The following is a 44,446-nucleotide window of genomic DNA, read 5'->3' as shown; positions in this document are numbered from 1 at the left end:
CCCCCCGCCCCCCCCCCCCGCCGGCCCGCCCCCCGCGCCCCCGCCCCCCCGGGCCCCCCCCCCCCGCGCCCCCCCCCCCCCCCCCCCCCCCCCCCCCCCGCTCAGCGCCCCGTGACGGTGGCGATCAGGGCGTCGGGGTCCCCGACCGCGTCGCCGGCCCAGGCGACGTACTGGTCGGGGCGCACCAGCACCAGGTCCGCGCCGTAGGCGGCCCGGACGTCGGCGCCGACGTCGACCACGGTCAGCGGGACGCCGGCGGCCTTCGCCGCGCCCGCCAGCTCCTCGCCGCCGCTGCCGGCGCGCAGCAGCACGAAGCCGCCGCCGGTCAGGTGGTCGAACAGGTCCACGTCCGCGCCCTCGGGCTGGGCGGCGAGGTGGTGGCCGGGGCGGGCCCGCGTCTCGTGCCGGCCCAGTGCGCTGGGCGTCCCGCCGCCGTCCCCGGCGACGACGGGCGAGCCCTCGTAGTTCGGCTCGAACGCGTCGACCTCCTCGGGGGAGCCCGACGCCCGTTCCTCCCAGGCGGCGTCGAAGGCCGCGCGGTCCCGCTCGGGGTCGTGGGCGGCCAGGAAGTCCCGGTCGACCTCGATGGACTTGTTGATGAAGTCGTCGCGAGTGGAGGCGAACACCGGCCGCCGCTCGGCGTCGTAGGAGTCCAGCAGGCCGGGGCCCGCCCAGCCCTCCAGCGCGGCGCCGAGCTTCCACGCGAGGTTCGCGGCGTCCTCGAACCCGGTGTTGATGCCGAAGCCGCCGTAGGGCGGGTGGCTGTGCGCGGCGTCGCCGGCGATGAACAGCCGGCCGGCGCGGTACCGGTCGGCGAGGGCGAAGCGCAGGTCCCAGAAGCCGACGTGCTGGAACTCGATGTCGAACTCCGCGCCGACGGTGCCGAACACCAGCGGGCGGAAGTCGGTGTCCGCGTCGGTGGTCGCCCGGTCGACCGGGGCGTGGAAGAACCAGGTCTCCTGGGCGTCCACCCGGCCGAGGAACTGCCAGTAGCCCTCGAGCTCCGGGTTGAGCACGTTGAAGTACGACCGGCCCCGGTAGCGCTCGAGCAGGTCGTCGAGCTGCCGGGAGCGGAAGACCAGCAGCACCATGAGCTGGTCGTGGTCCGAGCGGGTCTGGGGGATGCCGGCCGCCTCCCGGACCACCGAGCGGGCGCCGTCGCAGCCCACCGCGTAGTCGGCCGCCACCTCCAGCACCCCGCCGGAGCCGTCGGTGGCGCGGATGCGCACCCCGCCGTCGTCCTGGGTGACCTCCTCGGCCTTCCAGCCGTAGTGCAGCGAGACGCCGGGCACCTCGGCGACCCGCTCGCGCAGGGCCGCCTCGGTGGCGTACTGCGGGAGGCGCTCGTTGTCGGCCGCGTAGAAGCGGCGGACGGCGGCGCGGCGGTGCCAGTCGTAGGCGTAGGGGCCCAGCAGGGAGCCGTAGGCGGTCATGCCGCCGATGCCGTACTCGGTGGGGATGCGGCGGCCCGCGCGGACGCGGTCCTCCACCCCCCAGGCCCGCATGTGCTCCATGGTCCGCTGGGTCAGGTTCTGACCCTTGGGCACCTGCTGCGGCTCGGGGCGGCGCTCGATCACGGCACAGCGGATGCCCCGCTGCCCCAGGGCGATGGCCAGCCCCGTGCCGACGGGCCCGCCGCCGACGATCGCGACCTGCGTCCGCACGGTCTGCTCTGTCTGCTCGGTCTGCTCGGTCATCCGACGACGACCTCGTCCAGGTCGACCGGCTCCTCGATGAGGCCGTAGCGCACCATGAGGTCCTGGATCTGCTCCAGCGACTCACGGTCGCTCGTCCCCTGCCAGTCGGGCAGGCGGACGCTCTGCGCCAGCTCGGGGCTGGTGGTGTCGCTCATCTCGGGGATCGCGGCGCGGAAGGCGGCGGGGTCCTGCCGGATGGCGTCGGCCGTGGTCTGCACCGCCTGGAGGAAGTCCTCGGCGATGCCGGGGTTCTCCTGGAGCGCCTGCGTGCTCATCAGGTACGTGCCGATCTGCAGCCCCGGCCTCGTCGCGGTGTACGGGCGGCCGATGATCTTCATGCCCTGCTGCTCGGCCAGGGTGACGAAGGGCTCGATCACCATCGCGGCGGCCACGTCCCCCTTGTCGACGGCGGCGGCCATGTCCGGGAAGGGGAGTTCGACGAACTCGACCGCGTCGGGCGCCAGGCCGGCGTCCTCGAGCATCGAGCCGAGCACGATGTCGTTGATGTTGCGGAGGGTGTTGACCGCCACGCGCTGACCCTGCAGCTGCGCGATGTCGGTGACGGGGCTGTCGCTCCTCACCATGAGCGCCGAGAAGTCGTTCTCCGGGTCCTGGGCCGTGCTGGTCCCGGCCGCGATCATGCGCAGCGGGAGACCCTGCGACGCAGCGACGAGGGCCGAGACCACGTTGGACCCCGCCACGTCCAGGTCGCCGCCGACCAGCTGCGGGATGACCGTGGCCCCGCCGGCGGAGGACGTGAGCTCCAGCTCGAGCCCGGCGTCGGCGAAGTAGCCCTCCCGCTCGCCGTAGGTCAGCAGGAACATCGGCGTGCCGGCGGTCTCGGCCACGGTGATCGTGGTGAGGCCGCCGCCCTCGGATCCCCCGGCGGCGGGGGAGTCGGCGTCCCCACCGCAGGCGGTCGCGAGCAGCGCTACGCCGGTGATGCCGGCGGCGAGACGGATCCGGGTCGTCATGGGGGCAGCTCCTCCTGTCGGGACGTGCGGACCGGTCCGGTGGGCCACGCCCACGGCTGTGACGGCCGCAACAACACTGCACCGGACCATAGACGACGTTCCGGCAGGCGGGCACAACCGGGCCGACCATTCCGCAAAGTCGAACACCTGCGGACGGCGGCAGGCGGGAACGACGAGGACCCACCGGCTCGCAGGGAGCCGGTGGGTCCTCGTCGTCGCGGCGTGCGGCGCCGGCGCCCCCGAACGGGACGGACGTCCTCAGGCGGACTCGCGCGCCGACTCCCAGGCCGCGGCCAGCTCGGTGCTGTCGGTCACCGCGCCGAAGTACGTGCCCACCCGCGCCACGCAGGCCGCGTGCGCCCCGCGGTTGTGGCTGGCGCAGCAGTCCTCCACCAGGGTGACGTGGTAGTCGTGGAAGAGGCCGTCCCGCAGCGTGGACTCGACGCACACCTCGGTGGTGACGCCGGTGAGCAGCAGCGACCTGATCCCGGCGGTGCGCAGGACCAGGTCGAGGCCGGTACCGGTGAAGGCCGAGTAGCGGTGCTTGACGACCACGGGCTCACCGGCCGCGGGCGCCACGCCGTAGAACTCCGCGCCCCAGGAGCCGGTGCGGCAGGTGCTCAGCGCGGGCCTCGGGGGTGCCGAGGCGTCCACCGTGCTGCGCGACAGCCAGGCCGGGCTGTCGGTCGTCTCGTCGTGCGTGGTCTGGACGAACACGACGAGCACGCCCGCGGCCCGGGCTGCCTGCAGCAGGCGCTCCAGCGGGGGCACGATCGCCATGGCGTCGGTCGTGTCGGCGCCGGCCGCCCCGCAGGCCCCGGCCGGGTCGCAGAAGTCGTTCTGGACGTCGACGACGACCAGCGCGGTGGTCTCGGGCGCGGTGCGGAAGGCGACTGGTGCCACGGGTGGGTCCTCTCGGAGCGGGGCGATCGGCGGTCAGTGCAGGTAGCCCCCGCCGTCGCAGATGATGGTCTGGCCGGTGACCATGCGGGCGTCGGGCCCGCAGAGGAACGACACCAGCCCGGCGAGGTCCTCCGGCCGGACCCGCCGCCGGATGGCCTGCTGGGCCATCGTGCGGTCGAAGTCCTCCTCGGAGTTGAACTGCTCCGTCCCCGGGGTGGCGACCTGGCCGGGCATGACCGCGTTGACCGTGACGCCGTGCGGGCCCAGCTCCTTGGCCAGCACCCGCGTCATGCCGAGGACGGCCCCCTTGCTCGCCACGTAGGCCAGCTGCCCGGGGCTGCCGGTGAAGAAGGTCCGCGAGGCGACGTTGACCACGCACCCGCGGTCGCTGGCCACCAGGTACGGGTGGGCGGCCTGGGTGGCCAGCGCGTAGCCGACGGCGTTGACCGTCAGGTACCGCAGCAGCTCCTCCTTGCCCGACTCCAGGTAGGGGCGCCGCGGGGAGATCAGCCCGGCGTTGTTCACCAGGACGTCGATGCCCCCGGCCGCCGCGGCGACGGTCTCCATGGCCGCCTGCAGCTGGTCGGGCTCGGTCACGTCGCAGCGGATCCAGTCGGTGCGGGCGTCCTCGTCGGGCTCGACGACGTCCAGGACGGTCACCGCGTGCCCGTCGGCGTGCAGCCGCTCGGCGAGGGCGCGGCCGATGCCGCGCGCCCCGCCGGTGACGACGGCGGTCGTCAGGCCCGCCACGTCACGCTCAGCGGGAGGGCCTGCGGTCCGCGGTTGACGAAGCTGGGCAGGTAGTCGACGGCGTCGGCGTCGACGGCCAGCTCGATGCGGCTGGTGCTCCCGAGCAGCGTCTCCAGGGCCACCCGGCTCTCCAGCCGGGCGAGGATGTTGCCCAGGCAGGAGTGCACGCCCTTGCCGAACGCCAGGTGGGCCGAGGGGGCGCGGCGGGCGAGGTCGAGCTCGTCGGGCCGCTCGACCAGTGCCGCGTCGCGGTTGCCCGAGCCGTACATGACCTGCACCCGCGAGCCGGCCGGGATCGGCACCCCGCCGACCTCGGTGTCCTGCGTGGTGATGCGGAACAGCCCCTGGATGGGCGACTCGAGGCGCAGCGACTCCTCGATGAAGTACGACAGCCGCGAGGGGTCGGTGCGCAGCCGGTCGGCGAGCTCCGGGTCGCGCGCCAACAGGACCATGCTGTTGCCGATGTGGTCGGTCGTGGTCACGTTGCCGGCGATCAGCAGCTCCATGACGAACCGCGTGGAGTCGTGCCGGGGCAGCCCGGCGGTGCGCTCGGCGGCGGCGATGGTGTGGAGGATCGTGTCCTCCTCCTCGGCGGCCGCGGCGGCCTCCAGCGAGGGGGCCAGCAGGGCGGCGAACTCCTCGGCGATGCGCACGATGTCGGCCGGGTCGGCGGCGTGGTTGCCGACGGTGGCGGCCAGCTCCTCCGACAGCCGGCGGAAGGAGGCGGTCTCCTCACCGGGGACGCCGAGCACGGTGGTGATGACCGCGATCGGCAGCGGGACGGCGAACTCCTCCATGAACTCGACCTCGGTGCGCCCGCGCATGCCCTCGACCAGCTCCGAGCACAGCTCCCGGATGCGAGGCTCGAACCTGGCCAGCCGGCTCGGGGTGAAGGCGCGCTGCACGAGCTTGCGTCGCTCGGAGTGCTCCGGCTCGTCGGACAGCAGCAGGAAGGGCACCCGCTTGGCCATCTCGCTGTCCGGCGGGATGGGCGGCGCGCCGATGGCGTTGCGGGAGCTGAACGTCGTGTGGTCGCGGAGCACGGCGTCGATGTCCTCGGCCCGCGTCACCAGGTAGGCGTTGGCCGCCTCCACGTAGGTGACCCCCTGCTTGCGCAGCTCCGCGTAGGCGGGGAAGGGGCACCGCAGTGCCTCCGGCTCCAGCTTCGCGGCGGCGTCGATGAGCATGCGCGTTCCCCTTCCTCATCCGGGCCCCGGTGCCCGTCGCCCGGGTTCGAGCCCGGTGCCGGCCCGCGCGGCGCGCCGAGGGGCGCCGGCCCGGCGGGCGGACGGACGGATGGAGGCTGGCACCGCGGTTGCCTCTCGTCAAGGAAGCGCCTCATGTCGCCGCCGTCCCCCGATCGGGCGACGCCGACCTGCCAGGTACCGCGCTGACCAGCGGATACGCCGTGCCGGCGCGTCTTCGAGCGTCTCGGAACGAGACCGGAGGTCTTGCACCTGGCGGAAACGTTTGTCAGATCGTTGACGGTGACCATCGTCACGCATACGTTGCCGCTTGCCCCCGCCGCGTCCGGCGGCTGTGGCAGAGGACGACGCGGAGGAGCGAGATGACTGACCAGGTGGCCGCCCTCGAGGCGCGGATCGCGGAACTGGAGAACCGGCTCACCCGGGCCGAGGACATCGAGGCGATCCGGCGGCTGCAGTACACGTACGGCTACTACCTCGACAAGACCTACTACGAGGAGGTCGTCGAGCTCTTCGCCGACGAGGGCGCCGAGGTGCGCTTCCTGCACGGCGTGTTCCGCGGCAAGGAGGGCGTCGCGCGCCTGTACACCGGCCGCTTCATGACGAAGTTCGCCGAGGGCCACAACGGCCCGCGCTACGGCCGGCTGCTGGACCACCCGCAGATGCAGGGGATCATCACGCTCTCCGAGGACGGCCAGTCGGCCAGGGCCCGGTTCCGCTCGGTCATGCAGGCCGGCACCCACGAGACCGTGCCCGGCTTCCGCCAGTGGTTCGAGGGCGGCATCTACGAGAACGAGTACGTCAAGCAGGACGGCCAGTGGCGGATCAAGCTGCTGAACCTGCGCTCGTTCTGGCAGGGCGACTTCGACAAGGGCTGGGCGCGCTGCCCCGTCGAGTACGAGGGCTACCTGACCGAGACCTACCCGGCCGACCCGCACGGTCCCGACGAGATCGTCGACGACTGGAAGATGTTCCCCCACGCCGAGGCCATGCCGTTCCACTACGAGCACCCGGTGACCGGCAAGCAGGTCGCGTACTGACCTCCGCGCCGGCCGGCCGCCCTCCCGGCGGCCGGCCGGCGCGTGCCCGGAACCCACTCCCGCCCGGCCACGCCGCCGGGCTCCTCGACCCACCAAGGAGCGTTGATGGCCACCATCGTCGGGGCGATCGGCACCTCGCACAGCCCGATGCTGCTCACGAACCCGCGCCTGTGGCGGGAGCGGGCCGCGCAGGACCGCACCAACAAGGAGCTCTACGACAACGCCGGCCGGCACGTCACCTTCGACGAGCTGTCCGCCGCGGTGGGGGAGCGGTTCGCCGCCGAGCTCACCGACGAGGTCTGGGAGCAGCGCTACACCGCCTGCCTGCAGGGCATGGACCGGCTGGCCGCCGACCTCGCCGAGCTGCGGCCGGACGTGCTCGTGGTCGTCGGTGACGACCAGGAGGAGGTCTTCGACGCGACCAACCAGCCGTCGATGGCCATCTTCTGGGGGGACACCTGGGAGACCGGCACGATGGAGGGCGCCCCGCCCGGGGAGTTCTTCGAGGCGGTCAAGACCGGCTACGCGATGGACGCCGTCCACAAGTTCGACGGGCACCCGCAGCTGGCCCTCGACGCGATCACCGGGCTGGTCGCCCGCGAGTTCGACGTCGCCAGCGTCGCCAGCACCCCGCCCGGCCACGGCTTCGGGCACGCCTACGGCTTCATCATCCAGCGGCTGCTGGGCGAGCGGACCGACGTCCCGGTGGTGCCGGTCATGCTCAACACCTACTACCCGCCCAACCAGCCGTCGACCAAGCGCTGCTACGACTTCGGCAAGGCCCTCGGCGCGGCCATCGAGGCCTCCCCGGTCGAGGCCCGCGTGGTGCTGGTGGCCTCCGGCGGCCTGTCCCACTTCGTCGTCGACGAGCAGCTGGACCGCCGCGTCCTCGACGGCATCACCAACCGGGACGCCGAGTCGCTGCGCACCATCCCCGACGAGCTGCTCAACGCCGGCTCCTCGGAGATCCGCAACTGGGTGGCCGTCGCCGGCGCCATGCACGACCGCGAGGTCGCGTGGTCGGAGTACGCCCCGTGCTACCGCACGGCGGCGGGCACCGGCTGCGGCATGGGCTTCCTGCGCTGGCAGTGACGCGATGACCGGTGCGACCACCGCCGCGGCGGCCCCGCGGCAGGGCGAGGAGGACGTCCCGCTCCTGCGGGTCGAGGACGTCAGCGTCCGCTTCGGCGGCGTGGTGGCCCTCGACGGGCTGTCCTTCGACGTCCCCCGGGGCAGCATCTGCGGCCTGATCGGCCCCAACGGCGCCGGCAAGACGACGATGTTCAACGTCGTCAGCCGGGTCTACGAGGCCAGCTCCGGGCAGGTGCTGCTCGACGGCATCGACCTGCTCCGGCTGCCCGCCCACCGCATCGCCGAGGTGGGCGTGGCGCGCACGTTCCAGAACATCGCGCTGTTCCCGACCATGACGGTGCTGGACAACATCGCCGTCGGGGCGCACTCGCGCGGCAAGGGCGGCTGGATCCGGTCCGCTCTGCGGCTGGGCACGCGGCGCACCGACTCCGCGGCGCGCGCGGAGGCCATGGCGCTGCTCGAGCGGCTCGGCCTGGCCTCCCTCGCGCTGCGGCCGGTGGCCGGGCTGCCCTTCGGCACGATGAAGCGGATCGAGCTGGCCCGCGCCATGGCCGCCCGCCCCAAGCTGCTCCTGCTCGACGAGCCGGCCAACGGCCTGACCCACTCCGAGGTCGACGAGCTCGGTGCGGTCATCCGCGGGCTGCGCGACGACTTCGGCCTGTCGGTGCTGCTGGTCGAGCACCACATGAAGATGGTGATGGGCATCAGCGACCGGGTCACCGTCCTCAACTTCGGACGGCGGATCGCCGACGGCACCCCGGCCCAGGTGCAGCGCGACCCCGCGGTCATCGAGGCCTACCTCGGTGGCGACACCGCTGCGGGGGAGGCCCGACGTGGCTGAGCCGCTGCTGCAGCTGTCGGGCGTGCACGCCTCCTACGGGGAGGCGGAGGTGCTGCGCGGCATCGACCTGCACGTGGACGAGGGCGAGGTCGTCGTCCTGCTCGGCGCCAACGGCGCGGGCAAGACCACCACGCTGCGCTCCATCTGCGGCATGGTCGGCACCCGCGGCTCGGTCCGCCTCGGCGGCACCGAGCTCACCGGGAAGCCGACCGAGTGGATCGTGCGCCAGGGCATCTCCCACGTGCCCCAGGGCCGGGGCGTCTTCGGCGTCCTCTCGGTCGAGGAGAACCTGCGCGTCGGTGCCTGGAACCGCAAGGACACCAAGGGCATCGAGGCCGACATCGACCGGTGGTACGACGTCTTCCCCCGCCTGGCCGAGCGGCGCGCGCAGCTGGCCGGCGGGATGAGCGGCGGCGAGCAGCAGATGCTCGCCATCGCCCGGGGGCTGATGGCCCGCCCGCGGCTGCTGCTGCTGGACGAGCCGTCGCTGGGCCTGGCCCAGATCATCACGCGCGGGTTGTTCGCCCAGCTGGAGGAGATCAACCGCGAGCAGTCGGTGGCCATGCTCATCGTCGAGCAGAACGCCGAGCTCGCCCTCTCCTTCGCCACCCGCGGCTACGTGCTCGAGTCCGGGTCGATCGTGCTGTCCGGCAGCGCCGACGAGGTCCGCGGCAACGAGGACATGCGCCGCGCCTACCTGGGCTACTGAGGGGGTCCCGACGTGTCACCGAACATCGACAACCCGTCCTACCTGCTCACCCTGCTGACCGGCGGGCTGACCAACGGCGCCCTCTACGCGCTGGTGGCCCTGGCGATCGTGCTGGTCTACAAGACGACCAGCCACATCAACCTGGCCCAGGGCGAGATGGCCACCCTCGGCGCCTTCGCCGTCTTCGAGCTCACCCGGCACGGGGTCAACGTCTGGCTGGCCATCGCGATCGCGCTGGTGCTGTCCTTCGGCGTCGGCGCGGGCCTGGAGCGGGGGCTGATCCGGCCGCTGGAACGCCGGGGCGTCTTCCCGGTCATCCTGGCGACGCTGGCCCTGTTCCTCATCATCAACGCCGGCGTCGCCATCATCTGGGGGACGACGCCGGTGGCCCCGCCGCGGCCGTTCCCCGGCGGCATCGAGGACAAGGTCGACGTCATCGGCGGCGCCCCGCCGTTCTTCATCACCCACGTCTCGATCGGCGTGCTCGCCGTCCTGGTCGTGCTCCTGCTCGGCCTGTGGCTGCTGCTGGAGAAGACGAAGCTGGGCCTGGGCTACCGGGCGGTGGCGGCCAACCGCGAGGCCGCGGAGGTCATGGGCATCCCGGTCGGCCGGATGTACATGTTCGGCTGGGGGATCGCCGCGGCACTGGGCACCCTGGCCGCCGCGCTGGTCGCCGAGACCGCCGGCGCGCTCGACTTCAACTCGATGGGCGCGATCCTCATCTTCGGCCTGGCCGCGGCCACCCTGGGCGGGTTCGACAGCGTCCCGGGCGCGGCGGTCGGCGGACTCGTGCTCGGCCTGGTCATGGCCTTCGTGCCGGGCCTGTTCACCGTCATCGAGGGCGACCTGAGCCTGGTCATCGCCCTGCTGGTGGTCCTCGTCGTCCTCCTCGTCCGGCCGCAGGGGCTGTTCGGGACCAAGACCCTGGAGCGGGTGTGAGTTCGCCACGCGTCGTCCTCGAGGGCTCGCGGGCCCACCGGATCTGGCAGGGCGCCGGCCTGCTCCTGGCCGCGCTGGTCGTCCTGGCGCTGCCGCTGCTGGCCAGCGACTTCCGGATCGGCCAGTTCAGCCTGGTCATCGCCTACGCGGTGGCGGTGCTCGGGCTGAACCTGGTCACCGGGTTCACCGGCCAGGTCTCCCTGGGCCACGGTGCCTTCTTCGGCATCGGCGCCTACGCGACGGCGATCCTGGTCACCGACCACGGCTGGGCCTGGGCGGCGACCGTGCCGGTGGCCGCGCTGCTCGGCCTGGCGCTGGGCTTCGTCGTGGGCGTGCCGGCGCTGCGGCTGCACGGGCTGTACCTCGCGGTCATCACCCTCGCCGTCGGCGTCGCCTTCCCGGTGGTGGTCAGCCAGCCGGTCGGCATCGCGCTGGGCACCGGTGGCACCGCGGGCAAGACGGTGCGGATCGGCTGGGACAAGCCGGGTTGGTTCGGCCTGGACGTCTCCGACCGCGGCTGGATGTTCCTCGTCATGGCCGCCGTCGCCGGGGTGCTGTTCTGGCTGGCCACCGGGCTGGTCCGCAGCCGGGTCGGCCGGGCCATGGTGGCGCTGCGGGACAACGGCACCGCCGCGGCGATCTCCGGGGTCTGGCCCGCGGAGGTCAAGACGGTGGCGTTCGCCGTCAGCGCGCTCTACGGCGCGGTCGGCGGCTCGCTGTACCTGCTCACCACGCCGATCGTCAGCCCGACCACGGTCGGGTTCACGATCACGCTGCTGTTCATCACCGCGATGGTGCTCGGCGGTGCCGCCACCGTCTCCGGCGCCTGGCTCGGCGGTCTGGCGATGGTGTTCCTGCCGTACTACACCGCCGAGTGGGCCGGGCAGATCCCGCTGCTGCGCAGCCTCACCGACCAGCCGGGCCTGTTCGCCAACGTGATCTACGGCGTGGTGCTCATCGTCTTCATCTACTTCGTCCCGTCCGGGCTCGTGCCGCTGCTCACCCGGCTGCGCACCCGGTACCTCGTCATCGTCCCGCCGGAGGCGGCCGCGGTCGCCGTCCCGGCGGAGGCGGCCGGACGGCGGCAGCCCGGCAGCGACACCACGCCGGGCGCGCCCGACGGAGGACTGGCCGGCCCCACCCCGGCCATCGGCGGGCACCAGTCGCCCGCCGGCGAGCACGACCCCCACGACCCCGGGCAGCCCGCCCGGGGCCTGACCCCCGCCCGTGGCGTCACCCAGGAAGAGAGAACCCGATGACGAGAAGGTCCCGTTCGATGGCGGTGGCCGGTGCCGGCCTGCTGCTGCTCGGCCTGGCCGCCTGCGGCGACAGCCGCAGCGAGGGCAACGCCGGGGGTGGCGGCGGCGGGGCGACCAACGCCGAGGGCCAGTTCGTCGTGGACGCCTCCGCCTGCCCCGAGGAGGCCACGACCGAGCTCGCCGACGGTGAGCCGATCCGCATCGGCACCAGCCAGCCGCTCAGCGGCCCGCTGGCCTCCGGTGGCGCGGCGAACGTCGCCGGCATCACCGCCTACTTCGACAAGGTCAACAAGGCCGGCGGCATCGACGGCCACCAGCTGGAGCTGGTCGCCAAGGACGACGCGTACGACGCCGCCCGCGCGGTGTCCAACGCGCAGTCCTTCGTCGGCGAGGACCCGGTGTTCGCCAACCTGGCGCAGGTCGGCACCCCGCAGATCAGCGCGACCCAGCCGATCTACGAGGGCGCCTGCGTGCCGCAGCTGTGGACGATCACCACCGGCCCGGCGTTCACCAACCCGACCGAGCACGAGTGGACGGTCAACGGCATCCCGCCGGCACCGGTGGAGGCCAAGGCGATCGTCGACTACATCGCCGAGCAGGTCCCGGGCGGTTCGGTCGCCGAGATCAAGGGCTCCGACGCGCTCAGCGAGGACTTCCACGCCGCCCTGCCGCGCCTGGCCGAGGAGGCCGGGCTGACCGTGCAGCCGGACCAGACCATCCCGGCCGGCTCGACCAACATCGACGCGCAGATCTCCGCCGCCGTTGCCGGCCAGCCCGACGCGATCGTGCTCGAGGCGCTGCCCAACTACGCCCCCGGCTTCATCACCGGTCTGGCGCGGGCCGGCTACGAGGGCCTGGTCGTGCTCAACTCCTCGGCCAACGGCGCCGCGCAGTGGATCACCCCGTCCGACCCGGCCGGTGAGGGCGTCGTCGCCCCGCTGTTCCGCAAGGACCCGTCCGACACCCGCTGGGACTCCGACCCGGCCATGCAGGAGTACCTGGCCGACATGGAGGCCGCCGGTCAGCAGGACCTCGCCCGCTTCGGCAACGCCCTCGACGGCTACGGCTGGGCGCAGCTGATCGTGCAGAACCTCGAGGACGCCGCGCAGATGGACGGCGGCCTGACCCGGGCCAACCTGATGAGCGCCGCCTGGAACACCGACATGGAGCGGCCGCTGATGCTCAACCCGCAGGCCAGCACCAGCGGTCCGGAGGACCCGTTCATCGCTGAGTCCGGCGAGATGGCCTCGTACTCGACGGCCACCAAGGGCTGGGAGTCCCTGATGGACTGGGACTACTCCGGCACCAGCGGGGACATCGTCGGTCAGGGCTGACCGACTCCGCCCGACGGGGCCGTCGCCGGACTCCTCTCCGGCGGCGGCCCCGTCGTCGTCCTCCCCGGGCTCAGCGGGCGGGCGCGAGGTCCTCGCGCTCCAGCGCCTCCCGGTCGGACTCCAGGACGTCGGCCGCGGCCACCACGATGTTCGGGTCCGGCTCCCCGACGACGGCCTCGTCCTTGCCCTCGTAGGGCATCGAGCACAGCACGTACCGCAGCGCCTCGAGCCGGGCGCGCTTCTTGTCGTTGCTCTTGATGACCGTCCACGGCGCGTGGTCGGTGTCGGTGACGGCGAACATCGCCTCCTTGGCCGCGGTGTAGTCGTCCCACCGGTCGAGGGAGGCCAGGTCGGTGGGGGAGAGCTTCCACTGCCGCACGGGGTCGATCCGCCGCACGATGAACCGGGTGCGCTGCTCGCGCCGCGACACCGAGAACCAGAACTTGACCAGGTGGATGCCGCTGTCGACCAGCATCCGCTCGAACTCCGGCGCCTGGCGCATGAACCGCTGGTACTGCTCGTCGGTGCAGTAGCCCATGACCCGCTCGACGCCGGCGCGGTTGTACCAGGAGCGGTCGAACAGCACGATCTCGCCGGCCGCCGGCAGGTGCTGCACGTAGCGCTGGAAGTACCACTGGGTCTGCTCGCGCTCCGAGGGCTTGTCGAGCGCGACCACCGTGGCGCCGCGCGGGTTGAGGTGCTCGGTGAAGCGCTTGATCGTCCCGCCCTTGCCGGCCGCGTCCCGGCCCTCGAACAGGACCACCAGCTGCTGCCCGGTGTCCTTCACCCAGCCCTGCAGCCGCAGCAGCTGGATCTGCAGCCGGCGCTTCTCCCGCTCGTACTCCCGCCGCGGCAGCCGCTCGGCGTACGGGTAGCCCTCGCGCCAGGTCTCGACGCGGTTGCCGTCGGGGCCGAACAGCTCGCCGTCGTCGTCCCAGTCCTCGTCGGTGTCGTCGTCGGGGAGGGCCTGCAGCCGGTAGCGGGAGACGTCGATCTCGCTCACGTCCGTCCCTGTACCCGGCTCCGGGCCGGGTCCATGCCCCGCTGCCATGCTGACCGGCGTGTCCGACCCCTTCGCCACCGCCGAGCTCCGGCGGCGGGTGCTCGCCGCCTGGACCGACGCCCCCGCCCGCTTCCGTGAGGACGCCAACGCCGAGGAGGACCTCGTCCGCGGCGGCTACCGCGACCGGCTGGTGGTCGAGCTCGCCCAGAACGCCGCCGACGCCGCGCTGCGGGCCGGGGTCCCCGGCCGGCTGCGGCTGGAGCTCGCCGACGACGGCGCGGGCGGGGAGGTGCTGCGGGCGGCGAACACCGGGGCGCCGCTGGACGCCGGCGGCGTGGCCGGGCTGGCCTCGCTGCGGGCCTCGGCGAAGCGGGACGAGGTGGCCACCGTGGGCCGCTTCGGGGTGGGCTTCGCCGCCGTGCTGGCCGTGTGCGACGAGCCGCGGGTGCACTCCACCGCCGGCGGGGTCGTGTTCAGTGCGGCCCGCACCCGGGCCGAGGTCGCGGGCGTGCCGGCGCTCGCCGACGAGGTGGCCCGCCGCGAGGGCGGGGTGCCGGTGCTGCGGCTGCCCTGGCCGGCCGACGGGGTCCCGCCGGAGGGGTTCGCCACCGAGGTGGTGCTGCCCCTGCGGGCGGGGTCCCGCGCCGCGGTCCGCGCCGCCCTGGACGAGCTCGGCCCGGAGCTGCTGCTCGCGCTGCCCGGGCTGGCCGCCGTCGACGTCGTCGTCGACGGGGGGACCCGCACCCTGGCCCGGACCGACCGCGGCACCGACGCCGACCTCACCGACGGCCGGCGGACGACGACCTGGCGGCTGGTGCGGCGCACCGGCGAGCTCCCGGCGCAGCTGCTCGCCGACCGGCCGGTGGAGGAGCGCAGCCGGCGCGGCTACACGGTCACCTGGGCGGTGCCGCTGGACGACGACGGCCGGCCCGCGCCGCTGCCCCTGCCGCAGCGGGTGCACGCGCCGACGCCCAGCGACGAGCCGCTGACCCTCCCGGCCCGCCTGATCGCGCCCTTCCCGCTGGGGCCCGACCGGCGGCACGTGCTGCCCGGACCGGTCACCGACGCCCTGGTCGACGTCGCCGCGGACGCCTATGCGGAGCTGCTGGCCGGTCTGCCGCCGGACGCGTCGGTGCTCGCGCTGGTGCCCCGCGTCGGGCTGGCCGGTGCCGAGCTGGACGCGGCGCTGGGCACCGCGGTCCTGGACCGGTTGCGGTCGGTCCCGTGGCTGCCGGTGGCCGGACGCGAGCGCGAGCGCCAGTCGCCCGACCGCGCCGCGGTGCTGGCCGAGGCGACCGACGCCCGGGTGGCCGCCCTGGCCGACGTCGTCCCGGGGCTGCTGCCGGCCGGCTGGTCGCGCCGCACCGACGCCCCGGCGCTCGCGGCCCTGGGCGTGCGGCGGGTCGGGACCGCGGAGGCGGTCGAGGCGGTCCGCGGCGTCGGGCGGCCGGCCTCCTGGTGGGCGCAGCTGTACGTCGCACTGGACGGCGCCGAGCGCGAGGAGCTGGCCGCGCTGCCGGTGCCCCTCGCCGACGGCCGCACCGCGCACGGTCCGGCCGGGGTGCTCCTGCCCGACGCCGGCCTGCCGGTCGCGCAGCTGGGCCCGCTCGGGCTGCGGGTCGCCGATCCGGTCGCGGTGGCCCCGGCGCCCGCGCGGCGGCTGCTGGAACGGCTCGGCGCCCGGCCCGCGACGGCCGCGGGGGTGCTCGCCGACCCGGACGTGCGGGCCGCGGTCGAGGCGTCGGTGGACGCGGTGGAGGACGGGTGGGACACCGACGCCGACCCGGCCGCGTTCGCGACCGCGGTGCTGGCGCTGGTCGCGGCGGCCGGTACCGCGCCGGGGGAGCTGCCGTGGCTGGCCGAGCTGGCGCTGCCCGACGCCGACGGCGGGTGGGCCCCGGCGGGGGAGCTCGTGGTGCCCGGGTCGCCGTTCGCCGCCGTCCTGGTGCCGGGTGCCCTGGGGGCGCTGGACGCGTCGGTGACCGCCGACCCCGCCGTCCTCCGGGCGGTCGGCGTGCTGGACGGCTTCGCGCTGGTCACGGCGGAGGACCCCGACGACCTCGACGTCGACGGCGCCCAGGACTGGGCCGACGCCGTGCTGGACCGGCTGCCGGCGGAGGCGCCGCTGCCGTCGTGGCCGGCGGTGACCGCCGTGCGCGACCTGGAGCTGGTCGCCGACTGGCCCGCCGCGCTGCGGCTGCTGGCCGCGCTGCCGGCCGCCGCCTGGGCCGACGTCGTGCTCGACGGGGTCGCGGTGCCCGGCTACCTGCGCTGGTGGCTGTCGACCCACCCGGTGCTCGACGGGCGGCGTCCGGACCGGGTGCGGCACCCGGGGAGCGCCGAGCTGCAGGGCCTGTACGACCCCGCGGCGGCCGACCCCGCGCTGCTGGACCTCCTGCGACCGCCGGCGACCGTGGCCGACGTGCTCGCCGACGTCGACGGCGCGCTGGACCTCCTCGACCGGCTCGGCGACCCCCGGCGCACGGCGCCCGCCGCGGTGCTGCGCACCGTCCACGCCCGCCTCGCGCGGGCCCTGGACGGCGTGGACGTCGACCCGCCGGACCGGGTGCGGGTGGCGCCGGACCGGGTGGTGGCCGCCGACGACGCGGTGGTGCTCGACGTGCCGTGGGTGCAGCCGGTGGTCGACCGGGCGCTCGTCCCGGCCGGTGGCGACCCGGGGCCGGTGGCCGACCTGCTGGACCTGCCGCTGGCCGGGGAGGTGGTGCGCGCGGCGGTGGAGAGCACCCCGGTGCGCCGGGTGGCCTGGGCGGACGTGCCGGGGGCCGCACTGGCCGCGGCCCGCCTCGGCCTCGGCGGGGCGCGGGCGCTCGAGGGCGTGGTGGCCGTCCACGAGCCGCTGCGGGTCGGGGGTCGCGCCGTGCCGTGGTGGCCGGCGGGGGACGTCGACCACGTCGACGGGACGCCGGCGGCGCTGGGCCGGGCGCTGGCGTGGCGGGCCGGCGCGTGGCCGCTGCGGCAGGCGCTGGCCGAGGCGTTCGCGGAGCCCGACCGCAGCGAGGTCCTGGCGGCGGAGGACGGCGTCGCACCGTGACGGCCACCGATGCGAGCACGCCGCCGGTCCGGGATCCGGACCGGCGGCGCGTCCCTCGGTAGCGGGTCTGTGGCCCCGTCCTGGATGGCGTCCTCCTACTGGCCCCAGCGCGGGACGGCCATCGCCCCGGGGGCGTGACCGTGCGCGGACGGCCGGCCACCACCCCGCCCGGCCGGCGCGCCGGCGGTCGGCGCGTGCCGGGTGCCGGTCCAGCAGCGGTACAGGGACAGCCACTGCTCGGCGGTGAGGGCGCTCGCCCGGGTGGTCGGGGGCAGGCCCTCCTGGCGCAGCCAGCGGATGCCCGCCGTGCCCGGCAGTTGGGCGCGCAGGGTGGCGCCGAGCGCGGCGCCGGGCAGGGCGAGGACGGCGGAGGCGAGGCGGTCGAAGGCGGCGGCCTCCGACTCCGGGAGCTGGGCGCGGGCGGCGGCCGCCGCGCCGTCGAGGGGTCGGTGCGGGCGTGACAAGGCAGACCTCCGGAGGAGGGCAGGGCAGCGCCGGGAGCCGGCACGGCCGGGTGCAGGGGAGGAGTGCCCGCCGACGGCGGGCGGACGGCGGGGAGCCGGGGGCTCGACCCGCGGTGCGTGTCGCTCAGGGCGAGGTCAGGACCGCATGACGGGAACCGTAGGACCGGGACGCCGGGCCGTCGAGTGGTTTACCGACCCCGGCGCTCAGCGGGAGGAGCGGCCGGCCTTCCGCTGCTGGTGGGCCTCCCACCGGGCACGGTCGCGCGCCCGGGCCCCGGCGTTCTTCTCCCGCTTGGCCGCCCGGCGGCGGGCGCGCGCCAGCTCGCGCTCCTCGAAGGTGGGGTGGCTCTCCCAGTTCGCGGACAGCAGCGCGACCACCCAGCCGCACAGACCGAGGATGGCGACGAACGCGGCGAGCACCGGGTCGAGGAGGAGGAAGGCCGCCACCGAGACGACTGCCCAGACCCCGCCCCAGACCACCAACCGCGTCGACACGAGCTCCAGTATCCCCGTCGCGGCACGCTGCCGATCGTGCCTGCCGGCACCGCGGTCTTGATCCTGGGCGCCCCGGTCCCTACGGTGGGTACAGCGGTTCAACAGTCAGCCGTGCCCCAGTGCCGGACTCCGCGCCGCACCCCGGCTGATCCACCCGGGGTTCTCCGTACGGGTTCGCTCTCCCTCGAGAGGCGTAACCGTGACCGCCACCTCTCTCCCTGCTGGTGACGACATCGTCACCATCGACGTCTCCCGGTCCACCACCGCCGTGCGCCTCGCCGTGGCCGGTGAGGTCGACTCCTCGACCGCACCCGCGCTCCGGGACGCCGTCGACGAGGCCTTCGCCGCCGGCGCCCGCGAGATCGTCGTGGACCTCGACGCGGTGACCTTCCTCGACTCCGCCGGCCTGTGCGTGCTGGCCGGCGCGCACCGCCGGGCCGACGAGGACGGCGTCCGCGTGCGGGTGCTCGCCTCCGGCCGGGCGGTCATCCGCCCCCTGCAGATCACCGGTCTGTGGGAGCTGCTGGCCGTCGAGCAGGTCGAGCCGGGGGCCGGCAGCGCCGCCTGACGCGGCTCCCCCTCCTCTCCGTCCCCCGCCCGGGGGACACAGGTCACCTGACGGTCACGTCGGGCGCGGTGTGTGCGGTTTCCGCCCGTCGTCCGCCTACAGTGCCGCCCATGTGTTCCAGATCACACCACCGCGCGGCGACGGCCGTCGGGGAACGCGCTCTCCGATGCTGACCATCGACTCCCTCCGGGTCACGTACGGCGGCGCCGTCCAGGCGGTCCGCGGCGTCTCCATGGAGGTCCCCGACGGGACCGTCGTCGCGGTCCTGGGCAGCAACGGCGCCGGCAAGAGCACGCTGCTGCGGACCATCTCGGGCACCCTGCGACTGCACCGCGGACGCGTCGACGAGGGCACCGTGCGCTTCGACGACACCGACCTCACCAACCGGGACGCCGGGCAGATCGTGCGGCGGGGGGTCGTCCAGGTCCCCGAGGGACGGCGGATCTTCGGCCGGCTCACCGTCGAGGAGAACCTGCGGGCCGGTGGGATGGGCAACCGGGACCGCGCCGCCAAGGCCGCGGCGCACGCCCGGGTGCACGACCTGTTCCCCGTGCTGCGCGAGCGGGCCTCCCAGCGCGCCGGCCTGCTCTCCGGTGGGGAGCAGCAAATGCTGGCCATCGGCCGGGCGCTGATGGCCAGCCCCCGGCTGCTCCTGCTCGACGAGCCCTCGCTGGGCCTGGCCCCTCGCGTGATCGGGCAGATCGGCGAGGTCGTCGCGGAGATCAACCGGCAGGGGACGTCGGTGCTGCTCGTGGAGCAGAACGCCACGATGGCGCTCGGTGTGGCCGACCGGGCCTACGTGCTCGACGTCGGCCGGGTCTCCCTCTCCGGTGCGGCGGCCGAGCTCGCCCGGACCGACGAGGTCCAGCGGCTCTACCTGGGCTCCGGCGAGGGGCTGCCCGAGCAGCAGGTCGCCCGGGGGCCGCGCCGCACGCTGTCCCGGTGGACGGCGTGACCGCGGCCGACGCGGACGGGACGCAGACCCGGTCCGACGTCCCGCCGGTGGAGGTGTCGCACGTCAGCGTCCGGTTCGGCGCGATCCGGGCGCTCAACGACGTGTCCTTCACCGTGGCGCCGGGGACGATCCACGCGATCATCGGCCCGAACGGCGCGGGCAAGTCCACGCTGTTCAACGTGCTGTCGGGCGTCTACAAGGCCGCCGAGGGCGAGGTCCGGTTCGGGGACGCGCGGCTGGACCTCATGCGGCCGTTCCAGATCGCCGGGGTCGGCGTGGCCCGGGCCTTCCAGAACATCGCCCTCTCCGGCGCCCAGACCGTCGCCGAGAACCTCATGCTGGGCCGGCACCACCTCACCCGGGCCGGCTTCCTGTCCTCGGGGCTGCGGCTGCCGCGGGCCACGCGCGAGGGCCGGGTGCACGGGGAGCGGATCCGGGAGATCGCGGAGTTCCTCGACCTCGGCGACAAGTTGCACACCCCGGTGGGCGTGCTGTCCTACGGCGACCAGAAGCGGGTGGAGGTCGCCCGCGCCCTGTGCATCGAGCCGCGGCTGCTCCTCCTCGACGAGCCGGTCGCCGGCATGAACGCCGAGGAGACCGCCCGGATGGCCGAGGCGATCCGGGAGATCCGCTCGGCGCTGGGCATCTCGGTGGTCCTCGTCGAGCACGACATGGGGATGGTCATGTCGCTGGCCGACCGGGTCACGGTGCTCGACTTCGGCCGCCGCATCGCCGACGGCACCCCTGCCGAGGTGCAGTCCGACCCGGAGGTCATCCGGGCCTACCTGGGGTCCGGTGACGAGGACAGCCCCTCGGCAGCGGTCGCCCACCAGTCCACCGAGGCCCCGGGGAGCCGGCCGTGAACCAGTTCCTGTCCCTGCTGCTCAACGGCATCTCGCTGGGCGCCATCTACGCGCTGATCGCGCTCGGCTTCGTGATCATCTTCAAGGCCAGCGAGGTGGTCAGCTTCACCCACGGGTCGCTGCTGCTGCTGGGCGCCTACACGATGGCGCGGCTGTCCGAGCCGCTCGGGTTCCTGCTCGCCGTCCTGGCCGGGATCGCGGTGACCGCGCTGGCCGCGCTGGTCATCGAGCGGCTGATCATCAACCGGCTCCGGGGCGCCCCGGTGATCAGTCTGGCGATCGTCACGATCGGCGTGGACATCATCCTGCTGACCGAGCTGATCCGGCGGATCGGCCCGGACATCCTCAACGTGCCGCACCCGTGGGGCGGCGACTCGGTCCGCGTCCTCGGGATCGGCATCAGCCAGAACCGGCTCATCGCCATGGTGGTCGCGGGGCTGCTGATCGTCGTGTTCTTCGTGGCGTTCAAGTACTCCAGCTGGGGCGTGGCGATGCGCGCCTCGGCGGAGGACGGCGAGGCGGCGGCCCTCATGGGCATCCGGCAGGGGCGGGTGTCCGCGCTGGCCTGGGTCGTCGCCGGCGTCCTCGCCGCGGTGGCGGCGCTGTTCCTGGTCGGCGCCCCGACCCCCGGCGTCAGCGCGGCCGCCTACACCGTGGCCCTGCGGGCCTTCCCCGCGGCGATCCTCGGCGGGCTGGACTCGACCGGTGGCGCCCTGGTGGGCGGGTTGCTGATCGGGCTGGCCGAGTCCTTCGCCGCCGGCTACCAGGAGCACCTGCTGTTCCTGGGCCGGGGGTTCGGCGAGGTCGTGCCCTACGTCGTGATGATCGCCGTCCTGCTGGTGCGGCCGTCGGGGCTGTTCGGCACGAGGGAGCTGACCCGTGTCTGAGCAGACGATCCCGGCCGTGCGGAGCCGGACCGGGCGCGACGCGGCCGACCCGCCCGCCCGGCGCCGCCGCTCGCTGCTGCGGCCGCTCCTGCTGGTCGCCTGCCTGCTGGTCCTGCTGGCCCTCCCGCTGTACGTGGAGGAGTTCTGGCTGCGCACCGGCTTCGCGGTGTTCGGCGCGATGGTCGGGGCGATCGGGCTCAACCTGCTCGTGGGCACCACCGGGCAGCTGTCGCTCGCGCACGCCTTCTTCCTGGCCATCGGCGCCGTCAGCTACGTCTACGTCTCCGGGGAGTCCGGCGGCCTGGGCACGCGGGCCGGGCTGCAGGGGCTCGGGCTGCCCCCGGTCGTCGGCATGGTCGTCGGCGTGCTCCTGGCCGGCCTCGCCGGCCTGCTGTTCAGCCCGATCGCGGCCCGGCTGCGGGGCATCTACCTCGGCGTCGCCTCGCTGGGGCTGGTCTTCATCGGCACCCACCTGCTCAACACCTGGACGCCGGTCACCGGTGGGTTCAACGGCCGGTCGGCGCCGGAGTTCTCCCTGTTCGGGTTCACGTTCGGCAACTCCGACCCGCAGCTGTTCGTCCTCGGCGTCCCCTTCCGCGAGGCCGAGCGGCTCTGGTACCTCGGGCTGGTCCTCGCGCTGGCCGCCTACGTGTTCGCCCGCAACCTGCTGCGCAGCCGGCCGGGCCGCGCGCTGCAGACCCTGCGGGACAGCGAGGTCGCCGCGTCGGTCATGGGCGTCAACGTCCAGGCCTACAAGGCACGGGTCTTCCTGGTGAGCTCGATGTACGCCGGGCTGGCCGGCGTCATGTACGCGCTGTCCATCGGCAGCATCGCGCCCGAGTCGTTCACCCTCGTCGTCTCCATCCAGTACCTCGCCATGATCGTCCTGGGCGGGCTGGGCTCGGTCGGCGGCGCGGCGCTCGGCGCGCTGTTCGTCACCGCCCTGCCGCTGGCGTTCCAGCAGTACGCCGACGTGCTGCCGCTGGTCAGCGGCGCGGGCGAGGGCGGGCTGTCGGCCAGCCTCGCGGCCCGCTACCTCTACGGCGCCGCGATCATCCTCGTCGTCGTCTTCGAGCCGGCCGGCCTGGCCGGGATCGCCCACCGCTTCCGCCGCCGGGGCCGAGATCCCGGCGGCGGAGATCGTCCGGGCCCGTCACCGGGCCCCGACGGCAGTCCCACCAGCCCCGTCCCATCCGATCGACCGGCACGAGGGAGCAGCAGCACATGAGAGCAGGGAAGCAAGTGCGCGGGGCGGCGGTCCTGGCCGCCGCCGTGGTCGTGACCGCCGCCGGCTGCAGCACCAAGGCGCCGGACAGCGGCGGCGGTGGCGGCGGTGGTGGCGGCGGCGGGGCGGGGGACGTCGCGACCGACATCGGCATCGAGGGCACCACGATCCGGCTCGGCGTCCTCACGGACCTGACCGGGGTCTTCGCGGCGCTCGGCACGGACATCACCAACGCCAACACCCTGTACTGGCAGGACAACCAGGTCTGCGGCACCTACGACGTCGAGCTCGACGTCCAGGACACCGGCTACGTCCCCCAGAACGGCGTCCAGCTCTACAGCGGCATGAAGGACAGCATCCTCGCGATGCAGCAGACGATCGGCTCGCCCATCAACACCGCGCTGGCCCCGGAGTACGAGGCCGACCAGATCGTGAACTTCCCGTCGGCGTGGGGCCGCACGCTCACCGAGATCCCCGGCACCGGCGTCATGGGCGCCACCTACGACGTGGAGATCGCCAACGGGTACGCCTACCTCTTCGAGCAGGGCCTGCTCGAGGAGGGCGCCACCGTCGGGCACATCTACTTCGAGGGCGAGTACGGCGAGAACGGCCTGGCCGGCAGCGAGGCGGTGGCCGAGGCGCGGAACCTGACGATCATCCCCGCGCAGATCAAGGCCACCGACCAGGACATGACCGCGCAGGTCACCCAGTTCGCGGCGGCCGGGGTCGACGCGATCGCGCTGACCGTCGCACCGGCGCAGACCGCGTCGGCGGCGGCCGTGGCCGCGGCGCAGGGCCTGGACGTGCCGATCCTGGGCAGCAACCCGGTGTTCGCGCCGGGGCTGCTGCAGGGCCCGGCCGCGCAGGCGCTCAAGGACAACCTCTACGTCGCCTCGCCGATCTCGGCGTGGGACCAGCACCCCGACGAGCTCGAGCAGTACCAGGCCGCCTACCCGGAGGCCACCAACCCCAGCCTCGGGGCGCTGCTCGGCCTGGGCATGGCCCGGGCGATGAACGAGGTGCTCGACGCGGCCTGCGAGAGCGGTGACCTCACCCGGGAGGGCGTGGTCACCGCCTTCAACGAGCTCGACGAGGTCGACACCGGCGGGCTCATCGTGCCGATCGAGGGCTTCGAGCTGGGCGTGTCGCCGAGCACGCAGAGCTACATCCTGCGGCCGGCCGACGTCCCCGGCGGCGCCACCGTCGTCCAGGAGGCGTTCGAGGGGGAGTTCGCGGCCGACCTGGCCGGCTGACCGTGCCCTGACCCCGCACGAGCACGCGGCGGCCGGCCCCTCGCAGCGGCGGGGGCCGGCCGCCGTCGACGTCCAGGGGAGGCCGCCGCCCCGGCGGAGGGCGGACAGGAGGACACTCGGGGCGCTGACGAGGACGAACGAGGAGGACCCCGTGCGTGATGCGGTCATCTGCGAGCCCCTGCGGACCCCGGTGGGCGGCTTCGGCGGCTCACTCCGCGACGTACCCGTGCAGGAGCTGGCCGCCACGGTGATCCGTGCCGTCATGGAGCGCACCGGGCTGCCGCCGGAGTCGGTGGACGACGTCCTGCTGGGCCACTGCTACCCGACGATGGAGGCCCCGGCCCTCGGCCGCGTCGCCGCCCTGGACGCCGGCCTGCCGGTGACCGCCTCCGGTCTGCAGATCGACCGGCGCTGCGGGTCGGGGCTGCAGGCGGTCGTGTACGCCGCGATGCAGGTGCAGTCCGGCGCCGCCGACGTCGTCCTGGCCGGTGGCGCGGAGTCGATGAGCAACGCGCCGTTCTACTCGACCGCGATGCGCTGGGGGGTCAAGGCCGGCCCCGGCGTCATGCTCAACGACGGGCTGGCCCGCGGCCGCGTCACCGCCGGCGGCCAGAACCACCCGGTGCCCGGCGGCATGCTGGAGACCGCGGAGAACCTGCGGCGCGAGTACTCGATCGGCCGCCAGGAGCAGGACGAGTACGCCGTCCGCAGCCACCAGCGGGCCGCGGCCGCCACCGAGGCCGGCCGGTTCGCCGACGAGATCGTGCCGGTGACGGTGCGGTCGCGGAAGGGCGAGACCGTCGTCGACCGCGACGAGCACATCCGCCCCGACTCCAGCGTCGAGACCCTCGCCAAGCTGCGGCCCATCCTCGGCAAGGACGACCCCGAGGCCACCGTCACCGCCGGCAACGCCAGCGGGCAGAACGACGGCGCGGCCATCTGCGTGGTCACCTCCCCGGAGAAGGCCGCCGAGCTCGGGCTGCGCCCGCTGGCGAGGCTGGTCTCGTGGGGCGTCGGTGGCGTGCCGCCGAAGACCATGGGCATCGGGCCGGTGCCGGCCACGGCCAAGGCGCTGGCGCTGGCCGACGTCAAGCTCGCCGACGTCGACCTGATCGAGCTCAACGAGGCGTTCGCCAGCCAGGTGCTCGCCGTCGCCCACGAGTGGGGCTTCACCGACGCCGACTGGGAGCGCACGAACGTCAACGGCTCGGGCATCTCCCTGGGCCACCCGGTCGGCGCGACCGGTGGCCGCATCCTCGCCACCCTGCTGCGGGAGATGGACCGCCGCGAGGCGCGGTACGGCCTGGAGACGATGTGCATCGGCGGCGGCCAGGGCCTGGCCGCGCTGTTCGAGCGCGTCTGAGCCGGCCGGTCCCTCGCGCCGTGGTCGGGGCTCCGGGCAGGATGCGCCAGGAGCCCCGACCACCCGAGGAGACCCCGGCATGAGCGAGTCCTCCCAGCGCGTCGCCGTCGTCACCGGTGCCGCCCGCGGCATCGGGGCGGCCACCGCCCAGCGGCTGGCCGCCGACGGGTTCGCCGTCGCCGTGCTCGACCTGCGGGAGGACGACGCCGCCGGCACCGTGGCCGCGGTCCAGGCCGCGGGCGGGCGGGCGCTGGCCGTGGGCGCCGACGTCGGCGACCCCGCCCGGGTGCAGGCCGTCGTCGAGCGGATCGCCGCCGAGCTGGGCCCGCCGGTGGTGCTGGTGAACAACGCCGGGGTCACCCGGGACAACCTGCTGTTCAAGATGACCGACGCCGACTGGGACGTCGTCATGCACGTGCACCTGCGCGGGTCGTTCCTCATGACGCGGGCCGTGCAGGCGCACATGGTCGAGGCCGGGTGGGGCCGGATCGTGAACCTGTCCAGCACCTCGGCGCTGGGCAACCGGGGCCAGGTCAACTACGCGACGGCCAAGGCCGGGCTGCAGGGGTTCACCAAGACCCTCGCGATCGAGCTCGGGCGGTTCGGTGTCACCGCCAACGCGGTCGCGCCGGGGTTCATCGTCACCGAGATGACCCGGGCCACCGCCGCCCGGATCGGTGAGGAGTGGGAGCCCTACGTCGCCAAGCGCGCCGCGGCGATCCCGGTGAACCGCGCCGGCCAGCCCGAGGACGTCGCGCACACCGTCTCGTTCCTCGTCAGCGAGGGCGCCGGCTTCGTCTCCGGCCAGGTCATCTACGTCGCCGGCGGCCCCCGCACCTGAGCGGCCCCGTCCCGGGCACCGCCGCGAGCGGTGGGGAGGACGGGGCCTCCCTCAGGTGCGCTCGGGGTAGCGGGCCCGGACGAAACAGAACGCGCCGAACGCGGCGATGCCGAGCGCGACCAGGGTCAGCAGCACCTGGCCGAACGGGGCGTCGAGGACGGTGCGCAGCGCGCCGTCCAGACCCGAGGCCTTGGCCGGGTCGAAGGTGACCGCCGCGTAGACCAGCAGCCCGCCGACCAGGCCGAGCGCGACGCCCTTGGCGGGGAAGCCGACCAGGCCCAGCTTCTCGACGAGCTGCCGGGTGCGGGTGGGGGCCTGGGCGAGGTCGATCTGCTTGAGGAAGCGCTTCGAGACGCCCTTGTAGACGTGGTACGCGCCGACGCCGATGACGACCAGCCCCACCAGGCCGACCAGCCACCGCCCGCCGGGCCAGCCGAAGACGCCGGCGGTCTGCTGCTGTTGCTCCCCGGCACTGGACTGCCCGCCCCCGGTGGCGAAGCGGAGGGCGAGCACCGCGAGGGCGGCGTAGACGACCGCCTTGGCCACCGACTTGACGATCTTGGTGACCGCCTTCTTGCGGGCGTCGCCGGACGCCGACAGGCCGCTGCGCCAGCGCAGCACCTCGGCGGCCTGCCACAGCGCCAGGGCGATCATCCCGATGGCGATCACCCACAGCAGCGGCCTGCCCAGGGGCTGCTCGGCCACCGTGGCGAGGGCGCCGGACTGGTCGGCCGACTCCCCGCTCCCGCCGCTCCAGGCCAGTTGGAGCGCCAGCCAGGCCAGCAGCACGTGCACGACGCCGTACGCGATCAGGCCCACCCGCGCCAGGTGCTCGAGGGCGTCGCTGTTGCCCGCCCGGTCGGCGGCCGATCCGACCGTCCCACGCCCGCTCATCGCCGGCTCCTTCCGCTCCGACCCCCGGGAGGGGAGCGTGGCACGGAAACCGCTCCACCGCTGGCCGGAGCGCTGCGGGGCCGTGACCGGTCGCACGGCGGCGGACCGGCGGGCGTGAGGGACACTGACACCCGTGGTAGACGGCGCATCGGTGTTGACGGCGGAGCGGACGACCCCCGAGGAGGCGCGCCGCACGTGGCCACGGTGGCTGGCCGGTGGGCTCGCGCTGGTGGTCCTCGCGGTGGTCGCGGTGTTCTGGGACGGCGGCGGAGCCCGCCTGCTGCTCGGCGCGATCGGCGTCCTCGCCGCCGGTCGCGGCCTGCTGCTGACCCGCGCCACCGGGCGCGCCCGGGGTACCGGTGCGGCGCTGGTGGTCGCCGGGCTGGCCGCCGTGGTCGTGGCCGCGCTCTGGGCGGGCGTTGCCGGCTGGGTGCTGCTGGTGGGGGTGCCGGCCGGCCTGCTGGCCGGGGCGCTGACGCTGCTCGCCCGCGGCGGCGCGATCCGCCGCAACGCCCAGGCCGCGCTGGTGTGGGGCGTGCTGGTCACCGCGCTGCTGGTCGTCACCGGCCTGGCCACCACCTGGAGCCGCGCCGCCGACGGCGCCGCGGTGGTGGCCGCGCTGGGCGTCGGCCTGCTCGGTGTGTTCCTGCTGGTCGGCGCGCTGAACCTGCGGACGCTCGCGGCCCGGCCGCCGGCGCCGGTCCGCCCGGCCGGGTGCGCCGGCTGCGCCTGCGGTGCCGGGGGCTGCGGCTCCGCCTGACCCGGGTCACCCGCCGGCGCGGGCCGGGCCGGGCCGGGCCGGTCAGCGGTCGGGCCGGTTCCGGTTACCGGGCGGCGCAGCGGGCAACCTCCGTTGCGTGAGCGGACACGTCTTCGTCGTGGGGGCGGACCTGCGCCGGCTGGTCTGCGACGACGTCCTGGTGCCGACCGACCGCTCGCTGCGGGTGGGCAGCGGCTGGCGCGAGCTGCTGCCGGCCGACCTGGTGCTCAGCGAGGACGACGCCGGTGTCTGCCTGGACCTGCGGTGGGACGGCGACGAGCGGGTGCGGCCGGTGCCCGGCGACAGCCCGCGGCGGCTGTGGCTGGTGGACACCGTCGACGCCGGCGAGCCGGACTCCGACGACGCGCTGCCGCGGCTGCTGGACGGCGCCCGGGAGGCACTGGCCGCGGTCGCTGACCGGGAGGTGCCCACGCCGGTGCACGGCCGGGCCCGCCGGCTGGTCGCGCTGCCCGCGCTGGGCACCGGCTGGGGCGGGGCGGCCGGCCGGCGCGGCACCCTGCTGCAGCAGCTGCTGCCCGTGCTGCGGGAGGCGGCCGCGGACCACGGCTTCGACGTGGCGCTGGTGCTGCACGGGCCGAGCGACCTGGCCGCCGCCCAGCGGGTGCGCCGGGGTGAGGAGGACTGCTGGGACCTGCCGCGGCACCTGCGGGAGCTCGCCGAGGACCTCGGGGAACGGGCGCGGCGGGGTCAGCTGGCCGCGTTCGTCGGCGCCGGGGTGAGCGCGGCGGCCGGTCTGCCGACGTGGGAGCAGCTGCTCGACGAGCTGGCCGAGCGGACCGGCCTGACCGGGGAGCTGCGCGAGGGTCTGGCCCGCCTGCCGGCCCAGGACGCCGCGGCGTTGCTGGCCCGCGAGCTGGGCCGCGAGCGGCTGGAGTCCTTCGTCAAGGAGCGGTTCGGGCCCGCCCGGTACGCGCTGGCGCACGCGCTGATCGCCGACCTGCCGGTGCAGGAGTTCGTCACCACCAACTACGACCCCCTGGTGGAGCTGGCCGCCGCCGACATCGGCCGGGACCTCTCGGTGCTGCCCTTCGACGAGGCCGAGCCCGGCCGGCCGTGGCTGCTCAAGCTGCACGGGGACGCCGCGCACCCGGAGAGCATCGTGCTGACCCGCGAGGAGTACCTCCGGTTCGGCGACTCCCGGGCGGCGCTGGCCGGGGTGCTGCACTCGCTGCTGCTCACCCGGCACGTGCTGTTCGTCGGCACCTCGATGCAGGACGACGACCTGATCCGCATCGCCCACCAGGTGCGCAGCGCCGCCCAGGGACGCAGCGCCACCCCCCGCCGGCGCAGCGGCACGGTGCTCGCCCTCCAGGAGGACCCGGCGCGCGCCCGGCTGTGGGAGCGGGACGTCGAGACCGTCGCCATGTCGCCCGCGGACGCGCCCGCCGCGGAGGCCGCCCGCCTGCTCGAGGTGCTCCTGGACCTGATCGGCTGCCTGTCCACCCCGCCGACCGGGTACCTGCTCGACCCGGCCTACCGCGGCCTGCTCAACGAGGAGGAGCGGGCACTGGCCGAGGCCCTGCGCGTGGTGGAGCAGGCGATGCCGCCGGAGGCGGGCACGGCCGCGACGCAGGAGGTGGCCGCGCTGCTGCGCCGGCTCGGCTCCCCGGACTGCGGCGCAGGCAGGGGACCGGCCCCGGCGGACGGCGCGACCGACGTCGATGACGACCGCCTGCAGCAGCAGCGCCCGGGGTGAGGTTGCGGCCGGCTCCCGACTGGGCACGGTGCCCCTCATGCGTCGCCCCCGCCTCGACAACAGTGTCCGGTTGCTCACCCAGGGCTACGCCTGGCTGCCCGACAAGCGGCGGCAGCTGGGCCGGCGCACCGTCGCCACCCGGCTGGGCGGGCTGCCCGCCTACGGCATCGAGGGCCCGGAGGCGGCGCGGTTCCTCTACGACGAGGCCCACGTCCGCCGGGCGCACGCCATCCCGGAGCCGGTGCAGGGCACCCTGTTCGGCAAGGGGGCGGTGCACACCCTCGACGGCCACGAGCACCGCGTGCGCAAGGCGATGTTCGTGGCCCTGCTCATGGACGACGCCCGCATCGGCCCGCTGGTCGACCGGGTCACCGCGGCCTGGGACGCCGCCGTCCCCGGGTGGGTGCACCGGGAGCAGATCGTGCTGTTCGAGGAGGCGCGGGTCGTGCTCACCCGGGCGGTCTGCGACTGGGCCGGCGTCCCGCTGGCCGATGACGCCGAGGTGGCCGCGGTCGCGCGGGACCTGACCGCGCTGGTCGACGGCTTCGCCACCGGCGGGCCGCGGCACTGGCGGGCCCGGCGCGCCCGGGGCCGGCGCGAGGCGTGGCTGGCCCAGCTGGTGGAGGACGTCCGCAGCGGTGCGGCGTCGGTGCCGGACGGGTCGGTCGTGTCCGTGGTGGCCCGGCACCGGGACGCCGACGGCGAGCAGCTGGACCCGCGCGTCGCGGCGGTGGAGATCCTCAACGTCGTCCGGCCGACGGTGGCGATCAGCTGGTTCGTGGCGTTCTCCGGGCACGCGCTGGCCCGGTGGCCCCGCTTCCGGGAGCGGCTGGCCTCGGGCGAGCCCGCGTTCGCCGAGGCCTGGGCGCACGAGGTGCGCCGGTTCTACCCGTTCGCGCCGTTCATCGGCGGGCGGGCGCCGCACGCGGTCGAGTGGGACGGCCAGCGCATCCCGGCGAACGCGATGGTGCTGCTGGACCTCTACGGGCAGGACCACGACGCCGAGCTGTGGGGCGACCCCTACGTCTTCCGGCCCGAGCGCTTCCTCGACCGGGAGATCGGCGCCTTCGAGCTGGTGCCGCAGGGCGCCGGCGACCCGCGCACCAACCACCGCTGCCCCGGGGAGCAGGTCACGGTGGCGGTGCTGGCCGCGCTGGCCGTCCGGCTGGCCCGCCTGCAGGTCGACGTCCCCGAGCAGGACCTCACCATCTCGCTGCGGCGCATCCCCGCCATCCCGGCCAGCGGCGTGGTCCTGCGGGTGCACGGCACCGCGTGACCGCCGCAGTCGTCCAGTGGCACAGCGTCACGGGCACGCCCGCGCCGGAACCGGGGCCGTCCGGTCCGTGGTCTGATCGGGCCCGGAGCGCCGGGGGAAGGCGCTCCCGGGGGAGGTCCGGGATGGGCAGGTGGCTGGTCGCGCTGGCCGGCGCGGTCGGGTTGCTGGTGCTCGTGGTCGGCCTGGTGTGGGCCGAGCTCGACGTCGCCTCGACCGGCGGCATGGGGCTGGTCGGCCTGGGCGTGCTCGTCCTCCTGGGCGCCGCCCTCGTCGCCGGCGCCGCCGAGGCCCTTCCGCACCTGACCCGGCGGCACCGTCCTGCCGGGCACCCCACCGTCCGGCGCCGCTGAGCCGGGGCCGGTCGACGCGGGAGGGCCTCAGGCCTCCAGCAGGCGGACGCCGGTGGCGCGGAGCTCCCGGACGGCCGGAGCGTCCGCGGGTGCGTCGGTGACCACCCCCGCGACCGCGGCGAGGGGGAGGACGGCGAACGGCGAGGCCGCTCCCACCTTCTCCCGGCTGGCCAGCACGTAGGTGTCGGCGGCCCGCCGGGCCAGCGCCCGCTTCATCGCGGCCTCCTCGGCGTCGCCGGTGGTGAGCCCGGCCTCGGCGTGCACGCCGGTGACGCCGAGCAGGAAGACGTCGGCCGCGACCAGCGCGGTGGCCTCGACGGCGGCCGCGCCGCAGGCCACCACGGAGTGCTTGAACAGCCGTCCGCCGATCAGGTGCACCTCGACGCGGGGGTGCTCCACCAGGGCGACGGCGACCGCGGGGCTGTGGGTCACGACGGTGGCCGCGAGGTCCCGGGGGAGCGCGCGGGTGACCGCGAGGGCCGTCGTGCCGCCGTCCAGGAGCACGGTGCTCCCCGGGCGGACCAGCTGCGCGGCGCGCGCGGCGACCCGCTCCTTGCTCTCGACGGCGATGCCGCGCCGCGTGGCGGAGTCGGCGACGGCGGGGGACACCGGGAGCGCGCCCCCGTAGACCCGCTGGCAGAGCCCGGCCGCGGCGAGCTCCCGCAGGTCGCGACGGACGCTGTCCTCCGACACCCCGAGCTCGGTGGCGAGTTCCTTGGCAACCAGGCGGCCGTCGGTGCGCAGGCGGTCCAGCAGCAGATCGCGGCGGTGGGCGGCGAGCATGCACGTTCCTCCTTGTTTCCGCACGATTCTGCACTATGGTCGGCGGCCATGACGACTCCCGTGCAGGTCCCCGGTGTCGACGTCCCCGACGCCCGCGGTCGCGTCGGCCTGGACCGGGTGGGGTGGGGGCTCACCGGCAACGCCGACGTCCGGGTCACCGATGTCGAGCTGCTCGCCACCGCCTGGCACGTGCTGCGGCGGACCACGTTCGAGTACCGGCACGCCGACGGGCGCTGGACCACCGAGCAGCGGGAGACCTACGACCGCGGCAACGGGGCGACGATCCTGCTGTACGACGTCGCGCGGGGCACCGTGCTGCTGTCCCGGCAGTTCCGCTACCCGGTCTACGTCAACGGCCACCCCGACGGCCTGCTGGTGGAGACGGCGGCCGGCCTGCTCGACGACGACGACCCCGAGACCGCGATCCGCCGCGAGGCCGAGGAGGAGCTCGGCGTGGCGGTCGGCCCGCTCGAGCACGTCTTCGACGTCTTCATGAGCCCCGGGTCGGTGACCGAGCGGCTGCACTTCTACGCCGCCCCGTACACCCCCGGGGACCGCACCGGCGCCGGCGGCGGGCTGGCCGAGGAGGGCGAGGACATCGAGGTGCTGGAGCTGCCGTTCCCCGAGGCGCTGGCCATGGTCGACGACGGCCGGATCGCCGACGCCAAGACGATCATGCTGCTGCAGTGGGCGGCGCTGCGGGGACCGTTCTCGCGGGGCTGAGCGGCCGGAGGGGCGGGGACGACCGTCCCCGCCCCTCGCGACCGGGTCAGGCCAGGCGGGCCAGCTCCGCGGGCAGCGCGCCGGGGGAGAGGACGCCGAGCCGCTGCGTGGAGCGGGTGAGCGCGACGTACAGGTCGTTGTGGCCGCGCACCCCCTCGTCGAGCACGCCCTGCGGGTCCACGAGCAGGACCGCGTCGAACTCCAGGCCCTTGGCCTCGGTCGGGGTGATGACCACCGGGCCGAGGGAGGAGTCGGCGTCGGGCCCCGAGGAGACGCCGTCCACCCGCTCGGCGAGGGCGGCGGCCACCTGCGCCACCCGGCTCGCGGGCACGATGACCGCGGTGGTGCCCTCGTGCTGCGCCCACCCGGCCACCACCTCGGCGGCCCGGTCGGCCAGGTCGGCGGTGCCGGTCACCTCGGCCCACGGGGCCTCGGTGCCGGGCCGGACCGACCGCGGCGCGGTCGCGCCGGTGCCGCCGGCGGCGAGCACGTCGGCGGCCACGGCCATGATCTCGGCCGGCGTGCGGTAGTTGACGGTCAGCTCCTCCAGCCGCCACGCGGCGCCGACGTGCGGCTCCAGCGTCGCGGCCCACGCCGACGCGCCGGCCAGGGTGCCGGTCTGCGCGAGGTCGCCGACGGCGGTCATCGACCGGGTCGGGCAGCGGCGGACCAGCAGCCGCCAGGCCATGGGGGAGAGCTCCTGGGCCTCGTCGACGACGACGTGGCCGAAGGTCCAGGTGCGGTCGGCCGCGGCCCGCTCGGCGGTGGTGCGGGTGTCGACCGCCTGGTGCCGCTCGGCCAGCTCCTCGGCGCCGATGAGGTCGCCGGCGCTGAGCACCTCGGCCTCGAGGTGCTCGTCCTCCAGGTCGACCGACCGGGAGCCGTGCAGCACGTCGAGGGTCTCCTGGGCCTCGGCCAGCCGGCGGCGGCGGTCCCGCTCGGCGCGGGCGCGCTGGGCGCTGTCGTCGAAGCCGAGCAGCTCCTCGGCCTCCTCCAGCAGCGGGACGTCGGCCGGCGTCCACGGTGCGGTGCGCGGCCGGTGCAGCAGCGCCCGCGTCGCGTCGTCCCACTCCGGGGTGGCGCGCTCGATGCGGGCCGGGTCGGCGTAGAGGTCACGCAGCAGCCGCTCCGGGGTGAGCACCGGCCACAGCTCCTCGACCAGCGCCCGGACGGCGTGGTCCTCGGCGACCTCCTTGCGCAGGGCGGAGAGGTCCTCGCGGTCCAGCAGGTTCACCCCGCCGCGGACGTCGGCGCCGATCTTCTCCGCGTAGCGCTTGGCGAGGGTGTCGACGATGCGGCGGGCGAACTCCGGACGGGCGAGGTTGTGCAGCCGGTCGGCCTTGCGGGCGGCGTTCTGCGCCCGCCGCACGTCGATGGGGCGCAGCCGCAGGACGAAGCCGTCGACGGTGAGCTCGCGCGGGCCGTCGGGCACGACCTGCCGGTCGGCGACGGCGGCCTGCAGCACCCCCACCATCTCCAGCCCGCCCTTGACGGCGGCCACCTCCGGCGCCTCCTCGCCGCGGGCGTCCAGGCCGGGGCGCAGCTGACCGAGCCCGGACAGCAGCACGCCGGTCTCGCCCAGGGAGGGCAGCACGTCGGCGATGTAGCGCAGGAAGGTCGGCGTCGGCCCCACGACGAGCAGGCCGCGGCGGGCCAGGCGCTCGCGGTGGGTGTAGAGCAGGTAGGCCGCGCGGTGCAGCGCGACGGCGGTCTTGCCGGTGCCCGGCCCACCCTGGACGACGAGGACGCCGCGGTCGTCGGCGCGGATGATGCGGTCCTGCTCGGCCTGGATGGTGCGGACGATGTCGGTCATCCGGCCGGTGCGGGCGGTGTCCAGCGCGGCCATGAGCGCGGCCTCGCCGGTGAGGTCGGAGCCGGCGACCCCACCGGTCAGGACCTCGTCGTCCAGCCGGACGACGGTGCGCCCGCGGGTGCGGATGTGCCGCCGCCGGGACACGCCGAGCGGGTGCACCGGGGTGGCGGTGTAGAAGGGCCGGGCGGCCGGCGCCCGCCAGTCGACGAGGGCGGGGTCGCCGCCGGCGTCGTCGGCGGCCAGGCCGATCCGGCCGATGTAGAGCGGGCCGTCCTCGTCACGGTCGATGCGGCCCACGCACAGGCCGGCCTCGGCGGCGTCGAGGGCGGTGACCCGCTCGGTCTGGAACCGCACGGTGGCGTCGCGCTCCTGCAGCGCCTGCGGGTCGACCGCGGGCCAGGAGATGGCCTGCTTGAGCCGGTGCGCGGCCAGGTCGCGGGCTGCGTCGAGCCGGCCGTAGAGCTCCTTCACGTACTGCTGTTCGGCGTCGATGTCGGGATGGGGAACGACCTCGGGCTGCGTCGTCGGCACTGCGCTCTCTCTGTCGGCGTCGTCCTGAACGGGAACAGGCACGGGACAAGGCAAACGCCCATGGTGCCCCCGCATTCCCGCCTCCGGTGGCAGGCGCCGCCGCCGACCAGGTCGGTGGGCCTGGCCGGCGGCGTCGCCGTGCCCGTCGTCGGGCGCTCAGCCCGCGAGCAGCCGGCGCAGCCAGCGGGTGCGGGCCGCCCGGGCCTCCCGCGAGATCGCCGCCTCCGGCGCGAAGCCGTCGAAGCCGTGGAAGCCGCCGGGCCACACGTGCAGCTCGGCCCGCCCCCCGGCCTGCCAGATCCGGGTGGCGTAGGCGACGTCCTCGTCGCGGAAGGTCTCCGCCGAGCCGACGTCGACGAACGCCGGGGGCAGCCCGGACAGGTCGGTGGCGCGCGCCGGTGCGGCGTAGGGGGAGACGTCGGGGCCGCCGCGGGCGGCACCGAGCAGCGCCGTCCAGCCGGTGTCGTTGGCGGTGCGGTCCCACACGCCGAGGCCGGCCATCTGGTGGGCGGAGACGGTGTCGTTGCGGTCGTCGAGCATGGGGCACAGCAGCAGCTGCCCGGCCAGCGCGGGCCCGCCGCGGTCCCGCGCCATGAGGGCCAGCGCGGCGGCCAGCCCACCGCCGGCGCTGACCCCGCCGACGACGATCCGCGCCGGGTCGATGCCGAGCTCCTCGGCGTGCTCGGCGGTCCAGACCAGCCCGGCGTAGCAGTCCTCGACCGGACCGGGGTGCGGCGTCTCCGGCGCCAGCCGGTACTCGACCGAGACCACCGCCATGCCGAGCTCCTCGGCGTGCTCGACGGCGCCGAGCACCCCGGAGCGGTTGTCGCCGATGACCATCCCGCCGCCGTGGGTGTAGAAGATCGCCGGCGTGGGGGCGGACGCGCCCGTCGGCCGGCAGATCAGCAGCGAGACCTCCGGCGCGCCCTCCGGGCCGGGCACCGAGCGCTCCTCGACGGTGAACGCACCGCCGCGGCGCAGGTCGTCGTCGGTGGGGCGCGGCATGAGCTCGGCCTGCCGCAGCGCCGGGATCACCTCGGCGGTCAGCGGGGTGGAGAACGCCTCGGCGAACTGCTCCAGCGCGACCGCGCACTCCGGGTCGAACGGGGGCGGCGGACCGATCTCGGCGGCGGGACCGGCGGGCTGCGACGTCAGTGTCACGGGACCTCCTGCGCTGGGGACGGCGGCCGGGTCTCGGCCGGCGCGCCCATCCTGGCGACCCGGGTCATCCCGCGTCGAGGTACGCGAGCAGCCGTCCGGCGAGCTCTGCCGGCCGGCTGAGCGCGACCAGGTGCCCACCGGGGACCTCGTCGACCGGCAGCCCCAGCCGTTCCGCGGCGACCCGCCGCTGGAAGGCCAGGGGGAAGAAGCGGTCGTCGCGGCCGGCCAGCACGCGGGTGGGGACGTCGGGCCAGCGGTCCAGCGGCCACGGCTCGGCGAACGGCGTCCCCGACTGGGCGGCCGGCGGCGGGCCGCCGGCCAGGACCGCGGGCGGGACGTCGTGGGTGAAGGCGTCGGCGAGGTCCCCGGGGTCGTACGGCCGGCCGTCGTCCCGGGCCGCCGCCGCCCGTGCCTCCTCCTGCCCGGTGGCCGCCCACCACTCCCCGCCGCTCTCCCCGGGCCGCGGCACCATCGCGTTGAGCAGGACCAGCAGGTCGACCGGGGCGCGGGTGGCCACCAGCGGCGCGGTGAGCCCGCCCATGGACTGGCCGACGACGACCAGCGGCCGGGTGGGGGAGTCGCCGATCGCGTCCAGGACCACCTGCGTGTACCGCCCGAGACCGGCGTCGTCGTCCCCCGCGGGCAGGTCGACCGGCACGGCGGCGCACCCGCGGCGCTGCAGCTCGGGCACCAGCCGGTGCCAGTACCAGGCCTGGCCGCCGGCTCCGGGCACGAGGACGAACGTGGCGCGCACACCCTCCCGACCGCCGGCGCGCCCCGATCTCATCGGCGCCCGGACCGGCTGCTGCTGCCGAGGTCACAGCGGGCGACCAGGACGGCAACCCGGAGGTCACCTGCGTGACACGTCCGCTACCTACCGTCGTCCGCGTACACCTGAGGAGGTAGCCATGACGACGCAGACCACCGCCCGCCGGACCCGTCGCACGACCGGGACGCGGACCCGCCCGCGCCCCGAGCGCAGCGCCTGGACCTGCTCCAACTGCCAGAAGGTCACGAACCCGCCGCGCAAGCGCTGCGCCGACTGCGGCACCTCCCGCTACTGACCGCGGGTCAGCGAGCGGGCGGCGCGCCCCGCAGCCGGACGACGGCGGCGCGGTAGCGGCCCCGGCCGGCCAGCCGCCACGCCAGGCGGGTGACCGGGGGGACGCCCGCGAGCAGGCGGGCGCGGTCGCCGGGGCAGGAGTCCTCGAGCGCGAGGCCGAGGACGAACAGCCGTTCGCGGCCGGTCAGCCCGCAGCGCGCGGTCCGGGCGATGGCCGCCCACGCCCCGGCGGGGAGCTCGGCGAGGAGGGGCAGCAGCTCCCGCTCCTCCGCCGCGGTCTGCGCGTCGACGGCGCCGGCGAGGTCGCGGCAGGCGACGGCGAAGGCGTCCCGCGCCGCGCCGGTGCCGGCGACAACCCACTGGCGGGCGGCGGTGGACAGGTCGCGCAGCCGGCAGTCCAGGCCCGCCGTCCGGGCCGTCCACTCGGCGACCCGCCGCCGGGCCACGGCGGACCGGTCGGCCGGCAGCGCCCGCAGCAGCGCCGGCCACAACCGGTCCCGCTCCGTCGCGTGGTGCTGCAGCAGCAGGCGGCCCACGAGGTCGGCGTGCCGGGTGAGGGCACGGGTGCGGTCGGCCTCGTCGGCCGGTGCCCAGGTGGCCAGCTCCGCCAGCAGGTGCAGCTCACGGCGGACCAGCTGGTGCAGCACGCGCTGGTGCGCCTCGGCCGGGCCGGGGGTGCCCGGGGCGGGGGTGGGCGCCGCTGCCGCGGCGGTCGGGGGAGCGGGGCGGGAGAGGACCGCGGCGGCGGTCATGGGGCACCTCGTCAGCGTCGGGCTCGTCGGGGACGGCGAGGAGCGTAGGGACCCCGCCGTCCCGGACGACAGGGTTTCCGGTCCCGTGCGGGCCGGGACAGCAGGATCTCCACCCCGGGGCGGACGGCGCGTCCGTCGCGGGACGGACGCGCCGCCTGCCCGAGGGGTCCGCCCCGCGGCGCGAGCGCCCGGGACACGGGGGCCCGTGGCCGGATACCGTCAGCCGGTGGGTGTGGTCACGCGCAACCGGGTCGGCGTCACCGGCGTCCCCGGCGGTCGCCCGATGGTCTTCGCCCACGGGTACGGCTGTGACCAGACCATGTGGCGGTTCGTCGTCCGGGAGTTCGAGGTCGACCACAGCGTCGTCCTCTTCGACCACGTGGGGTCGGGGAGGTCGGACCTCACCGCCTACGACCCGGTGAAGTACGGCTCGCTGCGCGGGTACGCCGCCGACGTCGTCGAGCTGTGCCAGGAGCTGGAGCTCACCGACGTCGTGTTCGTGGGGCACTCGGTCAGCGCGATGATCGGCGTCCTGGCCGCGCAGCAGGATCCCGGCCGGTTCGGGGCGCTGGTCATGGTCGGCCCCAATCCGCGCTACGTCGACGACGGTGACTACACCGGCGGCTTCTCCCGCGCCGACATCGTCGGGCTGCTCGAGTCGCTGGACAGCAACCACCTCGGCTGGTCGCAGGCCATGGCCCCCGTGATCATGGGCAACCCCGACCGGCCGGAGCTCACCGAGGAGCTGGCCAACAGCTTCTGCCGCACCGACCCCGACATCGCCCGCCAGTTCGCCCGGGTCACCTTCCTCTCCGACAACCGCGCCGACCTGCCCGGTGTCACCGTGCCGACGCTGGTGCTGCAGTGCACCGCGGACGCGATCGCGCCGGAGGTCGTGGGCCGCTACGTGCACGAGCACGTGCCCGGCAGCGTCTTCACCCAGCTGGCCGCGACCGGGCACTGCCCGCACCTGTCGGCGCCGGAGGAGACCGCGGCGGCGATCCGGGCCTTCCTCTCCCGCTGAGCCGCGGCCATGGACGAACGCAGCGAGCCGAAGCGACCCGACCACCCGTCCGGGCTGTACCGGCTGCTCGACGAGGACCCCGCGGACCTCTACGAGAGCGCGCCGTGCGGCTACGTCTCCATGCTCCCGGACGGCCGGGTGGTCAAGGTGAACCGCACCTTCTGCGAGTGGACCGGCCGGGACGCCGGGGAGCTGCTCGGCACCCGCCTCCAGGAGCTGCTCAGCATCGGCGGGCGGGTGTTCTACGAGACCCACATGGCACCCCTGCTGCGGATGCAGGGCGGGGTGCGGGAGGTGGCGCTCGACGTCGTCCGCGGGGACGGGTCGCTGCTGCCGTGCCTGGTGAACGTCGTCGAGGTGCGCGACGACGCCGGTGCGCCGGTGCTGCTGCGGGCCACGGTCTTCGAGGCCACCTCGCGCCGCCGGTACGAGCGCGCCCTGCTGGCCGCCCAGCGCGCGGCCGCGGAGTCCGAGGCGCGGTCGCACACGGTGCAGCAGGTCGTCTCCGAGCTGGCCGCCGCGACCACCGCCCGGGAGGTGGCCGACGTGGTCGTGTCCCGGGCGCGGCAGGCGGTCGGCGCCAGCGGCGCGGGGCTGTGGCTGGCCGCCGAGCGGCGCGCGGTCGACCGCCCGGGGACGTCGGTGCCGCCGGTCGAGCTGGTCGCCAGCGACGGGATCCCCGAGGACCTGCTGCAGGCGATGGGTGCGGCCGCGGCCGGGGGAGCGGAGCTGGTGCGCGGCGGCGGGGTGCACACGGTGCCGCTGGGCGCGGGCCTGCACGCGGTGTGGCCCGAGCTCGCCCGCGCCATGGACGACGCCGGCCAGGAGGCGCTGGTCGTCGTGGCGGTGAACGCCGACAGCCGGCACCTCGGGGCGCTGGTCCTGCTGCTCGGTGCGCTCGGGGACAGCGAGCTCATCGAGCTCACCGAGCCGGGCCGGCGCGGGTCGCTGTCCCAGGCCGACACGGACCTGCTGGACACGATCGGCCGGCAGACGGGGCAGGCGCTGGAGCGGGCCCGACTGTACGAGGAGACGGCCCGGCAGGCGGGGCGTTCGGCGTTCCTCCTCGACGCCGCCCGCCTGATGGCCTCCACCGTCGGGGTCGCCGAGACCGCCGAGCGGCTGGCCGAGCTGGCCGTGCCCCGGCTGGCCGACCTGTGCGTCATCGACCTCGCCACCGAGCACGGCCTGGTCCGGCCCGCGGCACGGCACGGCGACCCCCGGCGGCAGGCCGAGGTCGCCGAGCTGCAGGAGCGCCACCTGCCGCACCGCAGCACCCCGCACCCGAGCGTGCGGGCGATGACCGAGGGTCGGACGGTGTGGGTCCGGGAGGTCACCGACCGGTTCCTGGCCGAGATCACCGGCGACGAGCGGCACCTGGAGATCGCCCGGTCGCTGGACCTGAGGGCCCTGGTCTGCGTGCCGCTGATGGCGGAGGGGCGGGCGTTGGGCGTGCTGACCCTCGCCGCCGACCGCCGGCGCGGGCCGTTCACCGCCGCCGACGTCGAGGTGGCCGAGCAGCTGGCGCTGCAGGTGTCGCTGGTCGTGGACAAGGCCCAGCGCTTCGAGCGGGAGGCGCAGACGTCGCACACGCTGCAGCGCAACCTGCTGCCGCCGGTCCCGCCGTCGGTGCCCGGGCTCGCGCTCGCCGTCCGGTACCTGGCGGCCAGCCAGGGCGCCGACGTCGGCGGCGACTTCTACGACGTCGTCCCGCTGCCGGGCAGCGAGGTGGGGCTGGCCGTCGGCGACGTCGTCGGCCACGACATCACCGCCGCCGCGGTCATGGGGCAGCTGCGCAGCGTCTACCGCGCGCTGCTGGCCGACCGGCCGCCGCCGAGCGCGGTCATCGACCGGCTGCAGGCCGGGTGGTCGCTGCTGGGGTTGCAGCGGATGGCGACGGCGCTGTTCGCCGCGCTCGACCCGGCCACCGGCCAGCTGCGCATCGCCTCGGCCGGGCACCTGCCACCGCTGCTGGTCTCCGGCGGGCACGCCGAGCTGCTCGACGTCCGCCCGAGCCGGATGCTCGGGGCGCCTCCGGCGCCCGCGCCGGCGGCGGAGTGGGCCGGCGTGCTGCCGCCGGGGGCGACGCTGCTGCTCTACACCGACGGGCTGGTGGAGAGCCGCGACGCGGACCTCGACGTCGGCCTCGACGCGCTGCTGGAGGTGGCGGCCCGGGCGGACACGGCCGACCCCGACCGGCTGTGCGACCGGCTGCTCGGCGACCTCGCCGCTGGCGGCCGCGCCGACGACGTGGCGCTCCTGGCGATCACGCGGCTGCCCTAGCGCGGGACGCCACCGGCGCGCGACCATCGCGGGAGGGCACGTGCGGCGCGGGAGGCGGCCATGGAACGTTCCCCGAACCCGGTGACGGACGCCATCGACGGCGCCACCGGTGACATCACGATGTCCGGTGACGCGATGCGCTGGTCGCCCGAGCTGGCCGACGGGCACCCGCAGGTCGAGTCGACGGCGTTCCCCGGGGTGGACGTCGCGGCCGGCTTCGGCGCGCTCATCGGGCTGGACGGCGGCGGGATGCGGCGCCTGGTGACCGGCGCGGTGAGCTCGCTGGCCACGGTGGCCGGGGACGTCGTCTCCGAGCTGCGCCAGCTCACCCGCGCCCCCGACCCCGAGGACGACGCCACGACCGAGTGACCGCGGCCGGGGAGGCCGTCGCCGGCGGCGCCCTGTAGAACCGACGTCGGGAAGCACCACACCGACGTGGGGGGACGACCGCATGAGCAGCTCGCTGGGCCTGGCGCCCGCGCCGCCGTCCGAGGCCGCCGAACGGGTGCGCGCGGAGGTGCGGGAGTTCCTCGCCGCCGAGCTGGCCGCGGGCACGTTCACCACGCACGTCGACACCTGGCTGTCCGGCGTCGACCCGGCGTTCTCCCGGAAGCTCGGCGAGCGCGGCTGGCTGGGCATGACGTGGCCGCGGCGCTACGGCGGGCACGAGCGCTCGGCGATGGAGCGGTACGCGGTCACCGAGGAGCTGCTCGCGGCCGGGGCGCCGGTGGCGGCGCACTGGATCGCCGACCGGCAGTCGGGGCCCAACCTGCTGCGCTACGGCACCGAGGCGCAGCGGCAGGCGATCCTGCCGCGGATCGCCGCGGGGGAGTGCTTCTTCGTCATCGGCATGAGCGAGCCGGACTCCGGCTCCGACCTCGCCTCCATCCGCACCCGCGCCACCCGCGACGCCGACGGCGACTGGGTGGTCACCGGCGCCAAGGTGTGGACGTCGAACGCGCACCTCTCCCACTACGGGATCGTGCTGGTGCGCACCTCGCCCGCGGACCCGGCGAACCGGCACGCGGGGCTCTCCCAGCTGCTGGTCGACCTCTCGCTGCCCGGCATCACGGTCAACCCGATCCGCATCCTCGACGGCGGGCACCACTTCAACGAGGTGGTGTTCGACGACGTCGTCGTCCCCGGCGACATGCTGCTCGGCGAGGAGGGCGCGGGCTGGCACCAGGTGACCGCGGAGCTGGCGTTCGAGCGGTCCGGGCCGGAGCGGTTCCTGTCGACCTACCCGCTGCTCGCCGAGTTCGCCCGCCGCGCCTGCGACTCCGGGGACGCCGCGCAGCAGGCCACCCTCGGCCGGCTGTCGGCGCGGCTGCTGGCGCTGCGGCAGCTGTCCCTGCGCATCGCGGCGGCGCTGGACCGCGGGGAGCTGCCCGACATCCCCGCGGCGCTGGTCAAGGACGTGGGGACGACGTTCGAGGCCGACGTCATCGACGAGATCCGCCGGGTGGTGGAGGTGGTCCCGTCGCTGGACTCGCCGGACCCGCTGGGCCGGGCGCTGGCCGAGGCGCAGCTGCACGCCCCGGGGTACACGCTGCGCGGCGGGACCAACGAGATCCTGCGCGGGATCGTGGCGCGCGGGCTGGGGCTGCGGTGAGCGAGCAGGACCTGGTGGTCGCGACCGTCCGGGACATCCTCGCGCGGCACGAGCCGTTCGCGCTGTCCGCCGACCGGCCGTGGGACGCCGCCCTGTGGACCGACCTGGCCGACGCGGGGCTGACCGGCGTCGGGCTGCCCGAGGAGGCCGGTGGCTCCGGCGGCGAGGTGGCCGACGCGGTCGCGGTGGTGCGCACGCTGGCCGCCGGCGCGGCCGCGGTGCCGGTGGCCGAGCAGCTGCTCGTGGCCGGCCCCGCGCTGCTCGCCGTCGGCCTGGACCTGCCCGCGCCGGAGGAGCCGCTGACCATCGCCACGGGCGGGGTGGTGCACGCCGAGCCGGTCGACGACGGCGACGGGCCGGGGCGCTGGACGCTCACCGGCACGACCACCGACGTCGCCTGGTCGGGGGTGGCGCGACACGTCGCGGTCCTCGCGGCGGCACCGGCGGGCATCGAGGGCGCCGTCCTGGCCCTGGTGGACGCCGAGGGGCTGGCGACCAGCGAGGCGGCCAACCTGGCGGGGGAGCCGCGCGGGTCGCTGGTGCTGGGGGGCGCGCCGGCCAGTGGCGCGCTGCTGACCCCGGCGCGGGCGGCGGAGGTCCGAGCCCGGTTCGCGCTGGCGCGGGCGGTGCAGCTGTCCGCGGCGCTGGAGCGGGTGCTGGACATGACGGTGCGGTACGCCGGCGAGCGGGAGCAGTTCGGCCGGCCGATCGCGCGGTTCCAGGCCGTCCAGATGGAGCTGGCGGAGATGGCTGGGGAGGTCACCGCGGTCACCGCACTGACCGACGCCGCCGTCCAGGCGCTGGCGCGCGGGCAGGACGTCGTCCTGGCGGCCGCGGCGGCGAAGGTGCGGGCCGGTGCGGCGGTCGAGGTGGTGGCCCGGCTGGCACACCAGGTGCACGGGGCGATCGGCTTCACCCAGGAGCACGCGCTGCACCACCTCACGCGGCGCCTGTGGTCGTGGCGGGACGAGGCCGGCTCGGAGCTCACCTGGTCCACGGTGCTGGGGGTCGGGCTGCTGGCCGACGGCCCCGAGGGCCTCTGGCCCGCCCTCACCCGCGTCGTGTAGTCGAGCGGGGCGGGGGCCGGCGGCCCCCGCCCCGCTGCGGCCCGTCCCGGGCCTGCGAGGGCTTCCCTCAGACGGTCTCGGGGACGCGCAGGTGGTGCAGGACCAGCTCGAACTCGGCCACCTCGAGGATCTGCGCGCCCATCGCGGCGGCGAACTCCTCCCGGACCGCCGTCGCGTTGGTGCGTGACTGCTCCATCGTGGCCCGGTCGGCGTAGGTGACCGCGCCGGCGCCGCGGCCCTCCCGCCGGTCCATCATCAGGCTGGCGCTGCAGAAGCCGTCCATGTCCTCCAGCCGGGGCAGCAGGCTCATCTTGTAGGCGTCGACGACCCGCTCCACGTTCGACGGGTCGGTGCGGCTCCAGGTGACCCGGGTGCAGGCCCCGTCGGGGGCCTGGTGCGCGCGGTGCAGGACGGCGATCTCCCAGGTCTGCACCTCCGGCTGGCCGCCGAGGATCTGACTGGCGCGGTCCCGCATGGGTCCCACCCGGTCCATGGTGGCCCGCATCGCCTCCTCGCTCTGCCAGGCGCTGGTGACGATGCAGCGACCGGAGTCCCGGTCGGCGAGCATGGACAGGCCGATGCAGCCCTCCATCTGCTGGACCCTCGGCATCACCTCGTCGCGCATGTAGGCGGTCGCCTCGTCGATCGCCCCCGGGTTGCCGCGGACGGTGGTCGTTCGGGCGTACATGCCACCACTCCTCTCCGGAGGCGGCGGCGCCCCTGCGGCGTCGCCGCGGACGTGAGCCTCCTCGCCCTCCCGCGGGGAGGCAACGGTCCGGGGGGGGGGGGGGGGGGGGGGGGGGGGGGGGGGGGGGCGGGGGGGGGGCGGCGGGGGGGGGGGGGGGGGGGGGGGGGGGGGGGGGGGGGGGGGGGGGGGGGGGGGGGGGGGGGGCGGGGGGGCGGGGGGGGGCGGGGGGGGCGCGCG

General features: G+C 75.5%; 42 protein-coding genes. 27 read left to right on the top strand and 15 right to left on the bottom strand.

Features of this window, described 5'->3' with window-relative positions; all coding sequences use genetic code 11:
• Window positions 1-101: 101 nt before the first annotated feature.
• The 5 genes from ACI79E_RS20320 to ACI79E_RS20300 form a co-directional block, all read right to left on the bottom strand.
• Complete coding sequence (locus tag ACI79E_RS20320; RefSeq protein WP_456934385.1) at window positions 102-1,697, bottom strand: FAD-dependent monooxygenase; 1,596 nt, start codon at window positions 1,695-1,697, stop codon at window positions 102-104.
• Window positions 1,694-2,671, bottom strand: a complete 978-nt coding sequence (locus ACI79E_RS20315) for an ABC transporter substrate-binding protein (RefSeq protein ID WP_456934384.1) — start codon at window positions 2,669-2,671, stop codon at window positions 1,694-1,696. The genes ACI79E_RS20320 and ACI79E_RS20315 overlap by 4 nt, the downstream gene beginning before the upstream one ends.
• A 258-nt stretch (window positions 2,672-2,929) precedes the next feature.
• On the bottom strand, window positions 2,930-3,574 hold the full coding sequence (locus tag ACI79E_RS20310; RefSeq protein WP_456934383.1) for a cysteine hydrolase family protein: 645 nt from the start codon (window positions 3,572-3,574) through the stop codon (window positions 2,930-2,932).
• 33 nt (window positions 3,575-3,607) lie between these two features.
• Window positions 3,608-4,324, bottom strand: coding sequence for an SDR family NAD(P)-dependent oxidoreductase (locus ACI79E_RS20305; protein ID WP_456934382.1), 717 nt, complete (start codon window positions 4,322-4,324; stop codon window positions 3,608-3,610).
• A complete protein-coding gene (locus tag ACI79E_RS20300) occupies window positions 4,312-5,511 on the bottom strand; it encodes a cytochrome P450 (RefSeq protein ID WP_456934381.1) in 1,200 nt (399 codons plus the stop codon). The genes ACI79E_RS20305 and ACI79E_RS20300 overlap by 13 nt, the downstream gene beginning before the upstream one ends.
• Window positions 5,512-5,891: 380 nt before the next feature.
• Between ACI79E_RS20300 and ACI79E_RS20295 the strand changes: the two genes are divergently transcribed.
• From ACI79E_RS20295 to ACI79E_RS20265, 7 genes are all read left to right on the top strand, one after another.
• Window positions 5,892-6,569 carry a nuclear transport factor 2 family protein gene (locus ACI79E_RS20295; RefSeq protein WP_456934380.1) on the top strand — a complete coding sequence of 226 codons (678 nt, stop codon included), beginning with the start codon at window positions 5,892-5,894 and terminating at the stop codon, window positions 6,567-6,569.
• 105 nt (window positions 6,570-6,674) lie between these two features.
• Complete coding sequence (locus ACI79E_RS20290; RefSeq protein WP_456934379.1) at window positions 6,675-7,661, top strand: DODA-type extradiol aromatic ring-opening family dioxygenase; 987 nt, start codon at window positions 6,675-6,677, stop codon at window positions 7,659-7,661.
• A 4-nt stretch (window positions 7,662-7,665) separates the two neighbouring features.
• Window positions 7,666-8,502, top strand: coding sequence for an ABC transporter ATP-binding protein (locus tag ACI79E_RS20285; RefSeq protein WP_456934378.1), 837 nt, complete (start codon window positions 7,666-7,668; stop codon window positions 8,500-8,502).
• The gene (locus tag ACI79E_RS20280; RefSeq protein WP_456934377.1) at window positions 8,495-9,211 is read left to right on the top strand and encodes an ABC transporter ATP-binding protein; all 717 of its coding nucleotides are present in this window, start codon (window positions 8,495-8,497) and stop codon (window positions 9,209-9,211) included. Before ACI79E_RS20285 ends, ACI79E_RS20280 begins: the two co-directional genes overlap by 8 nt.
• Before the next feature lie 12 nt (window positions 9,212-9,223).
• Window positions 9,224-10,150, top strand: coding sequence for a branched-chain amino acid ABC transporter permease (locus tag ACI79E_RS20275; protein ID WP_456934376.1), 927 nt, complete (start codon window positions 9,224-9,226; stop codon window positions 10,148-10,150).
• The gene (locus tag ACI79E_RS20270; RefSeq protein WP_456934375.1) at window positions 10,147-11,409 is read left to right on the top strand and encodes a branched-chain amino acid ABC transporter permease; all 1,263 of its coding nucleotides are present in this window, start codon (window positions 10,147-10,149) and stop codon (window positions 11,407-11,409) included. The genes ACI79E_RS20275 and ACI79E_RS20270 overlap by 4 nt, the downstream gene beginning before the upstream one ends.
• Window positions 11,410-11,426: 17 nt before the next feature.
• Window positions 11,427-12,743: an ABC transporter substrate-binding protein gene (locus ACI79E_RS20265; RefSeq protein WP_456934374.1), complete on the top strand. Its 1,317-nt coding sequence runs from the start codon at window positions 11,427-11,429 to the stop codon at window positions 12,741-12,743.
• A gap of 70 nt (window positions 12,744-12,813) precedes the next feature.
• On the opposite strand, the gene ppk2 is transcribed toward ACI79E_RS20265, so the two are convergent.
• Window positions 12,814-13,746, bottom strand: a complete 933-nt coding sequence (gene ppk2 / locus ACI79E_RS20260; RefSeq protein ID WP_456934373.1) for a polyphosphate kinase 2 — start codon at window positions 13,744-13,746, stop codon at window positions 12,814-12,816.
• A 58-nt stretch (window positions 13,747-13,804) separates the two neighbouring features.
• Between ppk2 and ACI79E_RS20255 the strand changes: the two genes are divergently transcribed.
• Complete coding sequence (locus ACI79E_RS20255) at window positions 13,805-16,798, top strand: sacsin N-terminal ATP-binding-like domain-containing protein (RefSeq protein ID WP_456934372.1); 2,994 nt, start codon at window positions 13,805-13,807, stop codon at window positions 16,796-16,798.
• 95 nt (window positions 16,799-16,893) lie between these two features.
• Here ACI79E_RS20255 and ACI79E_RS20250 read toward each other — a convergent pair whose 3' ends face one another.
• Together ACI79E_RS20250 and ACI79E_RS20245 are read right to left on the bottom strand one after the other, a co-directional pair.
• Window positions 16,894-17,262, bottom strand: coding sequence for a hypothetical protein (locus tag ACI79E_RS20250; RefSeq protein WP_456934371.1), 369 nt, complete (start codon window positions 17,260-17,262; stop codon window positions 16,894-16,896).
• Window positions 17,263-17,466: 204 nt separating this feature from the next.
• Window positions 17,467-17,757, bottom strand: a complete 291-nt coding sequence (locus tag ACI79E_RS20245) for a hypothetical protein (protein ID WP_456934370.1) — start codon at window positions 17,755-17,757, stop codon at window positions 17,467-17,469.
• A 199-nt stretch (window positions 17,758-17,956) separates the two neighbouring features.
• Between ACI79E_RS20245 and ACI79E_RS20240 the strand changes: the two genes are divergently transcribed.
• The 8 genes from ACI79E_RS20240 to fabG all read left to right on the top strand — a co-directional run bounded on the left by ACI79E_RS20240 (window position 17,957) and on the right by fabG (window position 25,712).
• The gene (locus ACI79E_RS20240) at window positions 17,957-18,325 is read left to right on the top strand and encodes an STAS domain-containing protein (RefSeq protein ID WP_456934369.1); all 369 of its coding nucleotides are present in this window, start codon (window positions 17,957-17,959) and stop codon (window positions 18,323-18,325) included.
• A gap of 166 nt (window positions 18,326-18,491) precedes the next feature.
• A complete protein-coding gene (locus ACI79E_RS20235) occupies window positions 18,492-19,280 on the top strand; it encodes an ABC transporter ATP-binding protein (protein ID WP_456934368.1) in 789 nt (262 codons plus the stop codon).
• Window positions 19,268-20,143 carry an ABC transporter ATP-binding protein gene (locus ACI79E_RS20230; RefSeq protein ID WP_456934367.1) on the top strand — a complete coding sequence of 292 codons (876 nt, stop codon included), beginning with the start codon at window positions 19,268-19,270 and terminating at the stop codon, window positions 20,141-20,143. The genes ACI79E_RS20235 and ACI79E_RS20230 overlap by 13 nt, the downstream gene beginning before the upstream one ends.
• Window positions 20,140-21,030, top strand: a complete 891-nt coding sequence (locus ACI79E_RS20225) for a branched-chain amino acid ABC transporter permease (protein WP_456934366.1) — start codon at window positions 20,140-20,142, stop codon at window positions 21,028-21,030. The genes ACI79E_RS20230 and ACI79E_RS20225 overlap by 4 nt, the downstream gene beginning before the upstream one ends.
• Window positions 21,023-22,258, top strand: a complete 1,236-nt coding sequence (locus ACI79E_RS20220; protein ID WP_456934365.1) for a branched-chain amino acid ABC transporter permease — start codon at window positions 21,023-21,025, stop codon at window positions 22,256-22,258. Before ACI79E_RS20225 ends, ACI79E_RS20220 begins: the two co-directional genes overlap by 8 nt.
• On the top strand, window positions 22,255-23,508 hold the full coding sequence (locus ACI79E_RS20215) for an ABC transporter substrate-binding protein (RefSeq protein ID WP_456934364.1): 1,254 nt from the start codon (window positions 22,255-22,257) through the stop codon (window positions 23,506-23,508). The genes ACI79E_RS20220 and ACI79E_RS20215 overlap by 4 nt, the downstream gene beginning before the upstream one ends.
• A 151-nt stretch (window positions 23,509-23,659) precedes the next feature.
• Window positions 23,660-24,871 carry an acetyl-CoA C-acetyltransferase gene (locus tag ACI79E_RS20210; RefSeq protein WP_456934363.1) on the top strand — a complete coding sequence of 404 codons (1,212 nt, stop codon included), beginning with the start codon at window positions 23,660-23,662 and terminating at the stop codon, window positions 24,869-24,871.
• A 79-nt stretch (window positions 24,872-24,950) separates the two neighbouring features.
• Window positions 24,951-25,712, top strand: coding sequence for a 3-oxoacyl-ACP reductase FabG (fabG, locus tag ACI79E_RS20205; protein WP_456934362.1), 762 nt, complete (start codon window positions 24,951-24,953; stop codon window positions 25,710-25,712).
• A 51-nt stretch (window positions 25,713-25,763) separates the two neighbouring features.
• Here the strand turns inward: fabG and ACI79E_RS20200 are convergent, their stop codons facing one another.
• Window positions 25,764-26,606 (bottom strand): DUF1206 domain-containing protein, encoded by an 843-nt coding sequence (locus tag ACI79E_RS20200; protein ID WP_456934361.1) that lies wholly within the window; start codon window positions 26,604-26,606, stop codon window positions 25,764-25,766.
• 133 nt (window positions 26,607-26,739) lie between these two features.
• Between ACI79E_RS20200 and ACI79E_RS20195 the strand changes: the two genes are divergently transcribed.
• The 4 genes from ACI79E_RS20195 (at window position 26,740) to ACI79E_RS20180 (ending at window position 30,709) form a co-directional block, all read left to right on the top strand.
• Window positions 26,740-27,366 (top strand): hypothetical protein, encoded by a 627-nt coding sequence (locus tag ACI79E_RS20195; protein ID WP_456934360.1) that lies wholly within the window; start codon window positions 26,740-26,742, stop codon window positions 27,364-27,366.
• A 97-nt stretch (window positions 27,367-27,463) separates the two neighbouring features.
• Window positions 27,464-29,083: an SIR2 family protein gene (locus ACI79E_RS20190; protein WP_456934359.1), complete on the top strand. Its 1,620-nt coding sequence runs from the start codon at window positions 27,464-27,466 to the stop codon at window positions 29,081-29,083.
• Between the two features lie 37 nt (window positions 29,084-29,120).
• Window positions 29,121-30,359, top strand: a complete 1,239-nt coding sequence (locus ACI79E_RS20185; protein ID WP_456934358.1) for a cytochrome P450 — start codon at window positions 29,121-29,123, stop codon at window positions 30,357-30,359.
• Between the two features lie 122 nt (window positions 30,360-30,481).
• Window positions 30,482-30,709, top strand: a complete 228-nt coding sequence (locus ACI79E_RS20180) for a hypothetical protein (RefSeq protein WP_456934357.1) — start codon at window positions 30,482-30,484, stop codon at window positions 30,707-30,709.
• Between the two features lie 27 nt (window positions 30,710-30,736).
• Here ACI79E_RS20180 and ACI79E_RS20175 read toward each other — a convergent pair whose 3' ends face one another.
• On the bottom strand, window positions 30,737-31,492 hold the full coding sequence (locus tag ACI79E_RS20175; RefSeq protein WP_456934356.1) for a DeoR/GlpR family DNA-binding transcription regulator: 756 nt from the start codon (window positions 31,490-31,492) through the stop codon (window positions 30,737-30,739).
• A gap of 48 nt (window positions 31,493-31,540) precedes the next feature.
• Here ACI79E_RS20175 and ACI79E_RS20170 point away from each other — a divergent pair, with 48 nt between their 5' ends.
• Window positions 31,541-32,215 (top strand): NUDIX domain-containing protein, encoded by a 675-nt coding sequence (locus ACI79E_RS20170; RefSeq protein ID WP_456934355.1) that lies wholly within the window; start codon window positions 31,541-31,543, stop codon window positions 32,213-32,215.
• Between the two features lie 46 nt (window positions 32,216-32,261).
• Here the strand turns inward: ACI79E_RS20170 and ACI79E_RS20165 are convergent, their stop codons facing one another.
• The 3 genes from ACI79E_RS20165 to ACI79E_RS20155 form a co-directional block, all read right to left on the bottom strand.
• Window positions 32,262-34,559, bottom strand: coding sequence for a HelD family protein (locus ACI79E_RS20165; RefSeq protein ID WP_456934354.1), 2,298 nt, complete (start codon window positions 34,557-34,559; stop codon window positions 32,262-32,264).
• A 156-nt stretch (window positions 34,560-34,715) separates the two neighbouring features.
• On the bottom strand, window positions 34,716-35,720 hold the full coding sequence (locus ACI79E_RS20160; protein WP_456934353.1) for an alpha/beta hydrolase: 1,005 nt from the start codon (window positions 35,718-35,720) through the stop codon (window positions 34,716-34,718).
• 64 nt (window positions 35,721-35,784) lie between these two features.
• A complete protein-coding gene (locus ACI79E_RS20155; protein WP_456934352.1) occupies window positions 35,785-36,474 on the bottom strand; it encodes an alpha/beta fold hydrolase in 690 nt (229 codons plus the stop codon).
• A 154-nt stretch (window positions 36,475-36,628) separates the two neighbouring features.
• Between ACI79E_RS20155 and ACI79E_RS20150 the strand changes: the two genes are divergently transcribed.
• The gene (locus ACI79E_RS20150) at window positions 36,629-36,784 is read left to right on the top strand and encodes a hypothetical protein (protein ID WP_456934351.1); all 156 of its coding nucleotides are present in this window, start codon (window positions 36,629-36,631) and stop codon (window positions 36,782-36,784) included.
• Window positions 36,785-36,791: 7 nt separating this feature from the next.
• Here the strand turns inward: ACI79E_RS20150 and ACI79E_RS20145 are convergent, their stop codons facing one another.
• Window positions 36,792-37,535, bottom strand: coding sequence for a hemerythrin domain-containing protein (locus ACI79E_RS20145; RefSeq protein WP_456934350.1), 744 nt, complete (start codon window positions 37,533-37,535; stop codon window positions 36,792-36,794).
• 226 nt (window positions 37,536-37,761) lie between these two features.
• Here ACI79E_RS20145 and ACI79E_RS20140 point away from each other — a divergent pair, with 226 nt between their 5' ends.
• From ACI79E_RS20140 to ACI79E_RS20120, 5 genes are all read left to right on the top strand, one after another.
• A complete protein-coding gene (locus tag ACI79E_RS20140; RefSeq protein ID WP_456934349.1) occupies window positions 37,762-38,559 on the top strand; it encodes an alpha/beta fold hydrolase in 798 nt (265 codons plus the stop codon).
• A gap of 9 nt (window positions 38,560-38,568) precedes the next feature.
• The gene (locus ACI79E_RS20135) at window positions 38,569-40,842 is read left to right on the top strand and encodes a SpoIIE family protein phosphatase (RefSeq protein WP_456934348.1); all 2,274 of its coding nucleotides are present in this window, start codon (window positions 38,569-38,571) and stop codon (window positions 40,840-40,842) included.
• 60 nt (window positions 40,843-40,902) lie between these two features.
• The gene (locus ACI79E_RS20130) at window positions 40,903-41,211 is read left to right on the top strand and encodes a hypothetical protein (RefSeq protein WP_456934347.1); all 309 of its coding nucleotides are present in this window, start codon (window positions 40,903-40,905) and stop codon (window positions 41,209-41,211) included.
• An 82-nt stretch (window positions 41,212-41,293) separates the two neighbouring features.
• Window positions 41,294-42,454, top strand: a complete 1,161-nt coding sequence (locus ACI79E_RS20125) for an acyl-CoA dehydrogenase family protein (RefSeq protein WP_456934346.1) — start codon at window positions 41,294-41,296, stop codon at window positions 42,452-42,454.
• Window positions 42,451-43,521 (top strand): acyl-CoA dehydrogenase family protein, encoded by a 1,071-nt coding sequence (locus ACI79E_RS20120; protein WP_456934345.1) that lies wholly within the window; start codon window positions 42,451-42,453, stop codon window positions 43,519-43,521. The genes ACI79E_RS20125 and ACI79E_RS20120 overlap by 4 nt, the downstream gene beginning before the upstream one ends.
• Before the next feature lie 67 nt (window positions 43,522-43,588).
• Here the strand turns inward: ACI79E_RS20120 and ACI79E_RS20115 are convergent, their stop codons facing one another.
• A complete protein-coding gene (locus ACI79E_RS20115; RefSeq protein WP_456934344.1) occupies window positions 43,589-44,209 on the bottom strand; it encodes a putative quinol monooxygenase in 621 nt (206 codons plus the stop codon).
• Window positions 44,210-44,446: the final 237 nt, after the last annotated feature.

This window comes from Geodermatophilus sp. SYSU D00079, from assembly GCF_054050635.1.
The sequence above is the reverse complement of the archived record's forward strand: the minus strand, read 5'-3'. Positions and strand labels throughout refer to the sequence as shown.

Bases quoted from the DNA above. Each gene is read 5' to 3' on its own strand.
- ACI79E_RS20285 (WP_456934378.1), top strand. From the start codon at position 7,666: ATGACCGGTGCGACCACCGCCGCGGCGGCCCCGCGGCAGGGCGAGGAG.
- ACI79E_RS20115 (WP_456934344.1), bottom strand. From the start codon at position 44,209: ATGTACGCCCGAACGACCACCGTCCGCGGCAACCCGGGGGCGATCGAC.
- ACI79E_RS20265 (WP_456934374.1), top strand. From the start codon at position 11,427: ATGGCGGTGGCCGGTGCCGGCCTGCTGCTGCTCGGCCTGGCCGCCTGC.
- ACI79E_RS20175 (WP_456934356.1), bottom strand. From the start codon at position 31,492: ATGCTCGCCGCCCACCGCCGCGATCTGCTGCTGGACCGCCTGCGCACC.
- ACI79E_RS20125 (WP_456934346.1), top strand. From the start codon at position 41,294: ATGAGCAGCTCGCTGGGCCTGGCGCCCGCGCCGCCGTCCGAGGCCGCC.
- ACI79E_RS20315 (WP_456934384.1), bottom strand. From the start codon at position 2,671: ATGACGACCCGGATCCGTCTCGCCGCCGGCATCACCGGCGTAGCGCTG.
- ACI79E_RS20170 (WP_456934355.1), top strand. From the start codon at position 31,541: ATGACGACTCCCGTGCAGGTCCCCGGTGTCGACGTCCCCGACGCCCGC.
- ACI79E_RS20290 (WP_456934379.1), top strand. From the start codon at position 6,675: ATGGCCACCATCGTCGGGGCGATCGGCACCTCGCACAGCCCGATGCTG.
- ACI79E_RS20300 (WP_456934381.1), bottom strand. From the start codon at position 5,511: ATGCTCATCGACGCCGCCGCGAAGCTGGAGCCGGAGGCACTGCGGTGC.
- ACI79E_RS20215 (WP_456934364.1), top strand. From the start codon at position 22,255: ATGAGAGCAGGGAAGCAAGTGCGCGGGGCGGCGGTCCTGGCCGCCGCC.
- ACI79E_RS20145 (WP_456934350.1), bottom strand. From the start codon at position 37,535: ATGACCGCCGCCGCGGTCCTCTCCCGCCCCGCTCCCCCGACCGCCGCG.
- ACI79E_RS20185 (WP_456934358.1), top strand. From the start codon at position 29,121: ATGCGTCGCCCCCGCCTCGACAACAGTGTCCGGTTGCTCACCCAGGGC.
- ACI79E_RS20180 (WP_456934357.1), top strand. From the start codon at position 30,482: ATGGGCAGGTGGCTGGTCGCGCTGGCCGGCGCGGTCGGGTTGCTGGTG.
- ACI79E_RS20235 (WP_456934368.1), top strand. From the start codon at position 18,492: ATGCTGACCATCGACTCCCTCCGGGTCACGTACGGCGGCGCCGTCCAG.
- ACI79E_RS20135 (WP_456934348.1), top strand. From the start codon at position 38,569: ATGGACGAACGCAGCGAGCCGAAGCGACCCGACCACCCGTCCGGGCTG.
- ACI79E_RS20130 (WP_456934347.1), top strand. From the start codon at position 40,903: ATGGAACGTTCCCCGAACCCGGTGACGGACGCCATCGACGGCGCCACC.
- ACI79E_RS20150 (WP_456934351.1), top strand. From the start codon at position 36,629: ATGACGACGCAGACCACCGCCCGCCGGACCCGTCGCACGACCGGGACG.
- ACI79E_RS20295 (WP_456934380.1), top strand. From the start codon at position 5,892: ATGACTGACCAGGTGGCCGCCCTCGAGGCGCGGATCGCGGAACTGGAG.
- ACI79E_RS20200 (WP_456934361.1), bottom strand. From the start codon at position 26,606: ATGAGCGGGCGTGGGACGGTCGGATCGGCCGCCGACCGGGCGGGCAAC.
- ACI79E_RS20320 (WP_456934385.1), bottom strand. From the start codon at position 1,697: ATGACCGAGCAGACCGAGCAGACAGAGCAGACCGTGCGGACGCAGGTC.
- fabG (WP_456934362.1), top strand. From the start codon at position 24,951: ATGAGCGAGTCCTCCCAGCGCGTCGCCGTCGTCACCGGTGCCGCCCGC.